The organism is Mesorhizobium sp. WSM4850 (assembly GCF_055811735.1).
Genome location: NZ_JBVVPV010000038.1, coordinates 1 through 57,671, shown reverse-complemented (window position 1 = coordinate 57,671; position 57,671 = coordinate 1). Strand labels below are relative to the sequence as shown.

Annotated in this window: 48 protein-coding genes and 2 pseudogenes (1 of these 50 running past the window's edge); 18 read left to right on the top strand and 32 right to left on the bottom strand. The window is 62.0% G+C overall.

The window, feature by feature from the left end; all coding sequences use genetic code 11:
* Both AC0L2Z_RS27075 and AC0L2Z_RS27070 read left to right on the top strand, forming a co-directional pair.
* A protein-coding gene (locus tag AC0L2Z_RS27075) for a YihY/virulence factor BrkB family protein (RefSeq protein ID WP_473629769.1) crosses the window boundary here: on the top strand, positions 1–1,048 show its 3' portion. 2 nt of this gene lie to the left of the window's left edge; 1,048 of the gene's 1,050 nt are visible here — the last part of the coding sequence; its start codon straddles the left edge of the window (only 1 of its three bases is visible, at position 1); the stop codon is at positions 1,046–1,048.
* A gap of 736 nt (positions 1,049–1,784) precedes the next feature.
* Positions 1,785–2,867, top strand: coding sequence for a sensor histidine kinase (locus tag AC0L2Z_RS27070; RefSeq protein WP_128170275.1), 1,083 nt, complete (start codon positions 1,785–1,787; stop codon positions 2,865–2,867).
* A 169-nt stretch (positions 2,868–3,036) separates the two neighbouring features.
* Here the strand turns inward: AC0L2Z_RS27070 and AC0L2Z_RS27065 are convergent, their stop codons facing one another.
* Together AC0L2Z_RS27065 and AC0L2Z_RS27060 are read right to left on the bottom strand one after the other, a co-directional pair.
* Positions 3,037–4,437, bottom strand: coding sequence for a phospholipase D family protein (locus tag AC0L2Z_RS27065; protein ID WP_473629768.1), 1,401 nt, complete (start codon positions 4,435–4,437; stop codon positions 3,037–3,039).
* 61 nt (positions 4,438–4,498) lie between these two features.
* Positions 4,499–4,885 carry an endonuclease/exonuclease/phosphatase family protein gene (locus tag AC0L2Z_RS27060; RefSeq protein WP_473629782.1) on the bottom strand — a complete coding sequence of 129 codons (387 nt, stop codon included), beginning with the start codon at positions 4,883–4,885 and terminating at the stop codon, positions 4,499–4,501.
* Between AC0L2Z_RS27060 and AC0L2Z_RS27055 the strand changes: the two genes are divergently transcribed.
* A complete protein-coding gene (locus AC0L2Z_RS27055) occupies positions 4,870–5,112 on the top strand; it encodes a hypothetical protein (RefSeq protein ID WP_287174308.1) in 243 nt (80 codons plus the stop codon). The two genes, AC0L2Z_RS27060 and AC0L2Z_RS27055, sit on opposite strands and share 16 nt — an antisense overlap.
* A 179-nt stretch (positions 5,113–5,291) precedes the next feature.
* Here the strand turns inward: AC0L2Z_RS27055 and AC0L2Z_RS27050 are convergent, their stop codons facing one another.
* The 12 genes from AC0L2Z_RS27050 to AC0L2Z_RS26995 all read right to left on the bottom strand — a co-directional run bounded on the left by AC0L2Z_RS27050 (position 5,292) and on the right by AC0L2Z_RS26995 (position 18,655).
* Positions 5,292–5,519 carry a hypothetical protein gene (locus AC0L2Z_RS27050; RefSeq protein WP_473629767.1) on the bottom strand — a complete coding sequence of 76 codons (228 nt, stop codon included), beginning with the start codon at positions 5,517–5,519 and terminating at the stop codon, positions 5,292–5,294.
* 444 nt (positions 5,520–5,963) lie between these two features.
* On the bottom strand, positions 5,964–6,191 hold the full coding sequence (locus tag AC0L2Z_RS27045; RefSeq protein WP_473629766.1) for a hypothetical protein: 228 nt from the start codon (positions 6,189–6,191) through the stop codon (positions 5,964–5,966).
* Positions 6,188–6,496 (bottom strand): hypothetical protein, encoded by a 309-nt coding sequence (locus AC0L2Z_RS27040; RefSeq protein ID WP_128170272.1) that lies wholly within the window; start codon positions 6,494–6,496, stop codon positions 6,188–6,190. The genes AC0L2Z_RS27045 and AC0L2Z_RS27040 overlap by 4 nt, the downstream gene beginning before the upstream one ends.
* Positions 6,497–6,554: 58 nt before the next feature.
* A complete protein-coding gene (locus AC0L2Z_RS27035) occupies positions 6,555–6,842 on the bottom strand; it encodes a DUF6074 family protein (RefSeq protein WP_128170271.1) in 288 nt (95 codons plus the stop codon).
* Between the two features lie 326 nt (positions 6,843–7,168).
* Complete coding sequence (locus AC0L2Z_RS27030) at positions 7,169–9,781, bottom strand: bifunctional diguanylate cyclase/phosphodiesterase (protein WP_473629781.1); 2,613 nt, start codon at positions 9,779–9,781, stop codon at positions 7,169–7,171.
* A gap of 364 nt (positions 9,782–10,145) precedes the next feature.
* Positions 10,146–11,012, bottom strand: coding sequence for a class I SAM-dependent methyltransferase (locus AC0L2Z_RS27025; RefSeq protein ID WP_473629765.1), 867 nt, complete (start codon positions 11,010–11,012; stop codon positions 10,146–10,148).
* Positions 11,013–11,222: 210 nt separating this feature from the next.
* Positions 11,223–11,660, bottom strand: coding sequence for a YybH family protein (locus AC0L2Z_RS27020; protein ID WP_473629764.1), 438 nt, complete (start codon positions 11,658–11,660; stop codon positions 11,223–11,225).
* Positions 11,661–11,757: 97 nt separating this feature from the next.
* Positions 11,758–15,567, bottom strand: a complete 3,810-nt coding sequence (metH, locus tag AC0L2Z_RS27015; protein WP_473629763.1) for a methionine synthase — start codon at positions 15,565–15,567, stop codon at positions 11,758–11,760.
* A gap of 542 nt (positions 15,568–16,109) precedes the next feature.
* On the bottom strand, positions 16,110–16,247 hold the full coding sequence (locus AC0L2Z_RS27010; protein ID WP_473629762.1) for a hypothetical protein: 138 nt from the start codon (positions 16,245–16,247) through the stop codon (positions 16,110–16,112).
* On the bottom strand, positions 16,247–16,891 hold the full coding sequence (locus AC0L2Z_RS27005) for a hypothetical protein (RefSeq protein WP_473629761.1): 645 nt from the start codon (positions 16,889–16,891) through the stop codon (positions 16,247–16,249). The genes AC0L2Z_RS27010 and AC0L2Z_RS27005 overlap by 1 nt, the downstream gene beginning before the upstream one ends.
* A 59-nt stretch (positions 16,892–16,950) precedes the next feature.
* Positions 16,951–17,835 (bottom strand): DUF7847 domain-containing protein, encoded by an 885-nt coding sequence (locus AC0L2Z_RS27000; protein WP_473629760.1) that lies wholly within the window; start codon positions 17,833–17,835, stop codon positions 16,951–16,953.
* Between the two features lie 55 nt (positions 17,836–17,890).
* Positions 17,891–18,655, bottom strand: coding sequence for a glycerophosphoryl diester phosphodiesterase membrane domain-containing protein (locus AC0L2Z_RS26995; RefSeq protein ID WP_473629759.1), 765 nt, complete (start codon positions 18,653–18,655; stop codon positions 17,891–17,893).
* 151 nt (positions 18,656–18,806) lie between these two features.
* Between AC0L2Z_RS26995 and AC0L2Z_RS26990 the strand changes: the two genes are divergently transcribed.
* From AC0L2Z_RS26990 to AC0L2Z_RS26965, 6 genes are read left to right on the top strand one after another with little or no spacing between them, the layout of a single operon-like run.
* Positions 18,807–19,433, top strand: a complete 627-nt coding sequence (locus AC0L2Z_RS26990; RefSeq protein ID WP_473629758.1) for a DUF4129 domain-containing protein — start codon at positions 18,807–18,809, stop codon at positions 19,431–19,433.
* Positions 19,430–20,722 carry a DUF4350 domain-containing protein gene (locus AC0L2Z_RS26985; protein WP_473629757.1) on the top strand — a complete coding sequence of 431 codons (1,293 nt, stop codon included), beginning with the start codon at positions 19,430–19,432 and terminating at the stop codon, positions 20,720–20,722. The genes AC0L2Z_RS26990 and AC0L2Z_RS26985 overlap by 4 nt, the downstream gene beginning before the upstream one ends.
* Complete coding sequence (locus AC0L2Z_RS26980) at positions 20,709–21,665, top strand: AAA family ATPase (RefSeq protein ID WP_473629756.1); 957 nt, start codon at positions 20,709–20,711, stop codon at positions 21,663–21,665. Before AC0L2Z_RS26985 ends, AC0L2Z_RS26980 begins: the two co-directional genes overlap by 14 nt.
* Entirely contained in the window at positions 21,662–22,972 is a 1,311-nt protein-coding gene (locus AC0L2Z_RS26975; RefSeq protein ID WP_473629755.1) for a DUF58 domain-containing protein, read from the top strand. Before AC0L2Z_RS26980 ends, AC0L2Z_RS26975 begins: the two co-directional genes overlap by 4 nt.
* Positions 22,969–24,000: a stage II sporulation protein M gene (locus tag AC0L2Z_RS26970; protein ID WP_051505641.1), complete on the top strand. Its 1,032-nt coding sequence runs from the start codon at positions 22,969–22,971 to the stop codon at positions 23,998–24,000. Before AC0L2Z_RS26975 ends, AC0L2Z_RS26970 begins: the two co-directional genes overlap by 4 nt.
* A complete protein-coding gene (locus AC0L2Z_RS26965; protein WP_473629754.1) occupies positions 23,987–24,853 on the top strand; it encodes an RDD family protein in 867 nt (288 codons plus the stop codon). The genes AC0L2Z_RS26970 and AC0L2Z_RS26965 overlap by 14 nt, the downstream gene beginning before the upstream one ends.
* A 15-nt stretch (positions 24,854–24,868) precedes the next feature.
* Here AC0L2Z_RS26965 and AC0L2Z_RS26960 read toward each other — a convergent pair whose 3' ends face one another.
* Positions 24,869–25,555, bottom strand: coding sequence for a D-lyxose/D-mannose family sugar isomerase (locus tag AC0L2Z_RS26960; protein ID WP_236387019.1), 687 nt, complete (start codon positions 25,553–25,555; stop codon positions 24,869–24,871).
* Positions 25,556–25,701: 146 nt separating this feature from the next.
* Between AC0L2Z_RS26960 and AC0L2Z_RS26955 the strand changes: the two genes are divergently transcribed.
* Positions 25,702–26,760 carry a D-TA family PLP-dependent enzyme gene (locus AC0L2Z_RS26955; protein WP_027153913.1) on the top strand — a complete coding sequence of 353 codons (1,059 nt, stop codon included), beginning with the start codon at positions 25,702–25,704 and terminating at the stop codon, positions 26,758–26,760.
* Positions 26,761–26,849: 89 nt separating this feature from the next.
* Here the strand turns inward: AC0L2Z_RS26955 and AC0L2Z_RS26950 are convergent, their stop codons facing one another.
* From AC0L2Z_RS26950 to hutI, 8 genes are all read right to left on the bottom strand, one after another.
* Complete coding sequence (locus AC0L2Z_RS26950) at positions 26,850–27,614, bottom strand: heme ABC transporter permease (RefSeq protein WP_027153912.1); 765 nt, start codon at positions 27,612–27,614, stop codon at positions 26,850–26,852.
* A 245-nt stretch (positions 27,615–27,859) separates the two neighbouring features.
* On the bottom strand, positions 27,860–29,632 hold the full coding sequence (locus AC0L2Z_RS26945; RefSeq protein WP_027153911.1) for a glucan ABC transporter ATP-binding protein/ permease: 1,773 nt from the start codon (positions 29,630–29,632) through the stop codon (positions 27,860–27,862).
* 360 nt (positions 29,633–29,992) lie between these two features.
* Positions 29,993–38,551, bottom strand: a complete 8,559-nt coding sequence (locus AC0L2Z_RS26940) for a glycoside hydrolase family 94 protein (protein ID WP_473629753.1) — start codon at positions 38,549–38,551, stop codon at positions 29,993–29,995.
* A 245-nt stretch (positions 38,552–38,796) separates the two neighbouring features.
* Entirely contained in the window at positions 38,797–39,384 is a 588-nt protein-coding gene (locus tag AC0L2Z_RS26935; RefSeq protein WP_473629752.1) for a HutD/Ves family protein, read from the bottom strand.
* Between the two features lie 8 nt (positions 39,385–39,392).
* Positions 39,393–41,063 carry a urocanate hydratase gene (hutU, locus tag AC0L2Z_RS26930; protein WP_473629751.1) on the bottom strand — a complete coding sequence of 557 codons (1,671 nt, stop codon included), beginning with the start codon at positions 41,061–41,063 and terminating at the stop codon, positions 39,393–39,395.
* 40 nt (positions 41,064–41,103) lie between these two features.
* Entirely contained in the window at positions 41,104–41,922 is an 819-nt protein-coding gene (gene hutG, locus AC0L2Z_RS26925) for an N-formylglutamate deformylase (RefSeq protein ID WP_473629750.1), read from the bottom strand.
* Between the two features lie 52 nt (positions 41,923–41,974).
* Positions 41,975–43,510: a histidine ammonia-lyase gene (gene hutH / locus AC0L2Z_RS26920; protein WP_473629749.1), complete on the bottom strand. Its 1,536-nt coding sequence runs from the start codon at positions 43,508–43,510 to the stop codon at positions 41,975–41,977.
* The gene (gene hutI, locus AC0L2Z_RS26915; protein ID WP_473629748.1) at positions 43,507–44,742 is read right to left on the bottom strand and encodes an imidazolonepropionase; all 1,236 of its coding nucleotides are present in this window, start codon (positions 44,740–44,742) and stop codon (positions 43,507–43,509) included. Before hutI ends, hutH begins: the two co-directional genes overlap by 4 nt.
* 100 nt (positions 44,743–44,842) lie before the next feature.
* Between hutI and AC0L2Z_RS26910 the strand changes: the two genes are divergently transcribed.
* Complete coding sequence (locus AC0L2Z_RS26910) at positions 44,843–46,195, top strand: formimidoylglutamate deiminase (protein ID WP_473629747.1); 1,353 nt, start codon at positions 44,843–44,845, stop codon at positions 46,193–46,195.
* On the top strand, positions 46,192–46,938 hold the full coding sequence (gene hutC, locus AC0L2Z_RS26905) for a histidine utilization repressor (RefSeq protein WP_473629746.1): 747 nt from the start codon (positions 46,192–46,194) through the stop codon (positions 46,936–46,938). Before AC0L2Z_RS26910 ends, hutC begins: the two co-directional genes overlap by 4 nt.
* Before the next feature lie 45 nt (positions 46,939–46,983).
* On the opposite strand, the gene AC0L2Z_RS26900 is transcribed toward hutC, so the two are convergent.
* A complete protein-coding gene (locus AC0L2Z_RS26900) occupies positions 46,984–47,328 on the bottom strand; it encodes a RidA family protein (RefSeq protein WP_023803210.1) in 345 nt (114 codons plus the stop codon).
* A 222-nt stretch (positions 47,329–47,550) separates the two neighbouring features.
* Between AC0L2Z_RS26900 and aztA the strand changes: the two genes are divergently transcribed.
* From aztA to AC0L2Z_RS26880, 4 genes are all read left to right on the top strand, one after another.
* On the top strand, positions 47,551–48,375 hold the full coding sequence (gene aztA / locus AC0L2Z_RS26895) for a zinc ABC transporter ATP-binding protein AztA (protein WP_023803211.1): 825 nt from the start codon (positions 47,551–47,553) through the stop codon (positions 48,373–48,375).
* Positions 48,375–49,250, top strand: a complete 876-nt coding sequence (gene aztB / locus AC0L2Z_RS26890) for a zinc ABC transporter permease AztB (RefSeq protein ID WP_023803212.1) — start codon at positions 48,375–48,377, stop codon at positions 49,248–49,250. The genes aztA and aztB overlap by 1 nt, the downstream gene beginning before the upstream one ends.
* Positions 49,251–49,269: 19 nt before the next feature.
* Entirely contained in the window at positions 49,270–50,202 is a 933-nt protein-coding gene (gene aztC, locus AC0L2Z_RS26885; protein ID WP_128170250.1) for a zinc ABC transporter substrate-binding protein AztC, read from the top strand.
* A 147-nt stretch (positions 50,203–50,349) separates the two neighbouring features.
* On the top strand, positions 50,350–50,688 hold the full coding sequence (locus tag AC0L2Z_RS26880) for a protein tyrosine phosphatase family protein (protein ID WP_287257746.1): 339 nt from the start codon (positions 50,350–50,352) through the stop codon (positions 50,686–50,688).
* Here AC0L2Z_RS26880 and AC0L2Z_RS26875 read toward each other — a convergent pair.
* Entirely contained in the window at positions 50,685–51,152 is a 468-nt protein-coding gene (locus AC0L2Z_RS26875) for an Lrp/AsnC family transcriptional regulator (RefSeq protein WP_473629780.1), read from the bottom strand. The genes AC0L2Z_RS26880 and AC0L2Z_RS26875 overlap by 4 nt on opposite strands.
* Positions 51,153–51,291: 139 nt before the next feature.
* Here AC0L2Z_RS26875 and hppD point away from each other — a divergent pair, with 139 nt between their 5' ends.
* Entirely contained in the window at positions 51,292–52,404 is a 1,113-nt protein-coding gene (gene hppD / locus AC0L2Z_RS26870; protein WP_128170248.1) for a 4-hydroxyphenylpyruvate dioxygenase, read from the top strand.
* A gap of 7 nt (positions 52,405–52,411) precedes the next feature.
* Here the strand turns inward: hppD and AC0L2Z_RS26865 are convergent, their stop codons facing one another.
* The 6 genes and pseudogenes from AC0L2Z_RS26865 to hmgA all read right to left on the bottom strand — a co-directional run bounded on the left by AC0L2Z_RS26865 (position 52,412) and on the right by hmgA (position 56,885).
* On the bottom strand, positions 52,412–52,723 hold the full coding sequence (locus AC0L2Z_RS26865) for a BrnA antitoxin family protein (RefSeq protein ID WP_023803217.1): 312 nt from the start codon (positions 52,721–52,723) through the stop codon (positions 52,412–52,414).
* Positions 52,710–52,957, bottom strand: a pseudogene (locus AC0L2Z_RS26860) (BrnT family toxin). Before AC0L2Z_RS26860 ends, AC0L2Z_RS26865 begins: the two are co-directional and overlap by 14 nt.
* A gap of 51 nt (positions 52,958–53,008) precedes the next feature.
* Positions 53,009–53,554, bottom strand: a complete 546-nt coding sequence (locus tag AC0L2Z_RS26855) for a DinB family protein (RefSeq protein WP_473629745.1) — start codon at positions 53,552–53,554, stop codon at positions 53,009–53,011.
* 27 nt (positions 53,555–53,581) lie between these two features.
* Positions 53,582–54,595, bottom strand: coding sequence for a fumarylacetoacetate hydrolase family protein (locus AC0L2Z_RS26850; protein WP_473629744.1), 1,014 nt, complete (start codon positions 54,593–54,595; stop codon positions 53,582–53,584).
* A 74-nt stretch (positions 54,596–54,669) separates the two neighbouring features.
* Positions 54,670–55,560 (bottom strand): MBL fold metallo-hydrolase, encoded by an 891-nt coding sequence (locus tag AC0L2Z_RS26845; RefSeq protein WP_473629779.1) that lies wholly within the window; start codon positions 55,558–55,560, stop codon positions 54,670–54,672.
* An 11-nt stretch (positions 55,561–55,571) separates the two neighbouring features.
* Entirely contained in the window at positions 55,572–56,885 is a 1,314-nt protein-coding gene (gene hmgA / locus AC0L2Z_RS26840) for a homogentisate 1,2-dioxygenase (protein WP_128176899.1), read from the bottom strand.
* A gap of 79 nt (positions 56,886–56,964) precedes the next feature.
* Here hmgA and AC0L2Z_RS26835 point away from each other — a divergent pair, with 79 nt between their 5' ends.
* Positions 56,965–57,420: a MarR family winged helix-turn-helix transcriptional regulator gene (locus AC0L2Z_RS26835; protein WP_287070675.1), complete on the top strand. Its 456-nt coding sequence runs from the start codon at positions 56,965–56,967 to the stop codon at positions 57,418–57,420.
* A 62-nt stretch (positions 57,421–57,482) separates the two neighbouring features.
* Here the strand turns inward: AC0L2Z_RS26835 and tdh are convergent.
* A pseudogene (gene tdh / locus AC0L2Z_RS26830) lies at positions 57,483–57,671 on the bottom strand (L-threonine 3-dehydrogenase); the annotation flags it as partial.

Below are 57,671 nucleotides of genomic sequence, written 5' to 3'. Positions count from 1 at the left end.
GTCGAAAAAAACAACCGACGACGCTTACGAAGATCAAGTGCAGCTTGAGCGGCGGGCCGAGCGGGAGGGCCGCGGACGCGATGCCGAATGGCCCTCACAGATTCCCAGCCGGGGCTGGAAAGACGTGCTGTGGCGGGTCTTTGCTGAAGTAAACGAGGACCGTGTTATGCTGATCGCGGCCGGGGCCGCATTCTATCTGCTCCTTGCGCTCTTTCCCGCGCTTGCCGCGTTCGTGTCCATCTACGGTTTTGTCGCCGATCCTCAGACCATCGCTGAGCACATTGCGTTCCTTGGCGGCGTACTGCCTTCGGACGGTCTGGACATTATCAGATCTCAGCTTGCGTCCTTGGCCGCTCAGAAGACTGGCGCGCTCAGCTTCGGCTTCATGTTCGGCCTTGCCGTCGCACTGTGGAGCGCCAGTAACGGCATCAAGACGCTATTCGAAGCCATGAACATCGCCTACGAGGAGAGTGAAAAGCGCGGCTTTATCCATCTGAATCTTCTGGCCTTGGGCTTCACACTTGGCGCCATCCTCATCGGTATCGGCTTTATCGTCTCGGTGGGGATCGTGCCGGCCATGCTTGCGCTGCTGAACCTCGGCGGTTGGACCGAAGCCCTTGTGCGGATCTTTCGGTGGCCGATGATGCTGATCCTGGTCGGCCTCGGGATCACGCTGATCTACCGCTACGGCCCCAGCCGCGAAAGGGCAAAGTGGCAATGGGCGACATGGGGCGCCTTCCTCGCGGCTGGGGTGTGGATCGCGGTCTCGATAGGGTTTTCCTATTATCTTGAGAACTTCGCCGACTACAACGCGACGTATGGAGCCCTGGGGGCAGTCATCGGCTTGATGATGTGGACCTGGATCTCTGTGATTGTCCTGATTGTGGGGGCGGAGCTCAATGCCGAGATGGAGCACCAGACAGCCAAGGACACCACCACAGGTGCGCAGCAGCCGATGGGTGCGCGAGGTGCCACGGTCGCCGACACGCTGGGCGGATCGGCCGATGCTGCCAACCAGCAGTCGCGTTCGGGCGAGCGCAACACCTAATGCGCAGATCTCGTGAGATCTCCGCGCAACTTCGCTTGGCGCAGATCACTGACATCGGCATTGGCGACGAAGTTGCAAAGACCTTGGGCAATGACAAGTCAGATCAGCGAGCAAATGAATACCTTCAGGCGCAGTCTCCATCCTGCTCAGGTTCGGCGAATGGCAAGCGCCACATTGGCACAGAACGGCGGCACATCAAGTTTCAGCCATGTCGGAATTCGCTTGCCATTCCCCCGTTTGCCTGCCGGCCGCGGTATCCCAGGCGATGACCCGATAGGTCCCGCGAGCCAACCCGGGCAACTCCAAGGCGGCCGGAACCGGCGCAGCATACCGTTTCGCCCGATCGTGTCGCGGCGAAGCAGCCAGACCTGGATGAGCACATGCGGGGTGCGGTTTGGCCACCGCATGCCGCCACCGGCGCCGCCGCTGCCAGGTGAGCCCATTGCAAATGGCGGAAATATTCTGTCGGCAGTTCCGGCGACGTGCAGATCGTCAATTTCGATTGGCAGAGACGGGATTTTGGCACAACGCTGTTGGAAAAAAGGTCGTGGCCGTGCAAAGTGACGCAAGGTTGACTGAACTCTCAGCAAGACGGCCTGTGTTGCCCATGGCTCTGCCGCTCCGTGACGCGGGCTCGTCCTACTCCTGACATCGCGCAGCCGCTTCCAGCGTTGTCGGTGTCGAGCAAAGTGCATGACTGAGACTGAGGCTCCCACGCAAAGCACAGGCGACCAAGATGACATCAGATTCAGACAAGGCTGAGGCAGTTGAGCAATTGCTCGATACACCGGACCTTGCCACCGCGCTGGAAAGCGAGCAGTTCAAAAAATTTCTTGACCAGGTGCCGATCGCTATCGCCGTGTCGGACTTAGGCGCGAAGGAGCGCGTCGTCTATGCTAATCCAGAATTCGAAAAAGTGTCAGGCCTGAAGGCAGCCGAGCTTACCCGGCAAAACTGGGGAGCACTTTCCGGCATTGGCATCCACCAGCAGAAGGGCCGGCCTCTGCCCGAGGCCTTGGTCGAGGAAACCGATTTCGTCGGCACTTTCCGGCTGGAGCCCGTCGGGGCCAACCCGGCTCTTGTCGACGTTTATTCAAACATCATCGTGGACGATAACGGCACGAACTGCTTCCGACTGGTGGCTCTGGTCGACGTCTCATCCCATGGCGAATCTGAAGAAGCGCGCTTGGTGGAGGAGCGCGTCCGTGAGAAGGACACCCTGTTGCGCGAACTGCAGCACCGGGTGAAGAACAACTTACAGATGATCACCGCATTGATCCGTCTAGAAACCCGTAACGCGACCGAGCCCGACCAGAAAAGATTTGAGAGGCTCGCCGGCCGCGTCGACGCTCTGGCGATCCTCTACCAGACGCTATCGGCAGACGAGCAGAAGGATGAGGTCGATCTCGGCGTTTATCTTAGCCAGATCGCCTCCGCGGTGATGGGGTCGCATGCAGTTGAGGGGATCCGCCTCGACATGAAGGTGGATACCTATCCGGTATCGATCAACGTCGCCATGCCAACGGGACTGGTCGTGAACGAATTGCTCACAAATGCACTCAAGCATGCATTCCAAGGGCGTGAAGGCGGGACGATAAAGCTGCACAGCATCGCCGATGGCGACGGCTGCCTGGTGATAGTTGCGGACGACGGTATCGGCCTGCCGGAAGGGGAGACATGGCCCAAGCCCGGCAAGCTCGGCGCGCTGATCGCGCGCTCGCTGACAGAGAACGCCAAGGCAAAGTTCAACGTCGCCTCGAGCGCCAGCGAAGGGACGAAGGTCACCATCGTCTTCACGCGATCGGCGGCAGCAAGCTGACAATTGCCAGGGGGCGGATGCTGCATGCTCCCGGCCTTTCCACCGCGGCCCCGGGGCGCTGTGCTTGGCACATTCACGTCGCCGTTCTTCAGGTATGCCGTACCCGGCTCGCGGCAAGAACGCCGCGTCGATCCCGCCGTTAGCACCTATGCTATCTTAGTGGGTCTGGCTAAAGCTGAGACTCAACCGGAAGGTGGCGGACCAAGGCCGCCAGAACCCGGCGAAAAATTCCGGCCTCTGGTTCGTGTGTGTATTCTTGGAGTTTGCCTTCTTCGCATCCATGCCAGTGCAGCACATTGTTCTTTAGTTCCAGCCGATAGCTGGTTTCTAGTGATATCTCCGCTTGAAAAAAGCGCCGAAGTTCACTGACTAATTCGGCATCCTCAAAGAGCACGCCCATCTCCGAGTTCAAAGACACTGACCGGGGATCAAAATTGAAGGAACCGACGAACCCAGCCCTGTCGTCAACCGTGAACGATTTGGTGTGCAGACTGGCACCCTTGGAGCCAAACACCGAAATTCCCTGACCGCGAGTGAAGGGCTGGAGCTCGAACAGTCTTACGCCATTCCTCAGCAATCGCTTGCGATAGTTTGCATAAGCCCCATGAACCGCGGCGACGTCTGTAGCGGCCAAGGAATTGGTCAAAACGGAAACGTCAACCCCATTGCTGACGAGGTCCATCAGGACCGCGGAGCCCCTTTTGCCAGGGATGAAATAGGGAGATACAATTTCCAGATTGTTGCGCGCCGACTTTATGAGGGGAAGCAACTCCTTGGTAAGCCAGCTGCGACGTCTCCAACCTCTCACCTTCTCTGGAGGATCGGAAATCACCCGAACTCGATCCACCCAATGCACGTCGTTGCTGGCCGCGATGAACTCTGCGATGGACCCTCGGTCACCGATCCCGTTCAAAAGCATTGATTCGGTTTCGAGATCGCTTCCCGAAAACAAATCGGAATGCTCGTTCTCCGCGGCTGGACCCAGGACACTGATTGATTTCGCGTCCCCGCAAGCCCAGAATGCCTCAAATATTTCGGCGGTTTGCTGCACGGCAGGACCGAGGAGCAGCACGTCTAAGTCGCGAAAATTGGTTTCTGCTGCGTCGAAATAGGCGTCGCCAACGTTGCGCCCGCCTACGATAGCAACGTTGTCGTCAGCGATCCATGCCTTGTTGTGCATCCTCCGGGTCAACGCAAATAGTCGCAATACAATTTCCACAGCGCGCATGACGCTGCGTTGCCTGACGCCGCTCGGATTAAACAACTTCAACTCGATGTTTGGATGATTGCTCAAGGCCAGATAGGCCGCATCGTTCTTTCGCGGATTGGCGTCATCAAGGAGCATGCGAACTCGCACACCGCGCTCAGCGGCCCGGAAAACTTCCTGTAAGAGCAAGCGGCCAGTGTGGTCATCGTGCCAAAGGTAGTACATGAGATCGAGACTGCGAACGGCACTCCTTGCCGCCAGAACGCGCCCGGCGAAGGCGTCATAATTGTCCGGGACCAGCAGCAAGCCGCTCTTGCCTGCTTTGATGTTGTCGTGTGCAATCCGCGTAATGGATACTTCCATAAAATTTTCTACCCTTCAGCGATAGAAACCCGGCCTCGCTCAAAGTCGTAGCAAGAACCCTTCAAAGGTAATCTGGTTGCAAATGCAGCTGTCGAATCCCCTGGAGATTTAATCGTGCCATGATCGGTAGATGATCGGAGGCGATCCGAGATAGCGATGTATGGTGCACTTCGAGGCTGGAAATCAGACTTGGTGGTTTGGCCACGATCCGATCGAGCGCAAGCAAAGGGAATCGCGAAGGGAAACTGGACAGCACGGTGTGAATTGGACCAAAATGCGGCAGTAGCGCCAGCAACGAGGATCTGCTGTGCACCCGCCATTCGTTGAGATCGCCAAGCAAAATGGTTGGCCTTAGGACCGAACGCGTCGCCTCAAGCAGTGCGTTGGCTTGCTTGGTGCGCGACCGCCGGAGTGCCGAACCGATCGTCCTATATGCCCGAGGCGGCACGTCGACGGGCCGGATCAACCCGTGCGAACTCCGTCAGCGCTAGTGGGATCGATCTTCGTCAACCGCGATCTGGCCTCAATTACGCGCTGTTGCGCAGCCCGTATCCTGCTGCACAGCGCGATATTGATGCCGACACCGCAGTCATCATCCAGCATCTCGTTCGCACGCTCAAGGGAGCGCTCGGCCCGATTAAGCCGCTGTCGGGCTCGCGCCAGTTCCATATCTAAAAGTTCCATTATTCCGAATCCATTGCGGTCCCTTCGATTGGTAAACCGCTTGTGGTCGCCGTTGGTTCCGGCTGTTCGCGAGCGTGCAGCCCAGACGTAGATGTGGTTGGCAAAGTTCTGGAGCGAGAGTGGTGGCGCCGGTGGCCTGAAGGGCGCGACGAATGAAACGCCGGCCCAGTTCAACCCGCGCGACGTCCTTCAAAGCTGGGGGGATCGATCTTCACCAAGCGGTCTGCGGCCTCGACCGCAGTTCGTATCCTGTTGCGCAGCGCGAGGTTCTCGGCCAGCATTTCTTCAGTACGTTGAAGCGCGAGCTCGGTCCGGTGGATGCGCTGCCTGGCATTGGCAACTTCCGATGTCAAAATGTCGACCACCGTCCCGTGGCCCTGGGGTTCCAAAGTGTCCATGGATTTCTAACACATGGGGGCCGATATCGTTCCCTGATCAGTGACAAGTGCACTTCGGCCTGCTTCGCCGGCCGCTGCCGATTGCGGTGCGATCGGCAACGACGTCCTGCAGAAGAGCCGGACATTTCACATCCCCCTAATGTTGGGACAGCGCCCCTTCGCAACCGGCGAGCAGCATCGCGACTAGTTCCCAGTTAATCCGGCAGATCATCGATCGTCTGCCGACATATCCGCGCCATTGCCTGGACAACCGCCAAGGCTGCCATTGTGCGTTTGGTCCTGCCTCCGTTGCGATAGTTGCCGTTCCGCTTGCCTTCAGGTGCGCCACCGCCCCCACCGTGCATGCGACAGACTGCGCTGCCCCTCACCGCTGGCGATCGACACTGGCATCCTGTCCGCTTCGACCGAGCATGACACCGAGGCGCTAGGTTCATGAGGTTGACGTTATTTTTTTCCGTCACCCTGCCCCCCATGCGAGACGTTGCCGACAATAGCTTGGCCGCCTTCGTTCACCGTGACGTGCTTCACCGTGACGTGCTGCTGGCCGCCCGTGCGGTTCTTTAGGGCTTCCACCTGGGCCGCGAACGTCCTGGTGAGCTTGTTGAAAGCACGTTCGGCGCTGTCTTGCTGCGGGATAGTTTCGCAGTGAGCAAGGCGGCGGGCGAACGTCATGTCGCCATGTGCACCGCAGCCATCTGGGATGCCAGCATAGCTTCGATCTGATCCTGCGGTTCAATGCCTTTCACGATCGAGGCGACAAAGGCCGTGCCCTTATCGTCTGGCGTTTTGCCGTGGCTGCCGACATTCACCAGCTGGCGCAGGAGGCCATTGATGAAATCTTCGTCCGATGATCCGAAGGCTTTCTGGGCTGCCGTATGGTCGATAGTGACGGTGCTTCCGTCGATCTTTAAGAGGCGCGACGGGTTCGATTGGTGCGCGTGATCGGGCGCGGCGAGGACTTTTGTTTTTGCCGTCATGGATTAGGCCGCCAATATTTCACGAATGCAATTCGCGGCATCGGAAGGCCAATCGATTTCATGCTGCACCATTGGTTTCGGGTTGACGGTAATTCCGGATTCGGCCGAAAACCTCGTCGGCAAACGCCCGAAGTTCCTGGTCAATGACCTCGTCGGCCAGGCCAGCGGACACCATTTGCGTCCGCATGCCCGCGATGACTTGTTTCCAATATTGGTTTCCGCCCTTTCCGGTTCGATCTGACAGCACTTCGACGGTCCGACGGATCTTCCCGACGCGTCGAACGGTCGGAAAAGGCAGAACGGTGCACACCGCATCGTCGATAGCATGAGGGCTCAGCCCGCGCATCGGTATCCCTCCAAGATATGTATAGGACTTCGGACTTTTCTGCTTCGTCGGCCATGCGGACCTTGAGGATGTGTGAAGCTTGACCGTAGTTGCAAAAAGTTAAACTTCAACTGGGCGCTGCATTCAAAACCCTCGTCCGTCCCATCTCGGTATGATCAGGCTGCGTCGATAGCCGGCGCCGGGCCGATGCCGAGATAGGGGTCGCCGATCAGCTTGTCCGGGGCCAGGTCTCGTCGGGTGCATAGGCCCCCAGAACTTCGCTGCCGTGATCGGCCAACCTCCAAATCCTAAGACTCAAAGCGAAGCGCTACTCTGTGACGTGAGGCTTATACTCTACCCAACCGGAGCGGTTCATCCAAAACCCGTTTCGGGCGCAGACGCCGAGATCGAACAAATGCCTTTAGTCCGTCGGCATCCAACGCATGCCCGAAGGCATAACCCTGCAATATGTCGCAGCCCAAGCTCTTGAGTGTCTGTGCGTGCTCCATCGTCTCGACACCCTCGGCTACGACCTCGATACCCAGGGATTTGCCGATTTCAATGATCGATGAGACGACCTGCCTTCGTTGCGGCGATTTGACAATAGGAATGACCAATTGGCGATCTATCTTCAACCGGCGAGGCTGCAGCTTGAGCAAGCTGACTATAGAGGCGTAGCCCGTGCCAAAATCGTCTATTTCTATGTCAATGCCGAGCTCTTTTATCTGCTCAAGATTCCAGGTAACAAAATCATCATTTTCGTCAAGGAAAATTGACTCAACGAGCTCGAAGGCAACTGTTCCCTTCTTGATATTTAGTTCCCTAAGACTCTTTATGAGTTCCTCATCCTGAAGGCGGCGTGCCGAAACATTGACTGACACCCGCGGAATATGGAGATTCGCAGCAGACCACCCTTCGAGATCCAAAAGCGATTGCTCTAATATGTTTCGATCGATGATCGAGACGACATTCAATTCTTCCGCAATCCTTAGGAAGACGTCGGGCGCCAAAATGCCCTTCTCCGGATGCCGCCATCGCGCCAGCGCCTCAACCCCAACAATTTCAAGGGTTTTTGCGTCAAATTGCGGCTGGTAGAAGGGAATGAACTCGTTGCGCTCAAGGCCGCCGAGAATTTCGTCGGCAATCCGTTTTGTCTCGACGATCTCGCTTTGCATCGCCTCGGTGAAGAACTCGTATCGATTGCGCCCACGACTCTTTGCCCGGTAAAGCGCGATGTCAGCGTTGACCAGCAGGTGTTTGGCTTCGACATCTTTTCCGTTATCGACTGCAATTCCCACGCTCACGCCAAAACGGCATCGATGGCCCTGATAGTAGACCGGTTCCCGCATCTGGCTGATGACGCGGTCAGCGAGCAGCGCCAGTTGCTCGATATCGTCATGCACCGCGCACAGGACGATGAATTCGTCTCCTCCGATCCGAGCGACGAATCCCTCGCCATCGACCTTGGATCGGAGCACGGTCGAGGCGTGAACAAGCATTGCGTCGCCTGCGGCGTGGCCAAGCGTATCGTTAATGTGCTTGAACCGATCGAGATCTATGTGGAGCAGTGCGGCATACCCGCCGGTCCGCCTGGCGTTTGCCGCGTAGTCTTCCAGCACCCGGTCGAGGTAACGCCGGTTGGGCAAACCGGTCAGCGAATCGTGGAGCGCAATGTGCTCTATGCGCGCCTTGGCCGACTCGAGTTCTGCATTTTTCGACTCGGAAAGCTGTTTTGCGCGAACTAGGTCCTTGTTCAACAGGACATCGGCTGTCACATCCCATTCGGCGCCAATCATTTTTGGGGTGTCGTCTGCGGCCCGGTAAATTATCGCCTTGGATCGGACATGACGTATCTCGCCATCCGGCCGAATAATCCGGTATTCCGACAAATATGGCCCGCCGTCGGCCATCGCGCGGTCGAAATCGGCGTTGGCGCCAGCCAAATCATCCGGGTGGATTGCTCCCGCCCAGTCCAGGTAGCCGCGGCCCTCCCCAGCTGGTTTGCCGTATATTTCATTGACGCGGTCGTCCCACGTCAGTTCGTTGGTCGCGAGATCGTGTTCCCAAACGCCAATAGCCGACGCTTCCAGAGCGAGTTCCAGGCGTCTCGACAATCGACTCAGTTCCGCATAGTTGCGCTGTCTCTCGCCAATCAGGCGACCGGTCACCAGGAATGGGATCACAACCAACGCCCCGGCCACCGCCATGATGGCGCGCAAGAACCACGCGTGGTCGGGCGTCGAAGGCCAGCCGTTTTTGGGAATGGCTGCGATCCGCCACGAACCGGACGGGAGCAGGACGTCGGCTGTCACCGGATTGCTCTTTGCGACGCGCTCATTGCCGAAGAATTGCTCTCCGGTTGGACCGAGAGCGTCCTTACCGATCAGCGCTATGTCAATCCCGAGATCATCGTCAAGCAGGCCGCTCGCCTTATAAAGGCGCTGAACGTCTACAACGGCCGAAATGATGCCCCAGAACCTTTCGGTGTTGCCCGCACTGCGTACAAAGACCGGAATACGGCCGACGAAGCCTTGCCCTCCCTGCCTCAAGTCGACGGGACCGGCAAGAATTAGCTCGCGCTTGTCTCGCGCCCTTAGCGCGGCCAGACGCTGCCGCTCGTCCTTGCGGTAATCGAGGCCTATCGCCTTGTCGTTGCCATTCATCGGGTACATCAGAGAAATGACCAGATCGGGCGCGCCAGCAATATTCTTCAATTGCGAGCCCCTGCCAAACAGGTTGCTCGCCAGCGAGGCGAAGCGTTGTTGTCCCATATAGGGCTCAGTCACGACCGCCGCGACCAGTCCCTGCACCAGTTGAAGGTTTCCGTTGATGTTGCCTTCAAGCTTGGCGCGGATAAGATTGACCTTGGCTAGGACATCCGCTCGGGCGGCTTGATCCGAGACGACTTTGTTCTGGTGGTCCGCGAACGCTGCGCCAACGGCAATAACGATCACCGCCATTGCCGCCGGGATATTTGCCGACGAGAAAACGGCCTTCTTGATACCGCCGAACCTAGCGCGGAAAGGAGCCAATAGGCGATTCCTCAGATACTATTCAGGTTCTGGGCCAACCCGACCAAGGTATATTAGCTATCAATGTTTAATTTTGACCTTCACGGGTCCTAAAAAATTTTGCACCCTCCAACCTCCTGAGGTGGCCGGAGTGGCTGACACGGACCTGCGGCTCCGGCTGACGCCTTAAAGCGCGTCGCGGCTGAATGGATTCATGCGACGCGCTTCAAGTTTTGTTTTATGCATGTCGTTACTGCAAAACCGCCGCATACCCTCGGTTCAAGCCCGAGGGCATGCTTTTGCGCGACATGCATTAGTGGCCCTCAATCGCCTTGGCGGTAACCAGGTAGGGTATCTTGCCGACGCTACGTTTCGTCGCGCCAATGGAATAGGCCATTGGGATCTTGGGAGAGTTCTCTGGCAGGCCGTACATATCCTTGCCGGCCCTCACGGCAAATGAAAAGTGCTGCCACGAAACCGTGTCATGCTCATTGAGAAAATCCAGCGTCAGCCCAGCTGAAATCAGCGCGTTCACCACGTCGCTGACCGGATGAATCCACTCATAGTAGCGCGGATGTTTCAAGATGCGGTCGTCGCCGGTATAGGTGAGTTCCTCGTTCCATGCGAGTGGTCGAGCTATTGGCGTTCGCCAGTCATGCTTGAACTCCAGCGTCGCAGCCTTGCGGTCACACTGGAACATCAACGGATGGCCCTCGGCGAGATAGAGCCGGCCGCCGGGCCGCAGGAGATCGGCAACCACCCGCGCCCAACGGAACACGTCGTCAAGCCAGTTTACCGAACCCCAGGTAACGTAAGCGATGTCAAAGGTCCGGCCAAGCGCTTCGACTGCCTCGAACAGTGGCGCCTCCACGAAGCGGACGTCAGTGCCTGCCTTTGCAGCGAAATCCCGCGCCGCTGCGATCGCCGTCGGTGAAAAGTCGAGGCCGGTCACGCTGCCCGCGCCCAGATTCTTCAAGCTGATTGTGTCGAGCCCGATATGGCATTGCAAATGAACGATATCCTTGCCGACAATATCACCGACCTCGCGCGTTTCCAGCTCATAGAGATTGGATCCGCCAGCCAGCACATTTTCTATGTGGTAGCTGCCCGTCGTGTCGGTCGAATGCAGTTCGGCTCGATCATCCCAATTAAGGCGGTTCGCGCCCAGAAACGGTTCCAAATTGCCCCCTCAAGTCCCTGCCGAGACCAATATATATGGTAAACAGAACGTTAATATACCTTGCAGCTAAAGTGTCGCGCGTCAATCCGTGGCGGTACGGCGCACCACCGGGGCTGATCGATTGGTGAGCGAATTCGGCAAGCCTCTTCGCGAGGTCGGTCGACGGGCAGCGCCGGAAGAAATTTGTTGTCGTGCGAAACGTCCGCGCAGCTACGACTGAAACTCCGGCTGTGCCTGCATTGTCCGGAGATCGATTGGCATGGATATGTGTTCGTGCGTGATCATCCAGCGGTCGCTCATCTTCCGCAAACCCGATGTCACCCGCACCCAATAGTCGGCCTTCTCGCCGTTGGTTCTTTTGCTTCTGACGTGGCACAGACCATGGCAGAACGCCACGTCATCTCTGACTGTGACGAGCAGCTCGTGCACCTCGTAATCGATCGGACCGTCAACCGAGGCAAACCACGCCTCAAAATTCTTTCGATAGGCACCGGCGCTCTCGATCCGCAGCGGCGGCCTGATGTCGAATACGACAGTAGCCACGGCATAGTGTGCCATCAGGGCTTCTATGTCCTTGGCCCGCAATGCCTGCACCAGGTCATCCAGGCCTTTGCGGATTTCCATTTCTTCTGCAGTCGGGGTCTGCACAGGGCTCTCCTTTCATCGCATGATGAGTGGGCCAGGCCGTTGCTCTCGAAGCGATGCACCTGGTCATCGACCGCGATGTCAGGTCAAAGCTGCTGCCTTACTGCGCGGCTTCGGCGAAGGGGGTCGGCACATAGTTGAGTATAGGGCCGAGCCAGCGCTCGACCTCGGCTAGCGGCATGGCCTTGCGGCGCGCATAGTCCTCGACCTGGTCGCGCTCGACCTTGGCCACGCCGAAGTAATAGCTTTCGGGGTGCGACAGGTAGATACCCGACACGGAGGAGCCCGGCCACATCGCAAAGCTCTCGGTCAGGCTGACGCCGGCGTTGCGCTCGCCGTCGAGCAGGCGAAAAAGCGTCGCTTTCTCGGTGTGGTCGGGCTGCGCCGGATAACCGGGCGCCGGGCGAATACCGCGATAGGGTTCGCCGATCAGCTCGTCCGGCGCCAGATCCTCATCCGGCGCATAGGCCCAGAACTCCTTGCGCACCTTCTCGTGCAGGCGTTCGGCGAAGGCTTCGGCGAAACGGTCGGCCAGCGCCTTGACCATGATCGACGAGTAGTCGTCGTTGGCACGTTCGAAGCGCTCGGCGATCGCCGCTTCCTCGATGCCGGCGGTGACGATGAAGCCGCCGAGATAGTCGGCCTTGCCGCTGTCCAATGGCGCGACGAAATCCGACAGCGCGACGTTCGCCTTGCCGTCGCGCTTGGTCAGCTGCTGGCGCAGCGTGAAGAAGGTAGCCAGTTCCTGTGACCTGGCATCATCGGTGAACAGCCTGATGTCGTCGCCGACGGTATTCGCCGGCCAGAAGCCGATGACGCCCTTTGGCGCGAACCATTTTTCCGCAATGATCTTGGCCAGCATCGCCTGGGCGTCGTCGAAGAGCTGGCGTGCCGCCGGCCCTTGCGCCTCGTCGTCGAGGATTTTGGGATAGCGACCCTTCAGCTCCCAGGTCTGGAAGAACGGCGTCCAGTCGATATAGCGCGCGAGCTCGGCCAGATCCCAGGCTTCGAAGGTTTTCAGGCCGAGGAAGGCCGGTTTTGGCGGCGCGTAGGCCGACCAGTCGATCCGGTGGGCGTTGGCCCGCGCCTTGGCCAGCGGCAGGCGCTGCTTGTCGGCTTCGCTGCGCGCATGCGCATCGGCGACCTTCTTGTATTCGGCGCGAACGTTGTCGACATAACCGCCCCTGGTCTCGTTCGACAAAAGTGCCGACACCACGCCGACCGCGCGGCTGGCATCGGCGACATAGACGGTCTGGCCACTGATATAGCGCGGATGGATCTTTACTGCGGTATGCACGCGGCTGGTCGTAGCACCGCCGATCAACAGCGGAATGTCAAAACCCTCGCGCTCCATCTCGGCGGCCATGTGCGCCATCTCGTCGAGCGAGGGCGTGATCAGGCCGGACAGGCCGATGATGTCGACCTTTAGCTCGCGCGCCGTCTGCAGGATCTTTGCCGCCGGCACCATGACGCCGAGGTCGATGATCTCGTAATTGTTGCAGGCCAGAACCACGCCGACGATGTTCTTGCCGATGTCGTGGACATCGCCCTTCACCGTCGCCATCAGGATCTTGCCGGCGGTCTGGCGCTCGCCGGTGTCGACGCCTTTGGCGGCATTCGCCAGCTTCTCCGCCTCCATGTGCGGCAGCAGGCCGGCGACGGCCTGTTTCATGACGCGGGCGGATTTCACCACTTGCGGCAGGAACATCTTTCCCGCGCCGAACAGGTCGCCGACGACATTCATGCCTGCCATCAGCGGACCTTCGATGACGTGCAGCGGACGCTCGGCGGCGCGCCGCGCCTCGTCCGTGTCCTGGTCGATGAATTCGGTGATGCCGTTGACCAGTGCGTGCGAAATGCGCTGCTCGACCGGCCAGTCGCGCCAGGCGAGATCGCGTTCCTGCGCTTCCTTGCCCGCCGTGCCCCTAAAACGTTCGGCGAGTTCCAGCAGGCGTTCGGTCGCGCTGCCGCCGCCCTTCGGCTGGCGGTTGTTGACGACGTCCTCGCAGGCTTCGCGCAGTTCCGGATCGATGGTGTCATAGACGGCAAGCTGTCCGGCGTTGACGATGCCCATGTCCATGCCGGCCTGGATGGCATGGTAGAGGAACACGGCATGCATGGCCTCGCGCACCGGCTCGTTGCCGCGAAACGAGAAGGAGAGGTTCGACACGCCGCCCGATATGTGGACATGGGGAAGCGTCGCGGTGATCTGCCTGGCGGCTTCGATGAAGTCGACGCCGTAATTGTTGTGCTCATCGATGCCGGTGGCGATGGCAAAGATGTTCGGGTCGAAAACGATGTCCTCGGGCGGGAATCCGGCCTGCTCGGTCAACAGTCTGTAGGCGCGGGTGCAGATTTCGACCTTGCGCGCCTGGGTGTCGGCCTGGCCGTCCTCATCGAAGGCCATGACGACCACCGCCGCGCCATACGCGCGGACGAGCTTCGCATGGTGCAGAAAAGCCTCCTCGCCCTCCTTCATCGAGATGGAATTGACCAGCGGCTTGCCCTGCACGCATTTCAGGCCGGCTTCGATGATCTCCCATTTGGAGCTGTCGATCATCACGGGTACACGGGCGATGTCCGGCTCGGCGGCGATCAGGTTGAGATAACAGACCATTGCCTGCTTCGAATCGATCAGGCCTTCGTCCATGTTGATGTCGATGATCTGCGCGCCGTTGGCGACCTGGTCGCGGGCGATTTCGAGCGCCGCGGCATAGTCGCCCGCGGTGATCAGCTTCCTGAATTTCGCCGAGCCGGTGACATTGGTGCGCTCGCCGACATTGACGAACGGAATCTCGTCGGTCAGCGTGAACGGCTCGAGCCCCGAAAGGCGCATCTGCGGCTCGATGTCGGGAACAGCGCGCGGCGGATATTTCTTCACGGCCTGTGCGATGGCGCGGATGTGGTCGGGTGTCGAGCCGCAGCAGCCACCGACGATATTGACCAGGCCGTCGCGGGCGAAATCCTCGATCTGCGCGGCCATGAACTCCGGGCTTTCGTCATATTGGCCGAATTCGTTGGGCAGACCGGCATTCGGATAGGCGCACACAAAGGTGTCGGCGACGCCGGATATTTCGTCCAGATGCGCGCGCATGGCTTTGGCGCCCAGCGCGCAATTGAGGCCTATCGTGAACGGGTTGGCGTGGCGGACCGAATGCCAGAAAGCCGTCGGCGTCTGGCCCGACAGCGTGCGGCCCGACAGGTCGGTGATCGTGCCGGAAATCATCACCGGCAGATGCACGCCCTTCTCGATGAAGATCTCGTTGCAGGCGAAGATTGCCGCCTTGGCATTCAGCGTATCAAAAATGGTCTCGATCAGAATGATGTCGGCACCGCCGTCAATGAGACCGCGCAGCTGCTCGCCATAGGCAAGGCGCAATTCGTCGAATGTCACGGCGCGGTAGCCGGGATTGTTGACGTCGGGCGACATCGAGGCGGTGCGGTTGGTCGGCCCCAGCGCACCGGCGACGAAACGACGCTTGCCGTCCTCCTGCTCGGCCCTTGCCGCTGCCCTGCGCACCAGCCGTGCACCGTCGCGGTTCAGAGCGTAGACCGCGTCCTCCATGCCATAATCCGCTTGGGCGATGGAGGTCGAGGAGAAGGTGTTGGTTTCAAGAATGTCCGCCCCGGCGATGGCGTATTGATAGTGAATCTCCTCGATCGCCTTGGGCTGCGTCAGGATCAGCAGGTCGTTGTTGCCCTGCTGATGGCAGGCGCACTCTGCGAATTTGTCGCCACGGAAATGGTTCTCGTCGAAGCCCAGGCCCTGGATCTGCGTGCCCATGGCGCCATCGAGGATGAGGATGCGTTCGCGCGCCGCCGCCGTCAGCGCAGCAAGCACTTCCGAACCGTCGGGCTTGGCCGCGACGGGGCCGAACAGGTCGTCCAGCGACGATGGGTTTTGCGACATATTTCGTCCTCATGGCGACGGTCGCGCTTAAGCGACATAAAGACATCTTTATGTGAGTATACGGGATTTGTCTGCTGCTGTCACCCCTGCCGCCGCTGGAGGCGTGCGGGGCAATCGCTTGAGGTTGCCGCTGCCACCTGCGTTTCTTGCGTTGGTGATTGGCGAAAGCCAAAGCGACATCCGATCTCCCCCCTTGCGGGGGAGATGTCCGGCAGGACAGAGGGGGGTGGGACGGATCGCCACTTCGACTTACCCATCCCAACCTGGAACAGCCCGAGGACGTGACTGCGATTGGCTGGGCAGGTCGGCGGGACAGCACCCCCCTCTGCCCTGCCGGGCATCTCCCCCGCAAAGGGGAGATCGCAGCTTCGCAGCTGGTGCTACAACGCCGGCTGCGCTGTCTTCGCCGTTGCCGCCCTGTCGACGTCGGCGAGAGAGGCGCGGCCATCGTCGACCGGGCGATCGCCGATGTGCGTGCCGGCAAGGTCTCCGACGCGGATGTCGCTTCCTTCATGATGTGATAGGCGGGAGCGACTCTCGCGTCAGGAGAAGATCTCCGCCAGTTCATCGACGCCGGTGCCTTCCCTGACCTGCCGCAACTCGACGTAGCTGACCGCGGTGGCGATCGACATTACCATTGATGTTACGCTGGTCACCAACGCGCCCACCACTGCACCCACTATCCCCCTCCAAACAGATCGGTTGCAGTGCCGAGCGCCAACTCGATGGCAATTGCGATAATGATCAGAGTAATGAACAGGCCTAACAGCGCCCAGCGGCTTCCCTTGGTCAGATCGCGGCTGCGCGCCACCGAGCCGAACACGCCGAGCCGCTCCTGTACCAGCGCCGGTACCGCGACCGACCAACGCAGCGCCAACATGATTCCAGGCACGATAAGCAGCACAAAACCGAGGCCCACGCCTAAACCGACCAACAGGGCAATGGCGAACGTCGGCAGGAGAAAGGAAACTGCTTTCGCCATGCAGTCACCGAAAGAAGGCTGCTTGCCATTCAAGTCCTCGATGGTGGCACGCACCAGCGATGCTTGGAGCAACAGCGAAAGGATATAGGAAGCAAGGCCAACGCCCATCGTGACGGCAGTATAGCCGAGTACCAGATTCTGCTCGCCAAAAGTGCTCGGGTCGAAGGGGTCGGCCGGGTGCTGTCTCAACGCCCAGAGTTGAAAAACAAGGGTCGGCAAACCCGAAAACAATGCCGCAAGCCCTAGGCAAAGCACGGCGTTGCGACCGATGACAGCAAAGCTGTCGTTGAAAACTCTGCCGATGCGAAACTTGTCCGGTCGTTCCAGTGTCACTGAAGACATGACGTAACCTGTCCGGTTCAGGCTGTTGCTGATGCGACGAAGGCGGCGCGAACCTCCCGCTATGAGAAGATCTCCGCCAGTTCGTCGACGCTGGTGCCTTCCTTGACTTGCCGCAGTTCGACGTAGCTGACCGCGATGGCAACCGACATTAAAGTAGACACGACTGTCGAAACAAGCGCGCTTCCGATTGCGCCGACAACAAGGCCAACGGTCGAGAGGCTGCCGGTAATGGCGAAAGTAAATCCAAACAACAATGCAAACGCCATTTGGATGGCAATCGCCGCCAAGAACAGAACCAGCAAAAGACCGAATAATGACCAGCGGCTGCCCTTCGTCAGAGCACGGCTGCGCGACATCGAACCAAACACGCCAAGCCGCTCCTGGATCAGCACGGGCACGGAAACCGATATACCGAGGAACAACATGATGCCTGGAACCACCAACGCGATGAACGCGATGAACACAATGATGTTTCCAAAAACGGGGATAAGCATGCCGGCCACGAACATCGTCACCACTAACGCGAGGATCATGGTGAGGAAGACAACCAGGCCCATCCCGAGCGTCGGGAACATGCAACGCAAGGCGATCTGGATGCAGTCACCGATTGCCGGGCGCTTGCCGTTCAAGTCTTCTATCGTCGCCCTTACCAGTGACGACTGCAACAAAGCCAGCACAAAATAGATCAAGCCAAAAGCCATCGATATTAGCGAGTTGCCTAGAACCGCCGATGGATCGGCAACCGCCATGCTTTCGGGATCGGCAAAATCAAGGTTGGCAAGATTTCTGTAATTCCAAAGGTTGAGCACCAGTGCCGGAAGGGCGGAAAAAAGAGCCGCCAGTCCGACCAACAGACCCGGATTGCGGCCGATGACCGCAAAACTATTGCTGAAAACCCTGCCGATGCGAAACTTGTCCGGTCGTTCCAATGTCGTTGAAACCATGACGTAAACCTGTCCAGTCAAGGCCGATCCCGATGCGGTGAAGGCGGCCTTGCCGCTATGAGAAGATCTCCGCCAGTTCGTCGACGCTGGTGCCTTCCTTGACCTGCCGCAACTCGACATAGCTGACCGCCGGCGCAACCGAGGTCACCACGGATACGACGGATGTCACCAGAGCATCCAGGATGAGAGCCGTTGTCACGCCAAAGACCATGACGACTTGGCTCAAGACAAGCTGGATGACGATCACCGCTATGATCAGGACAATCCAGAATCCGAACAGAGCCCAGCGGCTCCCTTTGGTCAGCTCGCGGCTGCGCTTCATGCTGCCGAACACCCCCCGCCGTTCCTGAACCAGAACCGGCACGGCGACCGACCAGCGGAGCCATAATATGATGCCCGGGACGATGAGCAGCATGAAGCCCAATCCCGCACCAAGAGAGACCAGTACTGCGATGCCTATCACCGGCAGCAGGAGGGAGATTGCCATCTTGAGGCTGTCGCCCATTGATGGCTGCTTGCCGTTCAGATCCTCGATGGCCGCGCGCACCAGCGTCGCCTGCAAGATCGCTGCCAATACCATGGAAGCCAGCACGACAAGGATTGTAACGATAACGCGTTGGGCCGAGAACTCCGGAGTGCCTGTCTCGGTGCCGCTTGCCCATTTCCAGAGCCAAAGCTGGTAGAGCAACGTTGGCAAGCCTGAAAACAGCACTGCCAGCCCGAGGCAAAGCACGATATTGCGGCTGATGACAGCAAAGCTGTCGTTGAAAACCCTGCCGATGCGAAACTTGTCCGGTCGTTCCAGTGTCGTTGAAACCATGATGCGTCCCCTCGCTCAATCGCCGCATATCGGCTGGTGATCCCCGCATCAAATGTGCCAACATTGGAGATCGACGTCTAGCCCACTTGCAATTGCCGTTGTGCATTGCCAGTGTCGACTGGGAACCACAGGTTGCAGGGGACGGTTGGCAGTGGCACAGCCAGGCACAGCGGAAGCCGAATGGCTGGCAAAAGCGCATCAGCAGTTGATCTCGGATAAGTCGATCCAGTTCGGCCTGCCGGCCTATGTGCCGCCGCAGCCGCCTGACTGGCTGAAGCCGCTGCTGGACCTGTTGTCGTCGCTCGGCCCCTACATGATCTATCTGTTCTGGGGGGCGGTGATATCAGGTGCGGCGATCATCCTGCTCCTGGTCTTTCTCGAGATGAAAGGTATCGCCTGGCGCCTGCCCTGGCAGCGCGCGCGGCGCGAAACCGAGGCGGAGGAAGCATGGCGCCCCGACGCCGGCGCCGCGCAGATCCTGCTGTCGGAAGCCGACGCGCTGGCCGCGCGAGGCGACTATGACGAAGCTGTCCATCTCCTGCTTCGGCGCAGCGTCGCCGATATTGCCGGCCGGCTGCCGGATTTTTTGCGCCCGTCGCTCACGGCGCGCGACATCGCCGCTGCTGCTTCGGTTCCCGCCAAGGCCCGCGCGGCGTTTACCGAGATCGCACGCATCGTCGAAGCCGCATTGTTCGCGCGCAGGCCGGTCGGCGCCGAAGGCTGGCGGCAAGCACGCGGCGCCTATGAGCGGTTCGTCTTCCGGGATGCCTGGATATGAGCGCTGCGACGGTCGAACCAGCCGCGCAGGAACCATTCAATCGAAGAACGCTGTTTTGGGGCATTTTCGCCAGCCTGCTTGCGGCAGCGGGTTTCTTCCTGCTGTCCACCTATGCACCCGACTTCCGGCAACCCGGCAATGGCAGCGCCACGCCGCTGTCGAAAAGCGGTGTCGGCTATGCCGGCCTGGCGGAATGGTTGCGACTCACCGGCGAGACGCCGGCCATGGCGCGGACCGAGGACGATCTCGGCACCGACATGCTGCTGATCGTCACCATTTCGCCCGAGAGCGACCCCGCCGCGCTCGACCGCATCCTCGAACTTCGGCAGGACCTGAATACCCTCTTCGTGCTGCCCAAATGGCAAACCCTGCCGCTGGAGGAGCACGAAGGATGGAAGATGAAATTCGGGCGATTGCCAGAATCCGTGGTGAACCAATGGCTCGGCCGGATCGCCAAAACAAGGATCGGCGTCGGCCAAAGCAAGGTGCGGCAACTCGACGTCGAAGGCCGGCTCGTTGCCGCCCCCGACGAGTTGCAGTGGGTGGCGGACGAGAATCCAATCATAGCAGCCGGCAACGACAAGGCTGTGCTCACTGAACTCGACGACAAGCCTTTTTATATCCTGACCGACCCCGACCTGATCAACAACGCCGCGCTTGCGGATTCCACCAAGGCGGCAGCCGCGCTCGACCTGATCAGCCGGCTTCAATCCGGAATCGGTCCGTCCTGGTCCAATTTCAAACTGCCCGACCCTGACCAACTCGGTGACGACGCATCCGAAAATCCAGATAAGAGAGGCCGCGCACAGCCGGTCATGTTCGATCTCACGCTGCATGGCGCGGGGCGAAAATACGACCTTGCCAAACTCCTCGTCGAACCGCCGCTCCTGGCGCTGACGCTGACGATCCTGGCCGCGGCGGCGCTCGCTTTCCTGCGTGGCCTCGGCCGTTTCGGCCCGCCGCGCGCCGACCAGCGCGCCATTGCCTTCGGCAAGCGTGCGCTGGTGGATACGACGGCGATGCTGTTGCGGCGCGCCGGGCGGCTCAACGAACTGGGAGGCCGTTATGCCGCCTTGATGCGGGTGCGCGCCGGCGCACTGCTGGGAGCGCCGCAGGGCCTGCAAGGCGAAGCGCTCGACCGCTGGCTCGATTCTCGCGATAAGGACGAAGTCAGCGGATTCACCGCGCGGGCGCAAGCCGCCGGCGAGGCGAAAAACCTGACGCAAATGCACGAGGCAGCCGAGCGGCTGCACGATTGGACGGCAAGGAGGCTCGGTGAACGTCGATGATGTAAAGGCCCTGGCGACACGGATCAGGGAAGAAGTGGCCAAGGCGATCACCGGACAGCACGACACGGTCGACCTGATGCTGACCGCCCTGTTCGCCGGCGGGCATATCCTGCTGGAAGGCCCTCCGGGCACGGCCAAGACAATGACCGCGCGCTGCTTCGCGCAGGCTCTGGGTGTCGCCTACGGGCGCATCCAGTTCACGCCGGACCTGATGCCTGGCGATATCGTCGGATCGAACATCTACAATTTCCAGACTGGACAGTTCACGCTGACGCGCGGTGCGATCTTCTGCGATCTTTTGCTTGCCGACGAGATCAACCGCACGCCGCCCAAGACACAGGCTGCACTTCTGGAGGCGATGCAGGAGCATGCGGTCACCTTCGACGGCACCACGCATTCGCTGGGCCGCAACTTCATGGTGGTCGCGACCCAGAACCCGATCGAGCATCAGGGTGTCTATCCCCTGCCCGAAGCACAGCTCGACCGCTTCCTGTTCAAGCATCGGGTCAGCTATCCCGGTCCCGAGGAGGAACGGGCCATCATCATCCATCACGGCGGCGGCTCCGCCTCGCACGACATCGCGCAATACGGCATCAAGGCCCAGACGGATCGCAAGACGCTGGAGAAGGCACTCGAAACCGTCGGCTCCGTCACCCTCGTCGACGACGTCGTCGGCTACATCGCGGCGCTGGTGCGCGCCACGCGCGACACCGCCGATTTGGAGGTTGGCGCCAGTCCACGCGCGGGCGCCATGCTGGCCAGGGCGGCGCGGGCGCGGGCAGCGCTCGACGGGCGCGCCTATGTGATCCCAGACGACGTCAAGGCGCTGGCGGTGCCGGCGCTGCGCCATCGCGTCATCCTGTCGCCGGCCGCGCAGATCGATGGCCGGCTGGTCGAGCAGATCGTCTCCGACCTGGTCGACCAGACGGAAGCGCCGCGTTGATCTATCCCAGCGGCCGAGCGGTGTGGGCGGCAGCAGCAGGCGCGGTGCCGGCCTTCCTGGTCGCGCTGGCGCTGCCGTCGCTGTGGTATCTCGGATTGCTGTGGATCTGCCTGGTGCTCGCCTTCCTGGCGGTCGACACCGCGGCGGGACGGGGGCGGAAATCGCTGGCCGCCAGCCTCCACGCGCCGCCGCAGGTCGGCGTCGGCGGCCAGTTCACCGTCCACGTCGCCGCCCGTTTTTCAGGCAGGATGCCAACCCTGGAGGCGCGCGTCGGTCATGATGCGCGCCTGGCGCCGATCGGCGGTACCGGCGGTCCCCTGGCTGCCACAAAGGATGGCGGATCGCTCGACCTGCGGTTCCAGGCGCTGCGGCGCGGCATCGCCAGCTTCGATCGTCTGTGGCTGCGCTGGCGCGGGCCGTTCGGACTGGTCTGGAACCAGGTCGTCCTGCCGATGGAAAGCAAGGTGGCAGTGTTGCCCGACGTCCGCAGCGCCCGCGACCAGGCGATCACGCTGCTGCAGCGCAACGCCCTGCCCGACGGGCATGCGCAGCGCCGGGCCGGCCAGGGCCGGGAATTCGAGGCGCTCAAGGATTATCAGCCCGGCATGGGCCGGCGGATGATCGACTGGAAGCGCAGCGCCCGCCACGGCAGGCTTCTGGCGCGCGAGTTCCGTATCGAGGAGAACAACAACATCGTGCTGGCCATCGACAGCGGACGCCTGATGTGCGAGCCGGTCGACGGCCTCCCGAAGCTGGACCGGGCGGTGGCTGCCGCCTTGCTGTCGGCGTTCATTGCGCTCAAGGGCGGCGACATGGTCAGCCTGTTCAGCTTCGATGCGCGGCCGCGCGTCGCCAGCGGCGCGGTGCGCGGCTCGGCCAGCTTTGCAATGATCCAGAAGCGGGCAATTGAGATCGACTATTCCAACGAGGAGACCAATTTCACCCTGGCGCTGACCACGCTCGCGGCACGGCTCGACCGGCGCTCTCTGGTGATCATCTTCACCGACTTCGTCGATCCGATCAGCGCGGAATTGATGCTGCGCACCGTCGGCAGGCTCACCGAGCGGCATCTGGTGCTGTTCATGATGATCAGGGATGTCGAATTGGAGAGCATGGCCGACATGCCGCCTTCATCAGGCGAGGATATCGCCCGCGCCGTCGTCGCCGGCGGGCTTTTGCGCGAAAGGCAGGTCGTCATCGGCCGGTTGCGGCTGCTCGGCGCGCATGTGATCGAAGCCGACCATCAAAGGCTAGGGCCGGCGCTGGTCGAGCGCTACCTGCAGTTCAAGCGCGAGGATTTGTTGTGACTGCGCCAGTTCCCGGCGATGCTCGACGCGGCGATGCCGTACGCCAGTCGCTGGCCAGCTTCCGTCGGGAGCGCGAGGCCGACTGGCAGGCGTTCGAGGCGCTACTCGCCCGCGTCGAGAAACGCGCGCCGCGAACACTGTCGGAAGAAGAGCTGCTGTCGCTGCCGCTGCTCTACCGGTCGGCATTGTCTTCGCTTTCGGTAGCGAGAGCGACATCCCTCGACAGCGCACTGATCGCCTATCTCGAATCCCTGTCGCTGCGGGGATATTTTTATCTCTATGGGGCACGCCGCGGACTACGGCAGCGTGTTGGCGATTTCTTCCTGCATGACTGGCCCGGTGCCATCCGCGATTTGTGGCGCGAGACGCTGGTGTCGGTGGCGCTGATGTTTGTCGGCATCGGCGCCGGCGCCTGGCTGGTAGCGTCCGACAAGGGCTGGTTCGACGCGATCATCCCGTCGGGCCTGGCTGCCGGCCGCGGTCCCGACGCTTCGGCCGAGATGCTGCGCAGCATGCTTTATGATGGCGACAATGGCTTTCTCTCAGGCTTTGCTGCTTATCTTTTCACCCACAACGTCCAGGTCGCAATCCTCGCCTTCGCCCTTGGATTTGCTTTCGCGGTGCCGACGGTGCTGCTGATGCTGTTCAACGGCTGCATGCTGGGGGCGATGTTCCAGGTCTATTGGGCAAAGGGGCTTGGCATGGAACTTGGCGGCTGGCTGGCCATTCACGGCACCACCGAATTGTTCGCCATCGCACTGGCCGGCGCTGCCGGCATGCGGATCGGCACACGCATCGCCTTCCCCGGCGAGTTGACCCGCATGACGGCAGCCGCCCATGCCGGACGCGTCGCCGCGACCGCGATGGTCGGCGTTTCGGTCATGCTGCTGTTTGCCGGACTGCTCGAGGGCATCGGCAGGCAGACGATCACCAGCGACGTCACCCGCTATGCCATTGGCACCGGCATGCTCGCACTGTGGATCGGCTACTTCTACCTGTTCCAGGTGGTGCGCAATGGCGACCGCTAGACGCGCTGCGCTGGCGACAATGCGCTCGCTGATCACGCCTGAAGGTGTCGATCTCCAGATAAAGCTGGCCGACGCCGGCACACGGGCTGCCGCTTTCCTGCTCGATGTCGTGTTTATCGCCACGGCTGCAATCGCGGTCACGATTGTTGCGATCTTTGGAGCAACAGGTTTCGGCACTGATAAATTGCAGCCGCTTTTCATCGTCTGGATCATCGCGATTTTTTTTCTGCGAAACGTCTATTTCATCGCCTTCGAGGCGGGCCGGCGCGCGTCGACCCCCGGCAAGCGGATCATCGGCATCAGGGTGGCGTCACGCAGCGGAGCCGGCCTGTCGGTCGATCAGGTCATCGCCCGCAATCTGATGCGCGAGATCGAGGTCTTTCTGCCGCTGTCGATTATCGCCGGACGCAGTGGGATGGGCGTCGCCGACACGCTGACGACAGTTTTCGGGCTGGTATGGGCGCTGCTGTTCGCCTTGTTCCCGCTTTTCAATCGCGACCGGTTGCGGATTGGCGACCTCCTGGCGGGAACCTGGGTCGTCGAGGCGCCTAAGCGCACGCTGATGGAGGATTTGTCGGCACGAAAAGATCTGGTCGCCAGGACTTTTCAGTTCAGCCACGCCCAGCTCGATGCCTATGGCATCGCCGAACTGCACAAGCTGGAAGAAGTGCTGCGCCGCGACGACTATTTCGCGCAGCGGGCGGTGGCTGAGACGATCGGACGCAAGATCGGTTCAACGCCGCAGGCGCATGATGCCCGCCCGTTCCTGACCGCGTATTACGGCGACCTGCGAGCCCATCTCGAGCGAAAGCTGCTGCTGGGCAAGCGAAAGGAAGACAAGCATCAGCGTTAGGAACGAAAGGCCGTCTTACCCCACCCACTTCTCGTAGTCCGACACCAGGAGGTGCAGCGGCGCGACGTCCTCGTCGATGTCCGCGAAGCGGCCGATCGGCTCGCGGAAGACATTGTCGGTGAGATCGTCGTTGACGGTCGAAACCTCGCCGATCAGCACGTCCTTGCCCTCGGCCCAGAAGGCGTGCCAGACGCCCGGCAGCAGCGTCACGCTCTCGCCCGGATCGAGCTTCAAGAGCCCGCCCGCCGGCAGCCGGTGGATAGTCCCGTCGACCGGCACCGATACTTCCGCCTTCGGATCGATGCCGCCATCGCGATCGTGCATGAACAGCTCCAGCACCAGCTTGCCGCCGCCGCGGTTGATGATGTCCTCGGCCTTGATGTTATGGCGATGCATCGGCGACAGCTGATCCTTGCGCGAGATCATGATCTTCTCGGCATAGAGCATGCCCATGCCCTTCTTCATGTCTTCGTAGCGACCGTTGCGAACGGTGAACAGGAAGAGGCCGAGCTCGTCGAACTTACCCTGGCCGTAATCGGTGATGTCCCAGCCGAGCCGCGAGGAGAAGATGGCCGACGAATCCTGCCGGCGCGCCTTCATCTGTTCCGGGGTCCAATAGGCGAAGGGCGGCATAATGTAGCCGAACGAACGGATGAAGGCATCGGCGTCGCGGATGATTTCGTTGATGGCGGAGCGTTTCATGGTCGTGGTTCCTTCCCATTGGCTTGGGCGATCTCCAAACCGAATAGCCGAACACCGATCCGGTGTCGACGTAAACCGCGTGCTGGCCTCATGACATCCGGGCCGATCAAGGCCATAAGTCCAGGCAAATCCCAGGGTGAAAATCCATGCTGAGCATAGACGACCTCGATACACCGGCGATCCTGATCGATGTCGACCGCGCCGAAGCCAACATCGCGCGGGCGCAGGCCCACGCCGACCGCCACGGGCTGAAGTTCAGGCCGCACATCAAGACCCACAAACTGCCCTACTGGGCAAAGAAGCAGATCGCAGCCGGTGCGGTCGGCATCACCTGCCAGAAGATCGGTGAAGCCGAGGTGATGGCCGATGCCGGCCTCACCGACATTTTTCTGCCTTACAACATTGTTGGCCGCGCCAAGCTGGAGCGTCTCAAGGCGCTGCACAGCCGCGTGACACTGTCGGTGACATCAGACAGCATGGAGACGCTTGCGGGTCTCGCCGCCACCTTCACCGATCCAGGCCAGCCGCTACAGGTACTGGTGGAGTGCGATACCGGCATGGGCCGCTGCGGCGTCCAGTCGGCCAGCGAGGCTGTCGCGCTGGCCAGAGAGATCGACAAGGCCAGGGGGCTCGCCTTCGGCGGGCTGATGACCTATCCGGCGGCAGGCCGCGCCGCCGAGGCCGAGACTTGGCTGGCCGATGCGCGCAATGCGCTCGCCGCATCCGGCCTCGCCTGCGAACGCATCTCCAGCGGCGGCACGCCGGATATGTGGCGCGCAGGCGAGGCTTCCGTCGTCACCGAGTACCGCCCCGGCACCTACATCTATCTCGACCGCTACCAGGTCGCCAAGGGCGTCGGAAGCCTCGACGATTGCGCGCTGACGGTGCTGTCGACGGTGGTCAGCCATCCGACGCCGACACGGGCCATCCTCGATGCCGGCAGCAAGGCGTTGTCCAGCGATACGCTGGGGCTGCCCGATTTCGGCGAATTGCTGGGCCTTCCGGGCGCCACCGTCACCAGCCTCAGCGAGGAGCACGGCAACGTCACGCTTTCCGGCGAGGCCAGGCTGCGTATCGGCGAGCGCGTGCGCATCGTGCCCGACCATTGCTGCGTCGTCACCAATCTGTTCGACGAAGTTCACTTGATCGCCGGAGAACGGGTGCTTGAGACGCTGCCGGTGGCGGCGCGCGGCCGCATGGGGTGAGAAGCGGTCCGCGGAGCGGACGGAAAGCCAATTGCTTGGCTTTCGAGCTTTGACCCCCTGAGCCTGCAAAGGGGCAAAGCTGAAGTGAGTCAGGCTGATTGCCGTTCAGCCTGCCGTGCCGCGACGCGGCGCATGGCAATGACCCGGCGACGCAGGATTTCCGTGCGCATCGCCATCAGATGCAGCGCAAAGAACAGCACGGTAAAGCCCAGAGCCATCACCAGCAACGGCCGCAACAGGCTGGGATCGATGGTCGGCCCACCGAGCCGGATCACCGAAGCCGGCTGATGCAGCGTGTTCCACCAGTCGACGGAGAATTTGATGATCGGGATGTTGATGAAGCCGACCAGGGTGATGACTGCAGCGGCCCAGGCGGCGCGCGCGGCATCGTCGAGGGCCCGCGTCAGCGCAATGATGCCGAGATACATCAGGAACAGCACGAACACCGAGGTCAGCCGCGCATCCCACACCCACCAGGTGCCCCACATCGGCTTGCCCCAGATCGAACCGGTGATCAGCGCGAGCGCTGTAAAGACGGCACCGATGGGTGCCGCCGATTTGAGCGCGACGTCGGCCAGCGGATGGCGCCATACCAGCGTGCCCAATGCGGAAACCGCCATCAGCGTGAAACACATCATGGCCAGCCAGGCGAACGGCACATGGATGTACATGATACGTACGGTGATGCCTTGCTGGAAATCCTCCGGCGCCGTGAAGCTCATATAGAGCCCGGCGGCTAGGAGGAGTGTGGCGATGGTTGCCAGCCACGGCACCACCTTGTCGGCCAACCCGACAAACCGCGTCGGGTTGGCGAAATCCATCCAGCCGCTGAGGCGTGAAGTCAGGTCACTCATGCGGCTTTACATAAACCGGTGATGGGCTTGGGGCAACTACAGCACCGTGTCGCAGGCGCGCGTTCCCTTCTCCCCCTGTGGGGCCCGAAGGGCGGGCGAGGCCCGTGACTCGCCCGGGCGGTGGATCGGCGCACAGCGCCGAGCCGGATGAGGAGTGCTGGACGGAGTGAGGCCGGCGCCAAGCGAGCACCCCTCATCCGTCGCCTTCGGCGACACCTTCTCCCACAAGGGGAGAAGGGAAGAACTCAGGCGGCCGCGTCCGTGATGGTGCGGCTGAGGCGGCGGACTTCCTCGTCGTTGAGCAGGCCGCCGGCGCGCAGCAGGCTGGCGAAGCGGCCATTGCGCATCGACAATTCGGCGAAGCCGCCCATTTCGACCACCTTGCCCTTGTCCATGAAGACGACCAGATCGGCATCGCGAACAGTGGTCAGGCGGTGCGCGATGATGAAGGTGGTGCGGCCGCGCCGCAATTCGTCGATCGCTTCCTTGACGCGGTCTTCCGTCTCGACGTCGAGCGCGCTGGTCGCTTCATCGAGCACCAGGATGGGTGAATCCTTCAGCACGGCGCGCGCGATTGCGATACGCTGGCGCTCGCCGCCCGAAAGTTGTCCACCGCGTTCGCCGACAACCGTATCGTAGCCGTTGCTCTTCGACAGGATGAAATCCTGCGCGGCAGCGGCATTGGCGGCGGCGTGGACCTCATCATAGGTCGCCTCGGCGCGCCCGACGCGGATATTGTCCTCGATCGAGCGGTTGAGCAGGCCGGCATCCTGGAACACGGTGGCGATCGAGTGGCGCAGCGACTTGCGGGTCACCGTGCGGGTATCGATGCCATCGATCAGGATGCGGCCGCTGGACGGCGAAAAGACCCGCTGCAAGAGATTGATCAGCGTGGTCTTGCCTGCGCCCGTCGGACCGACGATGGCCACGGTGTGGCCGGCACGGACTTCGAACGACACGTCGTTCACGCCCTGCCCCGAATTGGCGAATTCGAAGTTGACGTTTTCGAAACGCACATGACCAGTGACGTTGACCAGGTCACGCAACCCGTCCGGCTCGGCGGCGTCGGCCGCGGAGTCCTCAAGCCGATAAAATTCCTCGAGCTTGGCCCTGGCTTCCGAAATCTGGTTGGCGAAGGCCGACATCTGGTCGAGCCGGGCGATCAGCAGCGTGGCAAAGCCGGTAAACGCGATGACATCACCGATGCGCAATTGGCCATGCATGACAAGATAGGAGCCGATCAACAGCACGACCATCATCGAAATGGTCGACGACAGACGGTGCAGGGCGTTGGCCAACGCCCACCAGTCGAGCACCGGATACTGCGCATCAAGCAGATTCTTGACATAGCGCTTCAAGGCGTCGGTCTCGTGGCCGATGCGATTGTAGCTCTGCAGCACGGCGACATTGCTGACCGAGTCGCTCACATGCGCGAACACCTGGTGAAAGTGCCGCTCCACGGACGCCTGGCCTTCCCTGGTACGACGCATCACCAGCCGGCCGATTCCGACGTAAAGCGCGCCCAGTGCCAGCAGGACCATCGACATGCGAATGTCCATGCTGAGCGCCGTCGGCACCAGCAGAACCAGTGCGACAACAGTCGACAAATGCTGCCTCATGAACTCGAGCCAGAGGCTGAACAAGGTCTCGACCGCGCGCAGCAGCGTGTGCAGGGAATTGGAGGTGCCGCGCTGATGATGCCAGGCAAGAGGCATGGTGATCACGCGCTCGAACGACTGGCAAAGAACCTCGCTGCGCCGCGCATGGGCAAAACGGTCCGCGCCGCGCGCCACCAGAACGAAGGCGATGACGTTGAAGACGCCGATACCGGCCCATAGGCCGAGCGTCGAAAAGACCGAGCCGCTATCCGAAATGGCATCGATCACCCGTCCGAACATGATCGGCTCAAGGATGGCGATAATCGCAAGCGCGACATTCGCCCCACAGATAAACGCGACGCGTTTTCTGTCGGCAGCGAGATAACCGAGCGCTCTCCAGTAGATTTGCAGAAGGGACACTTCAGCTACTCCGGCAAATTGTTATTGTGCACTGCATCATTTTCTGACTCGTACTCGTTGACGTGTCGCGAAACAATGCCCTCGTACCCCTTCAGTTCCCAATTCGCGAACAAAAGATGGCGACGCTGCGAAATCTGTCGTGATCACCTAACGGTTTGAGAAGAAAGGTAAAATGTCAGCCTTGCGGCAAAATCGTGGCAGGCAGGAAGCACTGCCGAAATTTTAATCAGCAACTTGGCATGTACGAATCCCAAAAGCCTGCATCGGCTTTTGGGAAATCTCATGCGCAATAGAATTGCTCGAGCAACTTTAAATAACGCACATCCTCAAGATGCACAAAGACGTTCCAAATCCTTGAAGCTACGCCGGTATCCTGACGACCAGATCGGCCTTGTCGCCGGCTTTCGGTTCGAAAGACGAAGCCTTCGTCTTTTTACCATTTACCTCGAGCGAGACGGCTTTGGCCTTCTTGTCGCGGACAACCTGAACCCTGAGCTCGGCCCCCAGCACCTTGAGCGTTGCCGCATAGCCATCCCAATGGCTGGGCAGTTTCGGCCTGAACTGGATGCGCTCGCCCCTGCGCTCGATACCGAGGATGCCTTCGACCGCCGCGCGATAAAGCCAGCCGGCCGAGCCGGTATACCAGGTCCAGCCGCCGCGGCCGCCCTTGCCTTCCCCGGCGTAGACGTCTGCCGCGACGACATAAGGCTCGACGCGGTAGTGCTCGGCAGCGGCTTCGTCGGGTGCATGGTTGACCGGGTTGAGCATCGAGAAGCAGCGGTAGGCGTCGTCGACGCGCCCCATTTCGGCGAGCGCAATGACGAACCATGTCGCCGCGTGGGTGTACTGGCCGCCGTTTTCACGGACACCCGGCGGGTAGCTCTTGATGTAGCCTGGGTTCTGTTCCGTCCTGGAGAAGGGCGGCGTGAAAAGCTTGACGATGTTGAGCTCGTCGTCGACGAGCATTTTCATCGCCTGCTGCATCGCCGTCGTCGATCGCGCCGGATCGCCCTCGCCCGACAGCACGCTCCACGACTGGGCAATCGAGTCGATCTTGCATTCCTGCGAGCTGCGCGACCCCAGCGGCGTGCCGTCGTCGAAGCTGCCGCGACGGTACCATTCACCGTCCCAGGCCGTGCTTTCAAGCGCCCGCTTCAGCACGCCCGCGTGTTTTGTCCAGGCTTGCGCGCGCTTGGCGTCGCCTTCCGCCTTGGCGACAGCTGCAAAGTCGCCCAGCGTCTTCAGCAGGAACCAACCCAGCCAGACGCTCTCGCCCTTACCTTGCTCGCCGACACGGTTCATGCCGTCGTTCCAGTCACCGCCGAGGATCAGCGGCAGTCCGGCGGGGCTGCTGCGCTTGATGGCAAGGTCAAGTGCGCGCGCGCAATGATCGTAGAGTGAAGCGGTCTTCTTCGATATCTCCGGCGTGAAAAAGGCGTCGTGCTCGCCTTCTTCCAGCGACGGCCCTTCGATGAAGGGCAATTGTTCCCTGAGGATCGCGGTATCGCCGGTCACCAGCAAGTAGTGTGCCGTGGCGTGGGCGAGCCAGACCACGTCGTCGGATATCATGGTGCGGACGCCTGCCTCGGTTCGCGGCAGCCACCAATGCTGCACGTCGCCTTCGGGGAATTGCCGCCGCGCCGCGTTGAGGATCTGGTCGCGCGCCAGTTTCGGATCATGGAGAAGCAGGGCCAGCGTGTCCTGCAACTGATCGCGGAAGCCAAAGGCGCCGCTCGCCTGGTAAAACGCCGAGCGGGCGCGGATGCGGCAGGCAAGGCTCTGATAGGGCAGCCAGTGGTTGACCATCGCGTTGAGCGCCCTGTCCGGCGTCTCAACCTGGATGGTGTCGAGAAACCCTCGCCAGGTGCGTTCATTGTCAGCCAGCCGCTGATCGAAGTCCTTGCTGCAATGATGCTGTACCAGCGCGCTGGCTTCCTCGGCAGAGGCTGCATCGCCGAGCAGCCAGAGCAGCGTCACGTCGCCGCCGGCAGGGATGTCGACGTCGCGTGCAATTGCCGCACAAGGATCGTCGCCCGCCTCAACGCGGCCCGACAGGCTTGCGCCGCTGAGCACGGCTTGCGGGAGTTCGCTGGTGCCGTGGCGGCCGATGAACTCGCGGCGGTCGGCCGTCACCGAGTGTGCCGCCCCGTCGGCGGCCAGGAAGGCAACCCGCTCGCTGAAATCGAGCCCGTAGGGATTTTGCGCCAGCAACGCGCCCGTCGCAGCATCCCTGGAGGGAACGATGGTCGCCGCCGTGCGCGAACGATGGCTGCCAAGAACCCATTCTGCATAGGCATAGACGCGCAGGCGCGCCGGCGCCGAACCGGAATTCTGGATGCGCAACCGGGAGATTTTCACCGGATCGACGGGATCCACCACATGGGTAAGGTCCATCGACAGCGGCCCGTGCTTCGAACGGAAGGTCGAAAAACCCTGCCCGTGCCATGTTTCGTAGGTCGTGGCGGGGTCGCGGACCACGGCGGCCAGCGGTGAGAACGCCCGGCCGCTGGCATGATCATAAATATAGATGCCCTCGCCTGGCCGGTTGGTGACCGGGTCGTTCGCCCACGGCGTCAGTTGATAGTCGCGGCTGTTTCGGCTCCAGGTGAAGGCAGCGCCTTCAGCCGAAACGTGGAAACCGAACGAGGCGTTGGAGACGACGTTGATCCAGGGCTGCGGCGTCGTGCGCCGGCCAGCAAGGCGCACGACATAGTGGCGTCCGTCGCCCTCGAAACCGCCAAAGCCGTTCCATTGGTTGAGCCCGCTGCCGTCGGCACTACGGTCGAACGGGGCTTGAGCCCACGTCTGTGGCGCCGGCGGAGACGGTTCACGAAGCGCTGCTGCACCCGCCGGCTGCAACGCGTCCCGCGCTTGCAGCGCAGCGGCCTCGGCGCGCTCGATCTGATCGAAGATGGTGCCGTTGCGCGTGTGCAGAACGACGCGAGCGGTGGCCAGCAGCGTCTTGTAGGTCGCCTCGTCCATGAGGTCGCGGCGCACCGCGAAGATGTGCTGGCGGGGTCCTAGCTCCTTGCCGCGCAGGCGACTGTTTTCGCACAGCGTCTCGACCGCCCGTTGCAGGTCCTGCACGTAGGACGAAGCCTGCTCGTTGACGACGACAAAGTCGATCATCATGCCGCGGGCGCGCATGTATTCCTGGAAGCGGAGCGCCTGGGCAACGATTTCGAGATCGGCGACATCGCCGATCCTGACCAGGAAAATCGGAAAGTCGCCGGATATGCTGGTCGGCCATAGGCCCGATTGCCTACCGAGCCCGGAAGCGATCGATTCGGCCGGAAGCCGCAGGAACGGATCCGGATAGATCAGGTAGCGCGCCAGATTCTGCACATTGGCGGCATCGGCAAGGCTGAGACCGAGATGCCGGGTCTGCACCTGTGAGCGGGTCCAGGCGAGCATCGCCTGGCGCGCGAAGGCTTCCGGATGATCAAGCCGCGCAATGGCTTCTTCGAGTTCGGCACGGTTGGCGCCGACGGCAGTCCAGAAGGTCAGCGCTATCTTCTTGTTGGCCGGCACGCGCACCTGTCGGCGAAGTGCCGCGACCGGATCCAGCGTGAAGCCGGAATGGCCGCCAAGCTTGGCGCCGGGATCGAATGCGGCGGCCTCGGTAATAGTGCGGCCGCGGCCTATGAAGGCGCGCCGGTCAGTTTCGGCCTCGGCGTCGCGCGTCGACCCAGACGGGTCGGTGACGAAATGCACCATGGCGACATCAGGCTCGTCCGTTTCCCGCTTACGTCTGGTGGCGAAGATCGCTGCGTTATTCGCAGCGATTTCGGTTTCCACGAACATTTTCGAGAACGCCGGATGCGCGTTGTCGGATGCTTCGGAGCCCAGCACCAGTTCAGCGAACGAGGTCACTTCGATATGCCGGTCGACCGGGCCGTCATTGTAGAGCGTCACCCGCCGGCCTTCGCCATTTCCTTCCGAAATGACGATGCATTCGACCTCCGAACGCAGTGATCCCACTGACTTGACGAAGCTCGCCTTGTCGTCGGAGAACAGCGTCCGCACCTCTTCGTGGGTGGCACGCTTCGGCTCGGCGGTGGCCGACCACCAGTCGCCGGTGCCGGAGTCGCGCAGGAAGATGTAGGAGCCAAGCCGATCCTCGGTCGGGTCCGGCTGCCAGCGCGTGACGGCAAGCTCGCCCCAGCGACTATAGCCGGAGCCGGTCGCGGTAACCATGACCGAGTAGCGGCCATTGGACATGACGCTGGTCGAACGCAGCGCCTTGAGCGGGTTGAGCACGATGCGCGTATCGGGGCTCTCGGCTTCCGTTTCGTCCTTCGACCGTTCGTCGGCCTCGGTCCTGACGGTGGCGGTCGGGATGTCGCGCGGCGCTCTTTCCTGCAGCAGCAACTCGGCCGACTCGATCACCGGATCGCTGTGGAAGCGGTCGCGCAGGCGTCCTTCGAAGATGGCGTCGGCGACGGCGGCGATCGACATGCCGGAATGGTGGGCCATGTAGTTCAGCACGACGACATGGTCGGTGCCCTCCGGCACGCGTTGCGGCGTGAAATCGACCGCATCGTAGAAGCCGTGCCGGCCAAGGGCGCCAAGCCGCCGCAGCCTGGCCAGGTTCTGCACCGATTCACGCGGGGTGAACTGCGCCGCCAGCACGGTCGCATAAGGGGCAATCACCGTGTTCTGGCCGAGACCTCGCTTCAGGCCCAGCCCGGGCACGCCGAAATTGGTGTACTGGTAGGTCAGTTCGCGATCGCGGGCGTTGTAGGCCGCTTCCGAAATCCCCCAGGGCACGTCCTTCGAGCGGCCGTACTGGATCTGGCGCTTGATGATGAGCTTGCTGGTCTGGTTGAGGATGCTGCCTTGCGGCTCCTTCATCACCAGCGGCGGCATCAAATACTCGAACATCGAGCCGGACCAGGACATCAGAGCGCCCTTGAACCCGATCTCGACGATCGGCCGGCCGAGGTGGAACCAGTGCTCCGTGGGCAGATCGCCCTTGGCTATGGCGAACAGGCTGGTCAGCCGCGCCTCGGAAGCCAAGAGGTCGTAGCAGCTTTCGTCGAGCTGATGCTCCTCGACCCGGTAGCCGATCGACAGAAGCTTGCGTTCCTTGCGCATGAGGAAGGAGAAATCCATCTCGAAGGCAAAGCGGCGCGTGCGCTCTCGCAACGAAAGAAGCTTGGCCCGCAGCGCCTCGATGGCATTGTCGTCGCTATGCGCATCATGGACATGCGCCTCGCAGGTGGCTTCCAGTCTCGCCGCCCAGTCGGCGATGGTGTCGCTCTGCGTCGATGCGGCCTCAGTATGGATAGCGATGGCGAGCTTGCGGATCTCGCCGGCCAGAACGGCCAGGTTGATGGTGCGGATCGACGCCATCTCGGGCTGTGCCTTGATCGATTCGACCGCGCGTCGCATGCCATCGAGGCGATCGGCAAGTCGCTGGCGCAACGGCCGCAACTGACGGCGGTCGTCAGGCAACTCGGCCAGGCTTTCGTCGAGGATCGTCACCGTATCGAGGATACCCTCAAAGTCGCCCTGAAGGTGGACTGCAGGCGCTTCCGCCCATTCGGCACAGGCTGCCGCCACCGCCACCAGATGGCCGGCGAGATTGCCGCTATCGACGGCGGAAATGTACAGCGGATAGAGCGGCTTCAGCGTCGTCGTGTCATACCAGTTGAAGAGATGGCCGCGCTCACGCGGCATGCTCTCGATAGTCGACATCGTGGCGTCGATGCGGGTGGTGGCGTCGGACAGGCTGATCCAGCCGAAATCGCGCGCCGAAACCACTGACAGGAGATAGACGCCGATATTGGTCGGCGAGGTGCGGGGCGCCACGACAGGCGCCGGACTTTCCTGGAAATTGTCAGGCGGCAGATTGTGATGCTCGGCCGTCACGAAGGTCTCGAAATAATGCCATGTGCGCCGCGCAATCGTGCGCAGCACATGGGTGTCGGCCGCCGATATGCGCAAACGGTCCTCGGTTTCGGCCGAGCGGCTGATAAAGAAGGCGAAGGCTGGCGAGCCGATCCAGAACAGCGCGAAGAAGAAGGCGACGAAAGCTCCGGTTGAATCGGCCACAACAGGGATGGCGAGGCCGACGACGCCGACAACCACCGCGCCGTACATCATGCCGTAATAGGAGCCGAGATCGTTGTCGCCGTTCTTGTGAGCCTGCGAGGCAGTGCGCCATTCGAGCAGGTTCTTCCGGCTGACGAACAGGCGGTAGAGCGTGCGAATGACGGCATCGCCCATCATCCAGGCCAGATGCGCCATCAGCACGATCTTCAGAGCCACGAGGGCGGTGCCGAAGACGACGTCGCGCGCCAGCGCCGAGAAATGACCGCGCGGCGTCTGGTCGCCGCTTTTGGGCAGGATGGCGTGGACGATGTCGAACGTCGGCGCCATGAAAAGTGTGAGGATCAGCAGCGCCTGCCATTGCGCGGCCTGGGTGAAGGGCAGCAGCGTCCAGCCGGCGATCGCGGCCATCACCCAGAAGATCGGCGTCAGCGACCGGCGCAGATTGTCGACCATCTTCCAGCGCGACAGCGCCGGCACGCCGGATCGCGGATTGAGAATGAAGCCCAGAAGCTGCCAGTCGCCGCGCGCCCAGCGATGGTGGCGCGACGCGTCGACCGAATAGCGGGTCGGATAGTCCTCGACCAGTTCGACGTCGGTGACCAGGGCCGCGCGCGCCAACGCGCCTTCGAGCAGATCGTGGCTGAGGACGGTGTTTTCTTCGATGCGGCCCTTCAGCGCCGCCTCGAAGGCGTCGACATGGTAGAGCCCCTTGCCGGTGAAGGAGCCGTCGCCGAAGACGTCCTGGTAGATGTCCGAGACGGCAAATACGTAGGGATCGAGGCCGCGATTGGCAGAAAAGACCCGCTGGAAGAAGGATGCGTCGTCGCCGCTGGTCAGCGAAGCGGTGATGCGCGGCTGCAGGATGGTGTAGCCGGCGCTGACGACGCGCTTTGCCGCATCGTAACGCGGGCGGTTGAGCGGATGGCAAAGCTTGCCAACCAAACTGGCGACGGCATCGCGGGTGGTGCGCGTGTCGGCATCCAGGGTCATCACATGGATGACGTTTTCCGGCAACGGCACGTCCAGCGGCAGAAAAGTGGTGTCGCTGTCACCACGCAGCAGAAGATTCAGTTCGTGGAGCTTGCCGCGCTTGCGTTCCCAGCCCATCCAGGCGCCCTGGGATTCATTGTAGAGCCGCCGGCGGTGCAGGACGTAGAAACGCGGCGCGCCTTCGCTGGGATAGCGGGCGTTCAGCCGCGCGATCTCGTCGCGAGCATATTGGAGGATCTCGATATCCGCCGCATCGATTTCGGTTTTGCTGTCCGGCCAGTCCGAAAGCAGAGCGAAATGGATTTCGTCCGCCGTGTTGGCCAGGTGGTGCACTTCGATGTTGCGGATGTTCTCCTCGACGTCGTCGCGCGAGCCGATCAGCGACGGCACCACCACCAGCGTGCGCGCCTCGGGCGGCATGCCGCGTCTGTAGTCGTAGCCGACGAGGCGCGTGGGCTTCAGGAATAACGATACGACGGTGTTGAAGAAGGCAAGCGCGCCTTCGCTTGCCGGCACGGCAAACAGCGCCAGCATCAGGACGATCGACGGCAGCGACAGGCCGAGACTGGCAAGGGCATTGCCTGAGAGGACCAGAAGCAGGACCGTCAGCGCGAACACCGGCACGACAATGCCCAGCCATCCGGTCTTGCGGAACGCTCGTTTGATCGTGACGCTGACGGTCGGCCGATAGCCGATCGCCTTTTCCAGTTCCAGCCGGCGCGGGCCGACCAGAAAGAACCCGACGTCGGTGTGAGCGGTCGGACCGGTGACGGTGGTATCGGCGACAGCGGCATGGCCGGCGAGTTCGATCGCCTTTTCAGCAACGCGGAATTCGGAACGATCGGAGCGGCGCGCCATTTCCTCGATCGCGGTCCGGTACTGGTCGCGCGAGAAGAAATCGAGCGCGGCGAAATCGGTGCGCTCGCGCAGCAAGGTGTCGATGCGGCTGACATCTTCGAACCAAACCGTCCAGTCGATATCGTTGATGAGCCTGAGGCCGCGGATGATGTTGCCGGTGGTTACGTTGCCGCTGGACAACGTGCGATGCTCGCTGATGATGATTTCCTCGGCATCGGAGCCGGACTTTTCAAGCTCGCCCTCCAGCCATTCCAGCGCCCTGCCGGCATTTTGCGATCCGTCGCGCAGGCGGTAGAGCAATTGGGTGGCAAAGGTGGTGTCTCGTGCATGGGCGACGTAGTTCGACAGGATCGCCTGACGGTCGGCGCTGTCGTCGATCGCCAGCACGCCATCGGCAACCTCGTTGGCAATCTGGCGCATCTGCCGGGTACGATTGACCCGGACCGCGATCCGGCGAAGATTTTCGATCAGAACGAAGCGCAGCAGCGACGGCAGCGCCCAGAGCTCGCCAATCTTCAGCGGCTCGACAGCCTGAAAGCCTTCGACGATCGCCTTGAACATCGCCGCCGAGACGGAGCTGTCCGAATGCGCGACATAGGTCCAGGCCAGCGCAAGCGCGCGCGGCACACGAGCGCCGTCGCGCAGCTTCAGGGTCGGCAACTGCCGATAGAAACGGTGCGGCAGGTCGCGCTTGACCTGGAAGATGGTTTCCTCGACCAGATAGTTGTTGTCGAGCAGCCATTGCGCCGCCGGCGTGATCGTCTCGCCTCTCGCCTGCGCGGCATTGGTCGAACGGTAGACTTCGAGGATCTTGCTGGCGCTGTCGCGGACGCGTGGCTGGAAATCGAACGGCTCCAGGCCGAACAGATCCTTGACGTCACCCTTGGCGAGGCTTGCACCCAGCGTGCGCAGGCGCTCTTCCGGCAGGAAATTGGAGCGTATCGGCTCTTCCGTGATGGCCGGAAAGCTCGCGCTCGTCTTTTCCATTTGGGTGGGGTCTGTCTGTATATTCATTGAAAATTCCGCATGGGGGACGCGTTAGCGGCGTCACCGCCACGGCAATGTCCCTAGAACCGATTGAAATGAAATTGGTTGCATCGAAACAAGGGCCGAAAGTCTATTTTCGCACCAAGACCTGCAGACAAACCACCTCCCTCCCGCCGGGAGTTGATCGACGGAAGGATTCAGGCTTTTTCGTGATCTGGGCTTGAGCTTACGGCATATTTCGCTGGTGTTGTGATCATGTTTCGAAACAGGCGTTAATCGTTTGCCGCAACGCGATCGATGCGGATCACGAACAGCGTCGCTGGTCGCGCAGGCTCGACGCGCCGTTTCGCGGCGTCCGGTCCGAGCAACAGCGTGTCGCTCGGTCCGATGCGGACAGGCGCCGCGCCGGCCATCGTGATTTCGCCGTCAAAACACAGGATGAGGGTCGCATCAGCGGCCGACTGGATTTCCGTCGGGGCTGAAATCACCAGGCGTTCGACGGCATGGGTCATCCGTCCACGCCGTGTCATGACGTTGAGATCGGTGATCGGACCGGAGATCAGCGCCGCTTGCGTCGGCACATCGGCCGCAAAGGAAAGCGGGGCGGACGTTTTGGTCAGCGTAGCCGCCGGGCGGCCGGCGATATCAAGGATGATCCCCTCGCCTTCCAGCACGGCCAAGCTTCGGTCCACTCCGGCAAACTCGGAGAATGGTCCACCGCTTTCGACGCGCGCCATGGAGACGCGCCAGTCGAAATCATCGAGCGCAGCACCTGCGGGCGAGACGGCGATTTCCGTCGTCACCCCGCCGCCGTTCTTCCACGGCATGGACCGGTATTCGGCTGCCCGGAGGATGCGCAAGGCGCGGTTCAGCCGAGGATGCCTGGCAGGTTGAGCTGGTGCTCCCTGGCGGAGTCGATGGCGAGGTCATAGCCGGCATCGGCGTGGCGCATGACGCCGGTTGCGGGGTCATTCCATAGCACCCGCTCCAAGCGTTTGGCCGCTTCGCGTGTGCCGTCGGCAACGATGACCATGCCGGCATGTTGCGAAAAGCCCATGCCGACGCCACCGCCATGATGCAGCGATACCCAGGTTGCGCCGGAGGCGGTGTTGAGCAGCGCATTGAGCAGCGGCCAGTCGGACACGGCGTCGGAGCCGTCCTTCATCGATTCCGTCTCGCGGTTCGGCGAGGCAACCGAGCCTGAATCGAGATGATCGCGGCCGATGACCACCGGCGCCTTGAGCTCGCCTTTCGCCACCATCTCGTTGAAGGCGAGGCCGAGCCGGTGGCGGTCGCCGAGACCAACCCAGCAGATGCGCGCCGGCAGACCCTGGAAGGCGATGCGCTCACGCGCCATGTCGAGCCAGTTGTGCAGGTGGGTGTTGCCGGGCGTCAGCTCACGCACCTTGGCGTCGGTCTTGTAGATGTCCTTGGGATCGCCGGAGAGGGCTGCCCAGCGAAACGGACCGATCCCGCGACAAAACAGTGGCCGGATATAGGCCGGCACGAAACCCGGGAAGGCAAAGGCATTGTCGAGCCCTTCCTCCTTCGCCACCTGACGGATGTTGTTGCCATAGTCGAGCGTCGGCACGCCGGCGTTCCAGAACGCCACCATCGCCTCGACATGTTCGCGCATCGACGCGCGCGCCGCCTTTTCGACCGCCTTCGGGTCGCTGGTGCGCTTCTCGCGCCATTCGGCGAGCGACCAGCCCTTGGGGAGATAGCCGTTGAGCGGATCATGCGCCGACGTCTGGTCGGTGACCAGGTCGGGGCGCACGCCACGCCGCACCAGTTCCGGCACGATGTCTGCGGTGTTGCCGACGAGGCCGACCGATTTCGCCTCGCCGGCCCTGGTCCAGCGCTCGATCCTTTCCAGCGCCTCGTCGAGCGTGTCGGCGCGTTCGTCGACATAGCGGGTGCGCAGCCTGAAATCGATGCGGTCGGGATCGCATTCGACCGCCAGGCAGCAGGCGCCGGCCATGACCGCGGCCAGCGGCTGGGCGCCGCCCATGCCGCCGAGGCCGCCGGTCAAGATCCATTTGCCCCTGAGGTTGCCGTCGTAATGCTGGCGGCCAGCCTCGACGAAGGTCTCGTAGGTGCCCTGCACGATGCCTTGGGTGCCGATGTAGATCCACGAGCCGGCCGTCATCTGGCCGTACATCATCAGGCCCTTCTTATCGAGCTCGTTGAATTTCTCCCATGTCGCCCAGTGCGGCACGAGGTTGGAATTGGCGATCAGCACGCGCGGCGCATCGGTGTGGGTACGAAACACGCCGACCGGCTTGCCCGACTGCACCAGCAGCGTCTCGTCGTCTCCAAGCGTCTTCAGAGAGGCGACGATGCGATCAAAGTCGTTCCAGGTGCGCGCCGCGCGGCCGATGCCGCCATAGACGACCAGTTCGTTGGGGTTTTCGGCGACGTCGGGATCGAGATTGTTCATCAGCATGCGCAACGGCGCTTCAGTCAGCCATGTGCGGGCGTTGAGCTCGCTGCCGCGCGGGCTGCGGACTTCGCGGATGTTGTGGCGAGGATCGGTCATGGCGTCACTTTTCCTTTCGAATGAGCTGCGCGACGATGCGTCAGCGCCCGGCCCAGGCAATCGCTCTTTCCAGGATCCGCTTCAGCGTGGCGCGGATCGGCGCGGCGAATGCCGGGTCGTAAGGCACCGGCCAATTGTCGGGCGTACCTTTGCCCTCGGGCTCGCGCATATAGCCGCGGTTGGACAGTTCCATCTGCAGCGCATGAACGCCGTTTTGCGGCTGGCCGAAATGGCGCGTGATCCAGCCGCCTTTGAAGCGGCCGTTGACGACAAAACTCTCGCCGGTCTCGGCGAGGATCTGGCCGACCATTGCCTGCAAGCCCGGGTCGGCGCTTTTGCCGTCATTGGTGCCGAGGTTGAACACCGGCAGAGTGCCTTCGAACAGCCGCGGCAGCATCGAGCGGATCGAATGGCAGTCATAGAGGACGATCTTCCGGTGCACGGCGCGCAGCCTGTCGATCTCGGCCTGCATGGCGGCATGGTAAGGCACAAAGTACTTTTCGCGGCGCTCGTCGACCTCCGAGGCATCAGGTTCTTCCCCGACACGATAGAGCGGATCGCCGTCGAAGGTCTCGGTCGGGCACAGGCCGGTGGTTGCCTGGCCGGGATAGAGCGAGACGCCGGAGGGATCGCGATTGACGTCGATGACGGTGCGCGAGATCGCGGTATGCACCACCGTCGCGCCGAGGTCTTCGGCAAAGTCATACAGCTTGTCGATCCACCAGTCGGCGTCGCGGCGGCCGAGCCAAGGCGACACCAGCCGGCTCTCAAGGCCGGCGAGATCGATGCCGGTGTGCGGGATCGAGACCAGCAGGGGGGCGGTGCCGCGCTTTACAGTGAGCCAGGAGGGCACGTTCATGAATGGTCTCCCTGCGCTGGCGCTTTGCGGCGACCTATAGAGGCGCACATCCTCACGACGCGATTCCCGGCAGCGCCACCGCGCCCGCTGCCTTCACGGCAGCGCCGCTGCGCACCATGGCGATGGCCTTTTCCATGTCGGGGTGGAAATGCCGGTCATTGTCGAGATGCGGCACTTCGGCCCTGACCAGCCTGCGTACCGCTTCGAGCGGCGCACTCGATGCCAGCGGCGCATGGAAATCGCAGCCCTGCGTGGCGGCCAGCAATTCGATACCGATGACGGCCGTCGCATTCTCGATCATGCCGATCAGCCGGCGCGCGCCATGTGCCGCCATCGAGACGTGGTCTTCCTGATTGGCCGAGGTCGGGATCGAATCGACACTGGCCGGATAGGCCTTTTGCTTGTTTTCCGAGACGAGTGCCGCCGCCGTCACTTGCGGGATCATGAAGCCGGAATTCAAGCCTGGCTTCGGGGTCAGGAAGGCCGGCATGCCCGACAGCGCCGGATCGACCAGCATGGCGATGCGCCGTTCCGACAGCGAGCCGATCTCGCAGACGGCGAGCGCGATCATGTCGGCGGCGAAGGCGACCGGCTCGGCGTGGAAATTGCCGCCGGAAAGTGCTGAGTCGTCCTCGGCGAAGATTAGCGGATTGTCGGTGACGCCGTTGGCCTCGGTGCCCAGCGTGCCGGCGGCTTGGCGCAGCACGCTGAGCGCTGCACCCATCACCTGCGGCTGGCAGCGCAAGCAGTACGGGTCCTGCACGCGTTCGTCTCCGACCCGGTGCGATTCACGGATGGCACTGCCGGCCATCAGGTTGCGCAGCGTCTCTGCCGTCTCGATCTGGCCAGGATGCCTCCTGAGCAGGTGGATGCGCGGATCGAAGGGGGCGTCGGAACCCTTGGCGGCATCGGTCGAGAGCGCACCGGCGACCAGCGCCGACTGGTAGAGCACTTCGGCGTCGAACAAGGCGGCCAACGCATAGGCGGTCGAGAACTGCGTGCCGTTGAGCAGCGCCAACCCTTCCTTGGCGCCAAGCGTGACCGGCTCCAGCCCGTGCGAGACAAAGGCGACCTTGGCCGGGAACCGGCCATGCGGGGTAAAACATTCGCCGACGCCGATCATCACCGCTGTCATGTGCGACAGTGGCGCAAGGTCGCCGGATGCGCCGACCGAGCCTTGCGCCGGCACCACCGGAATGACGTCGTTGGCGAGCATCGCTTCGAGCAGCTCAATGGTCTGCGGCCGCACGCCGGACGCGCCCTGCGCCAAGCTGGCCAGCTTCAGTGCCATCATCAGCCGGCAAACAGCGACCGGCATCGGTTCGCCGACGCCGGCGGCATGCGACAGCACGATGTTGCGTTGCAGCGTCTCGAGATCGGCGGCGGGGATACGGACGCTGGCCAATTTGCCGAAACCGGTGTTGATGCCATAGACCGGCTCACCCTTGGCGACGATGCGGGCAACGGCCTCGGCGCTGGCCTTGATCTTTGGCCAGCAGGCCGCGTCCAGCTTCGGCATGGCGCCACGATAGATTTCGCGCCAGTCGGCCAGCGTCGTGTTGCCCGGCTTGAGTCTGAGTTCACTCATTGTCCCCTCCAGATGCGGGCATGCAGCGGGTTGAAGCCCATGCGGTAGACGAGCTCGGCCGGGCGCTCGATGTCCCAGATCGCCAGGTCGGCCGATTTCCCAGCCTCCAGCGTGCCGGTTCGTCCGAGCAGTCCGAGCGCACGGGCGGCCTCGCGGGTGACACCGGCAAGGCATTCGTCAACAGTCAGACCAAACAAAGTCGCCGCCATGTTCATGGTCAGCAGCAGCGAGGTCAGCGGCGAGGTGCCGGGATTGCAGTCGGTGGCGACCGCCATTTTGACGCCATGCTGGCGAAACAGGCCGATCGGCGGCTTCTTGGTCTCACGGATGAAATAGTAGGCGCCGGGCAGGATCGTCGCCACGGTCCCGGCCCTCGCCATCGCCGCCGCACCTGCCTCGTCAGTGTATTCGAGATGGTCGGCCGACAGGGCGCCATAGCGCGCCGCAAGTTCCGCGCCGTGCAGGTTGGACAATTGGTCGGCGTGGAGTTTTACCGGCAGGCCTGCTGCTTTCGCCGCGTCGAACACGCGAGAAATCTGCTCGGGCGAAAAGGCGAGGCCCTCGCAAAAACCATCGACCGCGTCGGCCAGGCCCTCGGCGGTGACGGCCGGCAAAATCTCGTTTGCGACCAGATCGATAAACGCGTCCTTGCCGCCTTTCGCTTCAGGCGGCAGGGCATGCGCGCCGAGGAAGCTCGTTGTTACCGTTACTGGACGGTTTTCGCCCAAGAGCCGCGCGGCGCGCAGCGATTTCTTCTCGTTTTCGAGATCGAGCCCGTAGCCCGACTTGACCTCGATGGTGGTGAGGCCTTCAGCGATCAGCGCGTTGAGGCGCGGCAGCGACTGCGCAACCAATTCCTGCTGGCTGGCAGCGCGCAGCGCCTTGACCGACGAGACGATCCCGCCGCCGGCCCTGGTGACCTCTTCATAGGTGGCGCCGGCCAGCCGCATCTCGAATTCGTTGGCGCGATTGCCGGCGTGGATCAGATGAGTATGGCAGTCGATCAGGCCGGGTGTGATCCAGCGGCCTTCGCAATCGACAATCTCGGCGTTCTGGCTGAACGCTGCCGGCATGTCGGCTTCCTGGCCGGCATAGACGATCAGACCATCGCGCGCGACGATCGCGCCGTCTTCGACGATACCCAGTCCGGCGGCGCTGTCGGCCATGGTCGCCAGTCGCGCATTGCGCCAGAGGCGGATCTCCCCTGCCCGGCTTTTGCTCTCTCCAGCCATCATCTTTTCCGTTTCAATCGGCGGTGGTTATGTATATACATATTGAAACGCACTGCAAGTGGTATCATTGCACGGGACACTGGGAATCGGAGAGAAAAACGTGACGGCGATCTTTGCGGAACAGGCGCTTCTGCCCGACGGCTGGCATTCCAATGCCCGGATTGTCCTCAGTGATGGCCACATCACCACGGTCGAGCCGAACACCGCATCCCAGCCCGGTGACGAACGCCATGCCATTCTGCTGCCAGGCATGCCGAACCTGCACAGCCACGCCTTCCAGCGCGGCATGGCCGGTCTAGCCGAGTTGCGCGGCACTTCAGCCGACAGTTTCTGGAGCTGGCGCGAGGTGATGTATCGCTTCGCGCTGTCGATGACGCCGGATCAGGTCGAGGCGGTCGCCGCGCAGCTCTATGTCGAGATGCTGGAGGCTGGGTTCTCACGCGTCGGCGAGTTTCACTATCTGCATCACGACCGCGACGGCCAGCCCTACGCCAACGTCGCCGAAATGGCCGACCGCATCACCGCCGCGGCTGCCGACACCGGCATCGGGCTGACGCTGCTGCCGGTCTTCTATGCACATTCCTCTTTCGGCGGCGCAGCGCCGAATGAAGGCCAGCGGCGATTCATCAACGATATGAATCGGTTCTCGCGGCTTGTTGAGAAATGTCACGAAACCGTTCGCACCTTGAATCACGCGGTCGTCGGCATCGCCCCGCACAGTCTGCGCGCCGTGACACCGGAGCAGTTGGAAAGCATCGCGACAATGGCACCCGGCGGACCGATCCACATCCACATCGCCGAGCAAGTGAAGGAGGTGGAGGACTGCCTTGCCTGGTCCGGGGCGCGGCCGGTCGAATGGCTGCTCGCCAATGCCAGGGTCGACAGTCGCTGGTGCCTGATCCACGCCACCCACATGACCGAGACCGAGACGGCGGCCATGGCGAAAAGCGGAGCAATCGCCGGCCTCTGCCCGATCACCGAGGCCAATCTCGGCGACGGCACCTTTGCAGCACCTTTGTTCAAACAGCATGACGGCCGCTTCGGCGTCGGCTCCGACTCCAACGTGCTGATCGGCCTGCCGGACGAATTGCGGCAGCTCGAATATTCGCAGCGCCTCGCCCACCGTGCCCGCAACCTGCTGGCGGTCGCCGGCGGTTCGACCGGGCGCGCACTGTTCGATGCCGCGCTCGACGGCGGCAGCGCAGCGCTCGGCGCAAGTCCCTCGCGGATCGCCGCTGGCGCCCCAGCCGATTTCATCTCGCTCGATGGCAAGCACCCGTCGCTTGCCGGCAAGACGGGCGATGCAGTGCTCGACACCTGGATCTTCGCCAACGGTTCCAAGGTCGATTGTGTCTGGGTGCATGGCAAGAAACTGGTCAGCAGTGGCAGGCACGCAAGGCGCGATTTTATTGCCGAGCGTTTTCGCAAGGTGATGACGGCGCTTTCGGCATGAGCATGATCCAGACAATGGATGCGGACGGCGGCGAGCCCCTCTCGCTGCATCAACGCATCCTGTCCGACATCAGCGAACGAATCCTGTCCGGCGCCTGGGCGCCCGGCCACCGCATCCCGTTCGAGCACGAGCTGACGGCCGAGTACAAATGTTCGCGCATGACGGTGAACAAGGCGCTGTCGCAGCTTGCCAAGGCGGGGCTGATAGAGCGCCGCCGCCGCTCTGGCAGCTTTGTCCAGCGGCCGCAGTCGCAAGCTGCGGTGTTGGAAATCCATGACATCAGGATCGAGGTCGAGGCGCTCGGCCTGCCCTATCGCTACGAGCGTGTGGCACGACATAAAAGACGCAGCAGCGCCGAGGATCGCGCCTTGCTGGAACTCGACTGCAACGGGCCGGTGCTGGCGCTGGAATGCCGGCATTTCGCCGGCAAGCGGCCGTTCGCCCACGAACAGCGGCTGATCAACCTGGCCGCTGTGGCCGAGGCCGCCAACGAGGAATTTTTTGCCGTCGCGCCTGGGCCGTGGCTGATCGCCCGCGTGCCATGGAGTGCCGCCGAGCACCGCATCCGCGCCGTCGCCGCCGACAGACACATTGCGACCGCACTCGAAATCGAGTCCGGCGCCCCCTGCCTGGTGGTCGAGCGACGGACATGGAGCGCCGAGCACCCGGTCACCCATGTCCGTTTCACCTATGCGGCCGACAGCCACACGCTGGTCGCGCGGTTCACACCGTCGCAGGGGTAACCCTCCCCTCGAGGGCCCTCGAGGGGGAGGGTAAAGAGCCGCATCTCAAATGGCGGCGGTAACGATGATCTCGACCAGGTATTCCGGCCCGGCAAGCTTGGCCTCGCCGGTGGCGCGGGCCGGGGTATGGCCCTGTGGCACCCACTTGTCCCATGCCGCGTTCATCTCGGCAAAGGTGCTCATATCGGCCAGCCAGATGATCGCCTGCAGGATCTTGGTCTTGTCGGTGCCGGCCTTGGCCAGCAATTCGTCGATGGCCGCCAGGATGTCCCTGGTCTGGGTGCCGACGTTTCCGCCTGGTTCGCCGACCTGACCAGCCAGATAGACGGTGTTGCCATGGATGACGATCTGGCTCATGCGTGGGCCAACATCGATGCGACGAATGCTCATTGGACGTTTCCTTCCTTTGTGGGTCGCGCCTCTTTAGAGTCGCGGTTCGCTGGCGGCAAGGTTGCATGAGCGAATCCTCTTGAGCCAGCAGGCGTGGGGCGAAAATAGGCACACGCAAATTGCTCCGGTCGCCGCAATTCCGCCGGATTGACTTGTTGACTAATGTAATAACATCACATATCCACCCCGCTGCCGTACTAGTGGTGTCCCACGGATCGTCACATGACCAAAACCTGCCTGACATTCCGCGACCTGACGCTGGGCTACAACAGCCATCCGGCGATCCATCATCTCGATGGCACAATCCGCCGCGGGTCGCTGACAGCAGTCGTCGGCGCCAATGGATCGGGCAAGTCGACCCTGATGAAGGGTATCGTCGGCGTGTTGAAGCCGATGGCCGGCACGGTTGTCCGGGCGCCCGGCGTGCGCGCCGCCTATCTGCCGCAACAGTCGGAACTCGACCGCTCCTTTCCCGCCCGGGTCGTTGATCTGGTTTCGCTCGGCCTGTGGCCACGGCGCGGGCTGCTCGGCCGCTACACCAGGGAAGATCGCGAATCGGTCAGCCAGGCGCTGATGGCCGTCGGCCTCGGCGGCTTCGAGAAGCGCCCGATCGACACGCTGTCGGGCGGCCAGCTGCAGCGCACGCTGTTCGCTCGCGTGCTGCTGCAGGACGCCGATCTCATTCTGCTCGACGAACCGTTCAACGCCGTCGATACCAAGACCGTCGGCGACCTGATCGCACTAATCAAGCGCTGGCATGGCGAGGAACGCACGATCCTGGTTGTCGTCCACGATCTGGAACTGGTGCGCCAGAACTTCCCCGAGACGCTGCTGCTGGCGCGCCAGCCAATCGCCTGGGGCGAAACCAGGGAAACACTGCGGCCGGAAAACCTGTTGCGCGCGCGCCGCTTCCACGAAGCCTGGGAGGAGAACGCGCCCTGGTGCGAGCCGGACAAACACGGTGATCACGGTCACGGCCCCGGGCACGACCCTGGGCACAACCATGCGCACGACCATCATCACGGCTCCGGGCCGCGGGCAGCATGATGGACACGCTCTACGGTCTTCTCGTTGCTCCGTTCGCCGAATTCGCCTTCATGCAGCGGGCGCTTGCCGGCTCGCTGATGCTGTCGCTCGGCGCCTGCCCGGTCGGCGTGTTCCTGATGTTGCGGCGCATGAGCCTTTCCGGCGACGCCATGGCCCACGCCATCCTGCCGGGTGCTGCCGCCGGTTTCCTGTTTTATGGGCTGGAAATCCTGCCGATGACCATCGGCGGGCTGATTGCCGGCATCATCGTCGCGCTCGGCGCCGGCGCCGTCTCGCGCTTCACCATCCAGCGCGAGGACGCTTCGATGGCGGCCTTCTACCTGATTTCGCTGGCGATCGGCGTGCTGATGGTGTCGATCCGCGGCTCCAGCGTCGATCTCATGCATGTGCTGTTCGGCACCGTGCTTGCGCTCAACAATGAAGCGCTGACACTGATCGGCGGCATCGTGCTGGTCACGCTGGTCAGCCTCGCCATCTTCTGGCGGGCGCTCGTCGCCGAATGTCTCGACCCGCTGTTCCTGCGTTCGGTCAGCCGGCTGGGCAGCCCGGTGCATTTCATCTTCCTCGGCCTCGTTGTGCTCAACCTGGTCGGCGGCTTCCAGGCGCTCGGCACGCTGCTATCGGTCGGGCTGATGATGCTGCCTGCGGCTGCCGCCCGCTTCTGGACCATGCGCGTCGAGCCGATGTGCGTGCTGGCGGTGCTGATCGGCTTTGCCTCTTGCGTCGCCGGGCTGCTTTTGTCCTACCACGTGTCGCTGCCTTCCGGCCCGGCCATCATCCTGTCGGCCGGCGTTGTCTATTTTGCCTCGATCCTGTTCGGCACGCGCGGCATCCTGCGCGCCCGCATTATCCATCACCGCCACAGAACCGCCTGATCCCAAAGGAGTGCTGTCCATGCTGAAATCGATCCGCGCCGCCCTGGCAGTGGGCGTTATGACATTGTCAGCCTTTGGCGCGTCGTCGGCCCTCGCGGAGCCGTTGAAAGTGGTCGCCAGCTTCACGATCATTGCCGATTTCGCCAAAAATGTCGGCGGCGACCGGATCAATCTGACCACCATCGTCGGGCCGGATGGCGATGCCCATGTCTACGAGCCGAGCCCGGCTGACGCGGTGGCGATGGCGGGTGCGGATGTGGTGCTGGTCAACGGCCTGCATTTCGAAGGCTTTTTGCAGCGCCTGGTCGACGCCAGTGCCTCCAAGGCGACGATCGCCGTTTTGACCAGGGGCGTCACGCCGATCAACTTCAAACCCGAATTCGCCGATGCCGACGCCGCTGAAGGCGCCCATACTAATGGCGAGACCGATCCGCATGCCTTCCAGTCGATCGCCAACGCCAAGATCTATGTGAAGAACATCGCCGATGCCTTCTGCACCGCCGACGCTGGGGGTTGCGACAGCTACAAGGCCAATGCCGCCGCCTATACCGAGAAACTCGACGTGCTTGAGGGCGAAGTGCAGGCGGCGATCCAGTCGATCCCGGAAGAGAAGCGCGTCGTCATCACCTCGCATGACGCCTTCGGCTATTTCGAGAAGGCCTATGGCCTCACCTTCCTGGCGCCCGAAGGGGTGTCGACCGAGTCGGAGCCGTCCGCTGCCGACGTCGCCAAGCTGGTCAGCCAGGTGAAGCAGGACAAGGCGGCGGCGGTCTTCATCGAGAACATCACCAACGCGCGGCTGATCGAGCAGATCGCCAGCGAGACCGGCACCAAGGTTGGCGGCACGCTTTATTCGGATGCGCTGTCGCAACCCGACGGCCCGGCATCGACCTATATCGACCTGATGCACAACAACATCGCCCAGATCAAAGGCGCGATCCTCGGAAGCTGATGCCTTCCTGGCCAGCCGGGCCGCGCCGGCTCTGTTGGATTCTCCGTCGAAAATAACTATCTGCGCAGTGGGATTTCATTCTGCGCGGATTGCCGATCTCGTCGGGGAGTCTTAAAGACTGCGGCCAAACCAGTTTTGCGAGGAAATATGGAATATCGTCAGATCACCGAGGACTATTCGGTCTCCGGCCAGATCCAGCCCGAAGAAGTCGCCGCCATCAAGGCCGCCGGCTTCAAGAGCGTCATCTGCAACCGGCCTGATGACGAGCAGCCCGGCCAGCCTTCGGCGGACACCGTCAAAGCGGCAGTCGAAGCCGCCGGGCTTACCTTTCGCTACATCCCGGTCGTCAGCGGCCAGATCACCGCCCAAAATGTCGAGGACCAGGCTGAGGCGCTCGATGAGCTCGAAGGCCCGGTGTTCGCCTATTGCCGTTCCGGCGCACGCTGCACCAACCTTTTTGGGCTGATCCAGCAGTCGAAGGGCTAAATCGGCAGCGCGCCGGTTTCCTTCAGCGTTTCCAGCACGATCGCCGTCTTCACATGCTGCACGGATTCGTGCGGCAGGAGCACGCCGTTGACGAATTCCGACAGCGATTTCAGGTCGGGCGTCACCACTTTCAGGATGTAATCCATCTCGCCGGTCAGCGCGTGCGCCTCCTGCACCTGCGGCAACCGCGCCACCAACTCGCCGAAGCGCCGCGCATTGTCACGGTTGTGGGTGGCGAGCGTCACCGAGATGACGTTGACCAGTGAGAAGCCGAGCTTGTCGCGGTCGAGCACCGCGCGATAGCCCCTGATATAGCCGTCCTCCTCCAGCCTCTGGCGGCGGCGCGAACATTGCGACGCCGACAGGTTCACCCGTTCCGCCAAATCGTTGTTGGTCAGCCGTGCGTCGCCCTGCAAGAGAGCCATTATCTTGCGGTCAAACTGGTCTATGCGCGCCTCATCCATGATTTTTTCATCCACCATGCACAATTCCCGCATGATTTATTCGTTTAAAGCGTTTGAATGCAAGCACCATGCGCCTGCTCCGCGCTATAGTAGCGTCAAAATGGCCCTTTGCGGCCAAGCAGCTTAGGAGGACAACACCATGGGTCCCTTCCCGCACGATGCACCGCCCGCAACGATCAGCAAGGCCAATCCCGCCGGCACCGACGGCTTCGAATTCGTCGAGTTCGCGCATCCCGAACCGGAAAAGCTCGCCGAGCTTTTTACCCGCATGGGCTATGTACCGGTAGCCAAGCACCGCACCAAGAACATCACCGTCTGGCGGCAGGGCGACATCAACTATGTCGTCAATGCCGAACCCGGCTCGCATGCGATGAAATTCGTCGACAAGCACGGCCCCTGCGCTTCCTCGATGGCCTGGCGGGTGGTCGATGCCAAGCACGCGTTCGACCATGCTGTCGCCAAAGGCGCCACACCCTATGAAGGCGCCGACAAGGCGCTCGATGTGCCGGCGATATCAGGCATTGGCGGCTCGCTGCTTTATTTCATCGAGGTCTACGGCGACAAAGGCTCGGCCTACGAAGCCGAATTCGACTGGCTGGGCGAGCCCGACCCGAAGCCGGAAGGCGTCGGCTTCTATTATCTCGACCACCTCACCCACAATGTCTATCGCGGCAATATGGACAAATGGTGGGATTTCTATCGTGACCTGTTCGGCTTCAAGCAGATCCATTTCTTCGACATCGACGGCAAGATCACCGGCCTGGTCAGCCGCGCGATCACCTCGCCCTGCGGCAAGATCCGCATCCCGCTCAACGAGTCCAAGGACGACACCAGCCAGATAGCCGAATATCTGAAGAAGTATAATGGCGAAGGCATCCAGCACATCGCTGTCGGCACGGACGAGATCTACGGCGCCACCGACAGGCTGGCAGCCAACGGGCTGAAGTTCATGCCCGGTCCGCCGGAAACCTATTACGAGATGTCTCATGCCCGCGTGCACGGCCATGATGAGCCGATCGAGCGGATGAAAAAGCACGGCATCCTGATCGACGGCGAAGGCGTGGTTGACGGCGGCACGACCAAGATCCTGCTGCAGATCTTCTCGAAAACCGTAATCGGGCCGATCTTCTTCGAATTCATCCAGAGGAAGGGCGACGAGGGTTTTGGCGAGGGCAATTTCCGTGCGCTGTTCGAATCGATCGAGCAGGACCAGATCAAGCGCGGGGTGTTGAAGGTGCAGGCGGCGGAGTAGGCGACGCCTATTTGGCCAAGCCGGCGGCCTTGCGCAGAATGTCGTTGATGCGGCTCTGCCAGCCGGGACCGCCGGCGCGAAAGCGAGCGACCACATCGCTGTCGAGGCGCAGCGTCACCTGTTTCTTGGGATTGTCGAGCGCCGGCCGCCCGCGCGAACGGCGAATGCTTTCGGCGAGGTCCGGAAATACTTCAGCGAAGGGACGAGCGTTTCGAAAATCCTCCTCTGTCCATTCCGGATTGTCCGAAACGGCATCCCAATCTTCCTTGCTGTAGCCGCGCCCCGGTTCGAATTTTGTCTGCAGCTTAGGTTTTGTCATTGTACAACCTTCCTTCAGCCGGGTTGGCCGGGCGCATCGAAATGATTGAGATGCCCTCGGAGCCGAGCCGGACAAAGATCACGGCAACGACGCCGTCAATCATCCGACCAATTGCCATGAGACGACCAGCTTTGGCCGCCCAGATCGTTGACGTAAGGAAAATTCGTCATCCAGCGCGGCAAAATCCAACCCGTGTTTCTCGATGTTGGCCAACCGTTTCCAGACGATCTTCATCCGAAATTTATGTACCTACAATAATTAAGTCAAGAATTTTCGTAACTACAATTAATTGCCGCCATCAATCGCCAACCGCTCGAGCTCCGCTCTCCTCAGCTTCAGATCATAGTCGAGGAAGAATTCGTCGAGCTGCGGCGGCTTTACCGAGGTGCCGGACAGCATGGCGTGCACCTGGCCGCGATGATGGATGTCGTGGATGAAGAGGTGGGCGAGCAGATCGCTGATGCGCTCCGTTTTTCCGTCCTCGCGCCGGTCGGTGATGACACGGCGGTCGAGATCGGCCGCCGACAAATGATCGCAAAAGGCGATCAGTCGCCGGTCGGATGCGCCCTGGGCGTCAAACAGCGCTTGTGGTTCATCGAACGGCACGAAATCGTCATGGGCCGCGGCGCCAACGTCGCCCTCTTCGAGAAAATCGAGATAGAGATGATCGACCGCCAGGATGTGGTTGAGCGTTGCCATGATCGACGGAAAGAAGCTGGTTCGCTCGGCTTCGAATTCGCCGGGCTCAAGCTGCAGCACAGCGCTATACAGCCGGTCGTTCGACCAGAGATTGTTGCGCGCCATGCGGCTGAAATGGTCCAGCAGGTTCATCGTTTCAGACGTCCTCCCAGTGCAATCTTACCTGATGTATTTCTCGACCTTCTGCTCGATCGCACCAAAAATCGAATGTCCGATCCTGTCCTTCATCTCTATGCGTACCGTATCGCCAAGGCGCAGGAACGGGGTCGTTGGTTCCCCGGCCTCTATCGTCTCGATCATGCGCAACTCGGCAATGCAGGAATAGCCGGCGCCGCCCGCCGCGACAGGCTTGCCAGGGCCGCCGTCGAGCTTGTTGGAGACCGTGCCCGAACCGATGATGGTGCCGGCGGCCAGCGGCCGGGTTTTCGCGGCATGCACAATCAGCGCCGGAAAATCGAAGGTCATGTCCACGCCGGCGTTGGCGCGGCCGAACGGCTTGCCGTTGAGATCGACCAGCAGCGGCAGGTTGACCTTGCCGCCATCCCAGGCCTCGCCAAGTTCGTCCGGCGTCACCGCGACGGGCGAAAACGCCGAGGACGGCTTTGATTGGAAGAAGCCGAAGCCCTTGGCAAGCTCTGGCGCGGTGAGGGAGCGCAGCGTGACGTCATTGACCAGCATGACCAGCCGGATCGCGGCTCTTGCCGCATCGAGGCTTGCGCCTATCGGCACATCGTCGACGACGACAGCGACTTCCCCTTCCATGTCAACGCCAAGAGCCTCGTCGACCGTGCGGATCGGATCACGCGGCGCGATGAAACTGTCCGAACCACCCTGGTAGATCAGCGGATCGGTCCAGAAGCTTGCCGGCATCTCGGCGCCGCGCGCCTTCCGCACCAGTTCGACATGATTCACATAGGCAGAGCCATCGGCCCACTGGTAGGCGCGCGGCAACGGCGAATGGGCATCATGCTCGTGAAAGCGCGCTGACGGCACCGCATTGTTCTCCAGCGATTCCGCTATTGTCGCCAGATGCGGCGCGATCCGGTTCCAGTCGTCGAGCGCCGACTGCAACGTCGGCACCAGAAACGAGGCATCGGTGAACCGCGTCAGGTCGCGCGAGACGACGACCAGCTTTCCGTCGCGCGTCCCGTCCTTCAATGTGGCAAGCTTCATGCGGTTTCCTCTCCTGATGCGGCTTTGGTGCCGCTTTGAATTTTGTTCTTATGATCTCTTCCGAAAACCGGTTCTCACTTTTCGCTAACGCGGTCCTTCGGTTCGGGATCATGCTCCAGTCCCACAACAAGGCCGTCGTGGGCAATCGTCAAGTCTCCGGCCCATGTTTTCCTGACGGCGGCGATCCAGTCGGCCTCGCCGATCTCGGGATCATCGGCCGGGATGAGGTGGTTGAGCACCAGTCTTTTGGCTCCTGCGTCACTGGCGATGCGCCCCGCCTCCTCAGCAAAACTATGGCTGGCGAGCAGATGCTCCCTCAGCCGCGCGCCATTGCCGGTTTTCGCGACGAGCCGCTCGATGCCGTCTTCCAGCATGGCTTCATGGACGAGAATGTCGGCGCCTTTGGCGAAATCCGCCAATGGCGGAAAGAACGCCGTATCGGCGGAAAACACCACGCTCTGTCCGGCATGCTCGAAGCGCAGCGCAAAGCAGTCGTTCACCGGCGGATGGCCGACGCGCAGCGCCAAAACCTTCAGGCCGCGCTCCTCCATCACCCGGCCTTCGCCGAACTCGATGATCGAAACCAAATCTGCGATATCAAGCCGGCCTTCGTCGACTATGCGTATCTCGATGTCGAATTCCATCGCCTGGCAAAAGCGCTGCCAGTAATGGCCGGTGCCGGGCGGGCCGAACACGGTGACCGGTGTCGCCAGACCCGCCGTCCAGGCGGTGTGGATCAGCGGACCGAGTTCCAGCACATGGTCGGAATGCAGATGCGTGATGAAGACCAGGTCGAGCGACTTCAGGCTGATGCCGGTCTCGGCCAGCCCGTGCGTCACGCCAAGCCCGCAATCCACGACGATGGTACGTCCGCCGAATATCAGCAGCGACGAACTCGGCCACCGACCGCCCGGCCGGAGCGCCGGGCCGCCCTTCGAGCCCAGCAGCACCAGCCGATCCCGCATTGGATCAGCGCTCAAGACCAGTCGCCCTCGGGCGTGCCGTTGAAGCGCTTCTTCAGATCGGCCCAGCAGTCGATGTAATTGTCCTGCCGGGTTTCAACCTCGGCGGCGTAGCGGGTCAGCATCTGTGGGAATCGCGTCTCGAACATGAAGGCCATGGTGTTGTCGAGCTTGACCGGTTTCAGATCCGCGTGGAAGGCTTTTTCAAAACCTGTTGCGTCAGGCCCGTGGGCCAGCATCAGATTGTGCAGGCTGATGCCACCGGGAACGAAACCCTCTTCCTTGGCGTCGTACTGGCCGTGGATCAGGCCCATGAACTCGCTCATGATGTTGCGGTGATACCAGGGCGGGCGAAACGTGTTTTCGGCCACCAGCCAGCGCGGCGGGAAGATGACGAAGTCGATGTTGGCGGTGCCCTCTTCGCCGCTCGGCGCGGTCAGCACCGTGAAGATCGACGGATCGGGATGGTCGAACAGGATGGCGCCGACCGGCGAAAACGTTGCAAGATCATATTTGTAGGGCGAGTAGTTGCCGTGCCACGCCACCACATCCAGCGGCGAATGATCGAGTTCGGTGACATGAAACTGGCCGCACCATTTCACGATCAGCCGGCACGGCGTCTCCTTGTCCTCGAACCAGGCGCAAGGTGTCTTGAAATCGCGCGGATTGGCCAGGCAATTGGCGCCGATCGGGCCACGATCCGGCAGCGTCAGCTTGGCGCCGTAGTTCTCGCAGACATAGCCGCGCACTGTTTCATCGACCAGTTCGACCTTGAACACGAGGCCGCGCGGCAGCACGGCGATCTCGCCCGGTCGCAATTCGATGACGCCCATCTCGGTGACGAAGCGCAGCGCGCCCACTTGCGGCACGATAAGCAACTCGCCGTCGGCGTTGAAGAAATGGTCGTCGGCCATCGATCGGTTGGCGACATAGACATGGGCGGCCATGCCGGTCTGGCCGAGCACGTCGCCGGCGGTGGTGATCGAGCGCATGCCGGCAATGAAGTCGGTGGGTTCCTTCGGCATCGGCACCGGGTTCCAGCGGTACTGGCCAAGCGCCAGTTCGTGATCGCCGACATTCGGCGCGCTTTTCCACAGCGGATAATCCGCCACCTTGAAGCGGCCGGTGTGCCGGACGCTCGGCCTGATGCGATAAAGCCAGGAGCGCTCATTGGTGCCGCGTGGCGCGGTGAAGGGCGAGCCCGAAAGCTGCTCGGCATAAAGGCCGTAGGCCGGCCGCTGCGGCGAATTCCGCCCTTGCGGCAGCGAACCGGGCAAAGTCTCGGTTTCGAAGTCGTTGCCGAACCCCGGCATGTAGGAAAAGGCCATGGCATCCTCCCTGGATTGACCAAATTGGTTTCATTTGTAACCATCGAAAATGTAACTATCAATCGTGATGGAGCAGACCATGGAGGCTGACACCCTCGAACTTGAAAGCTTCCTGCCCTACCGGCTCTATCGCCTTGCCGATGCTGTCAGCCGCGAATTTTCCAGGGTTTACAAGGACCGCCACGGCCTGACGCGGCCCGAATGGCGCACGCTGGCCGGTCTCGGCCAGCACGGCACGATGACGGCAACAGCGCTCGGCGAACAGTCGGCCATGCACAAGACCAAGGTTTCGCGCGCCGTCGCCGAGCTCGAACGGCGCCGCTGGCTGACGCGAAAACCTGATGAAAAAGACCGCCGTGTCGAGCACCTGACGCTGACCAACGCGGGCCTTGCCGCCTATCGCGAGATGGTGCCGTTGGCAAAAGCGTTCGAGCGGGACTTGCTGGGAAGGCTGAACGCGAGCGAGCGAGCGGCGGTCACGGAAGGGATGGCGGCACTTAAGGGGGCATTGGATAGATCAACGACGCAGCTATGAAACTGCTACGCAGCGATCCTGCCCACCCCTCTAACGTTTCCGGAACGGCACCCGGCCAACACTCACCAGTCCATCACCACCTTGCCGGAATTGCCGCTCTTCATCGCATCGAACCCGGTCTGGAAGTCGTCCACTCCGATGCGGTGGGTGATCAGCCCACTGACATCGAGCGGACCCTGCACCAGCGCGATCATCTTGTACCAGGTCTCGAACATTTCGCGGCCATAGATGCCCTTGAGATGCAGCATCTT

Coding starts and splice junctions, on each gene's coding strand:
- AC0L2Z_RS27070 (WP_128170275.1), top strand. CDS start 1,785: ATGACATCAGATTCAGACAAGGCTGAGGCAGTTGAGCAATTGCTCGAT.
- AC0L2Z_RS27065 (WP_473629768.1), bottom strand. CDS start 4,437: ATGGAAGTATCCATTACGCGGATTGCACACGACAACATCAAAGCAGGC.
- AC0L2Z_RS27055 (WP_287174308.1), top strand. CDS start 4,870: ATGCCCGAGGCGGCACGTCGACGGGCCGGATCAACCCGTGCGAACTCC.
- AC0L2Z_RS27050 (WP_473629767.1), bottom strand. CDS start 5,519: ATGGACACTTTGGAACCCCAGGGCCACGGGACGGTGGTCGACATTTTG.
- AC0L2Z_RS27045 (WP_473629766.1), bottom strand. CDS start 6,191: ATGACGTTCGCCCGCCGCCTTGCTCACTGCGAAACTATCCCGCAGCAA.
- AC0L2Z_RS27040 (WP_128170272.1), bottom strand. CDS start 6,496: ATGACGGCAAAAACAAAAGTCCTCGCCGCGCCCGATCACGCGCACCAA.
- AC0L2Z_RS27035 (WP_128170271.1), bottom strand. CDS start 6,842: ATGCGCGGGCTGAGCCCTCATGCTATCGACGATGCGGTGTGCACCGTT.
- AC0L2Z_RS27030 (WP_473629781.1), bottom strand. CDS start 9,781: ATGGCGGTGATCGTTATTGCCGTTGGCGCAGCGTTCGCGGACCACCAG.
- metH (WP_473629763.1), bottom strand. CDS start 15,567: ATGTCGCAAAACCCATCGTCGCTGGACGACCTGTTCGGCCCCGTCGCG.
- AC0L2Z_RS27005 (WP_473629761.1), bottom strand. CDS start 16,891: ATGTCTTCAGTGACACTGGAACGACCGGACAAGTTTCGCATCGGCAGA.
- AC0L2Z_RS27000 (WP_473629760.1), bottom strand. CDS start 17,835: ATGGTTTCAACGACATTGGAACGACCGGACAAGTTTCGCATCGGCAGG.
- AC0L2Z_RS26995 (WP_473629759.1), bottom strand. CDS start 18,655: ATGGTTTCAACGACACTGGAACGACCGGACAAGTTTCGCATCGGCAGG.
- AC0L2Z_RS26985 (WP_473629757.1), top strand. CDS start 19,430: ATGAGCGCTGCGACGGTCGAACCAGCCGCGCAGGAACCATTCAATCGA.
- AC0L2Z_RS26965 (WP_473629754.1), top strand. CDS start 23,987: ATGGCGACCGCTAGACGCGCTGCGCTGGCGACAATGCGCTCGCTGATC.
- AC0L2Z_RS26960 (WP_236387019.1), bottom strand. CDS start 25,555: ATGAAACGCTCCGCCATCAACGAAATCATCCGCGACGCCGATGCCTTC.
- AC0L2Z_RS26955 (WP_027153913.1), top strand. CDS start 25,702: ATGCTGAGCATAGACGACCTCGATACACCGGCGATCCTGATCGATGTC.
- AC0L2Z_RS26950 (WP_027153912.1), bottom strand. CDS start 27,614: ATGAGTGACCTGACTTCACGCCTCAGCGGCTGGATGGATTTCGCCAAC.
- AC0L2Z_RS26940 (WP_473629753.1), bottom strand. CDS start 38,551: ATGAATATACAGACAGACCCCACCCAAATGGAAAAGACGAGCGCGAGC.
- hutU (WP_473629751.1), bottom strand. CDS start 41,063: ATGACCGATCCTCGCCACAACATCCGCGAAGTCCGCAGCCCGCGCGGC.
- hutG (WP_473629750.1), bottom strand. CDS start 41,922: ATGAACGTGCCCTCCTGGCTCACTGTAAAGCGCGGCACCGCCCCCCTG.
- hutH (WP_473629749.1), bottom strand. CDS start 43,510: ATGAGTGAACTCAGACTCAAGCCGGGCAACACGACGCTGGCCGACTGG.
- hutI (WP_473629748.1), bottom strand. CDS start 44,742: ATGGCTGGAGAGAGCAAAAGCCGGGCAGGGGAGATCCGCCTCTGGCGC.
- hutC (WP_473629746.1), top strand. CDS start 46,192: ATGAGCATGATCCAGACAATGGATGCGGACGGCGGCGAGCCCCTCTCG.
- AC0L2Z_RS26900 (WP_023803210.1), bottom strand. CDS start 47,328: ATGAGCATTCGTCGCATCGATGTTGGCCCACGCATGAGCCAGATCGTC.
- aztA (WP_023803211.1), top strand. CDS start 47,551: ATGACCAAAACCTGCCTGACATTCCGCGACCTGACGCTGGGCTACAAC.
- aztB (WP_023803212.1), top strand. CDS start 48,375: ATGGACACGCTCTACGGTCTTCTCGTTGCTCCGTTCGCCGAATTCGCC.
- aztC (WP_128170250.1), top strand. CDS start 49,270: ATGCTGAAATCGATCCGCGCCGCCCTGGCAGTGGGCGTTATGACATTG.
- AC0L2Z_RS26880 (WP_287257746.1), top strand. CDS start 50,350: ATGGAATATCGTCAGATCACCGAGGACTATTCGGTCTCCGGCCAGATC.
- AC0L2Z_RS26875 (WP_473629780.1), bottom strand. CDS start 51,152: ATGGATGAGGCGCGCATAGACCAGTTTGACCGCAAGATAATGGCTCTC.
- hppD (WP_128170248.1), top strand. CDS start 51,292: ATGGGTCCCTTCCCGCACGATGCACCGCCCGCAACGATCAGCAAGGCC.
- AC0L2Z_RS26865 (WP_023803217.1), bottom strand. CDS start 52,723: ATGACAAAACCTAAGCTGCAGACAAAATTCGAACCGGGGCGCGGCTAC.
- AC0L2Z_RS26855 (WP_473629745.1), bottom strand. CDS start 53,554: ATGAACCTGCTGGACCATTTCAGCCGCATGGCGCGCAACAATCTCTGG.
- AC0L2Z_RS26850 (WP_473629744.1), bottom strand. CDS start 54,595: ATGAAGCTTGCCACATTGAAGGACGGGACGCGCGACGGAAAGCTGGTC.
- AC0L2Z_RS26845 (WP_473629779.1), bottom strand. CDS start 55,560: ATGCGGGATCGGCTGGTGCTGCTGGGCTCGAAGGGCGGCCCGGCGCTC.
- hmgA (WP_128176899.1), bottom strand. CDS start 56,885: ATGGCCTTTTCCTACATGCCGGGGTTCGGCAACGACTTCGAAACCGAG.
- AC0L2Z_RS26835 (WP_287070675.1), top strand. CDS start 56,965: ATGGAGGCTGACACCCTCGAACTTGAAAGCTTCCTGCCCTACCGGCTC.